Below are 57,671 nucleotides of genomic sequence, written 5' to 3'. Positions count from 1 at the left end.
GGTTGCACATTTAAATAATAAGCAAGCCATACAGGGATCATCCCTTTCAGTACGTCACAGATCAGTACTGAGGCTGCGGCGGCTTTACCACCGACGCGTAAGACGTTAGTTGCACCGGGGTTACCCGAGCCGTGTTGACGGGGATCGGGTAATCTTGCCAGACGGCAGATCAAGATAGCACTCGATATTGATCCGCAGAGATAGGCGAAAATTATCATGCCAAGCGCGATTGCACTCATAACTAACTCCAAAAACGGTTTAAGCTATTTATATGTAATTCACTTCAGTCTTGGATAATACGCACATTTTTCCTGAAGTGGTATCAATTCAGCACATAAACGAGAAAATGACGTGATGGATATCGTATTTATTGAACAATTATCAGTCATCACCACCATTGGTGTATATGACTGGGAACAAGATATAGAACAAAAACTTTTGCTCGATATCGAAATGGGATGGGACAATAAACAGGCCGCGATGAGCGATAATGTTGAATTGTGCTTGAATTACGCAGATGTTAGCGAACGCATTGTTAGCTATTTAGAACAGAATAAGTTTGGATTAGTTGAACGAGTTGCTGAAGAGGTTGCTCAACTTCTGCTGAATGAATTTTTCACGCCTTGGGTACGTATCCGAGTATCTAAGCCAGGGGCTGTTGCTCGTGCTGCTAACATGGGCGTACTGATTGAGCGTGGTACAAAAACCAGCTAATGGGGATTGCCTCGTGGATGTTGGCGGTCAGTACCGCCAATATTTTTCATTTTATCTTTGAACCATAACCTGTTGGTTTTTTATCCACTCTTCAACGGCGTGAATCCGCTGTTTTGTGAGTTCCTCTCGAATTTGCGCGCCTTGAAAACCTTGCTCAATAATTGATTTGACAGCAACCGCTTTGGCAACCTCATAGGATTGGCGTAAATATATCCCTTGGGGATAGGCTTGTGTTTCTAATCCACCTCGACCTCTGGCGTCGGCTTCGCTCACCAAGCCGAGCTGTAAAATACGTTCAGGCTTACGCCAGCTATCTAATCCATCGAACATACCAACGAGATCGCACGCATTAAGCTTATTAATTACATGGATCATATCGTGATATTTTGCAGCTAAGCAGGCGAGATCTTTGGTGCTACTCGGAATTTTGTAGCGTTCGCATAAATCGATGATCAAAGGGATCCCTGCTTCACCATGTTGTGGATGGCTTGGCCAAACGGCTTTAGGCGTGAGGCCTTTACCCAGATCGTGGCATAGTGCAGCAAAACGAACGTCAATATCTTTCGATAACGTTGCCACAACGCGCATCACCATCAAAATATGGATGCCAGTATCCACTTCAGGGTGCCACTTTTCAGGGGCTGGAACGCCAAATAAGTTATCAATTTCAGGGAATAGGATGGCAAGAGCCCCACACTCGCGTAAAACCTCGAAATAGATTTGTGGCGAATTGGACATGAGCGCTTTGTGTGTTTCCGTCCAAACTCGCTCAGGCGTAAGATGAGAGAGCTCACCGGATTCAGACATGGATTGCATCAGAAACATCGTTTCAGGAGCAATTCGAAAGCCTTGTGCATAATAGCGAGCGGCAAAGCGTGCTACGCGTAAAACGCGCAGAGGGTCTTCTAAAAAAGCATCAGAAACATGGCGAAGAACACGGTTTTTGAGGTCGCGTACGCCATGATGAGGGTCGATTAGTTCTCCAGTGTCGCTCTGAGCAATGGCATTAATGGTCAAATCACGGCGTAGAAGGTCATCTTCGATGGTGACATCGGGCGCGCTATAACAGCTAAATCCAGTATAGCCAGAACCGATTTTTCGTTCAGTTCTGGCAAGGGCATATTCTTCATGGGTTTTGGGATGTAAAAAGACAGGAAAGTCTTTACCAACCTGTTGAAAACCTTTGGCTAGCATCGCCTCTGGCGTAGTACCTACCACCACATAATCTCTATCTGAGATAGGTAATCCCAGTAGTTTGTCGCGTACCGCACCACCGACGAGATAGACTTTCATTTAAATTCTCTTACATCCAGCCATCATTACGTTTTTTACGACGAGGAATAATGTGCGGCAGCAGCAAACCTAGAATTAAGCCCGCACCAGCAACGCCACCACCATACATAAACCACTGTAAAATCAATTCGCGGCGACGGTCATCCAGATTCACTTCAGCAATATCTAATTTCTTACCTGCCTTGATAAGCTCATTTTTCAGTTTTTCATTTTCAGCTTTTAACTGACGAACTTCGCTATCATTATCCGCCACTTTTTGCTGCATGTCTGCGGTGCGGGTATTCCAAGTATTATCAATATTATCTAATTGTTGGCGTAACTTTTGGTTCTCAGCTTCTAGCTGAGGAATACGGCTTTTCATACTCGGGATGTCACTGAGTTGATCTGTAGGTATCCAAACCGTTCTGCCTTTGCCATCTTTAATTTGGGCAAATTTATTATCAACTGAAATCAGTTCAACAGATTCACCTGCATTCAGCGAGCCAACAATACGGTAGTTGGTGCCTGGACCACTACGGACATAAGTCGATAAATCTTCAGAAACGTAGCGTGTTTCAGCGTTTGCTGTGATTGAAAGGCCTAACCCCATGATTGAGACAAATAAAAGTGGAATTTTTCGCATAGTGTTGTGATCTTTTTAGGGTGAATGAGTGTCTTATTAATTAAATATTAATAAGTAAAGCCTATTGGTGCAAACGTTAAAGCTTAGAGTTGTGTAAATGTTGAATAAGAATGAGAACCTTCCTAAGTCACTGGATAATTCAATTTTTTAGTGCGTTATCGAAATAACTCTCTAAAAGGGAGGGATTGCATGGAATTTTTGGTTTCTGTGCGGTTTCTTTTCTCTGCTATCAGGGATTGGGGTAATATGGATGCAGTGAAATTATTAAATAAGGAAATGTATGAACCACATAGAAGTTGAACTCAAGTTAGCGGCTCAGAGTTCTGCTATTGATGCTGTTCGCCAGTGTATTTCAACACTTTCACCTCAGCATTTTGCCCCTCGCAAACTGACCAATATCTATTTTGACACGCAGACAAGACAGCTTCGTCAATGGGATATGGGGCTACGGATCCGTGGTTGTGATGGTCATTATGAAATGACGATTAAAACGGCAGGTCAAGTGATCAGTGGGTTACACCAGCGCCCAGAATACAATGTGGAAATCGATTCTCCTGAAATCAACCTCTCTGCATTTCCCGCTGAGATTTGGCCCGAAGGCACCGATTTGGCGCAACTTGAATCAGAGCTAGAAGTTTTGTTTAGCACAAACTTTACTCGTGAAAAGTGGTTAGTGAAGTTTGAAGATAGCGAGATTGAAATTGTATTCGATCAAGGGGAAGTTTCAGCAGGGGCTAAAGATATCCCGATTCAAGAGTTTGAATTGGAACTAAAACAAGGTTTTGTGGCGGATGTGCTTAATTTGGCGAAAAAATTCGCTGATATCGATGGTCTCAGTCTTTCGTCACTGAGCAAAGCTGCCCGTGGGTACTCCTTATTGATGAGTGAACCAGCACCGTTAGTTCGCCCTGAATCCGTGTTTGATTATGAAGAGCAACCTATTGAAAAATCATTGCTGCACATGCAGCAACTGTGCCAGCAGCATGAGCAATATTGGTTATCTGGTGGTGAACATGCTCGTCATGGATTAAGTGAATTCTTGCGCTTTGTTCAGGCATTTTTAGTGCATTATCAAAACTCGGCACCGCATTTTGTGCATGACCTTCCTCTAGAACAATTACGTTTGGATGTGACTGACGAGACGATCAGTGCAGAAGATTTTTGTTACAGTAGCCAATGGCTAAAATGTAAATTAGCCTTTATTCAGTGGTTAACCGCCTTAACATATACCGATGTCGAATAGGTACTGAATCTATGCCGCTTTCTTCCGAACTTTTGCAAGACCAACATCAACGTATTATTCGTCAATTTTCGGAGCTCTCTTCAGCATTGCTCCCATTAAGTGAAGATGAGCTGAATTTTTTAGCGTTCAGTGATTTTGCGTTGAAACAGGTTCTTACCCATTCTCGATTTTTACAACAGATTCGCACTCAACCTCCGATGGGCGATGAATGGAAATATTATGGAGACTGGCTGGAAGAAACTCTGGCAGGCGTAACTGATGAAGATCATTTGATGCAGGTTCTGCGTACTTTTCGTCATCATATGTTAGTGCGCATAGCTTGGATGCAAACGTTGGAAATCTGTTCCCAACGCGAGACGATTGTGCAACTTAGTGAACTGGCTGAAGTTTTGATCGTCTCAGCACGGGATTGGTTATATAAAACCTATTGCCAATTGTGGGGAACACCTTGTGACCGAGCTGGAAATCCCCAGCCATTATTAGTGCTGGGAATGGGAAAACTGGGTGGCAGAGAATTAAACTTTTCGTCTGATATCGACCTGATTTTTGCTTATCCAGAAAACGGTGTGACCCAAGGTGGGCGCAAAGAGCTGGATAATGCGCAATTTTTTACGCGTCTTGGACAAAAACTGATTCGAGTTCTCGACCAAGTGACCATTCATGGTTTTGTCTATCGTGTTGACATGCGCTTACGCCCTTTTGGTGACAGCGGTCCATTGGTTTTTAGTTTCTCAGCCCTAGAAGATTATTATCAAGAACAAGGTCGTGACTGGGAACGCTATGCGATGGTCAAAGCGCGTATTATGGGACCTGACAGCGTTCATTATGCCGATACGCTACGTAAATTATTACGTCCGTTTGTCTATCGCCGCTATATTGATTTCAGTGTGATTCAATCCCTGCGCAACATGAAAAACATGATTGAGCGGGAAGTTCGCCGTCGTGGATTAATCAATAACATCAAGTTAGGTGCTGGTGGTATTCGTGAGATTGAGTTTATTTCCCAAGTTTTCCAGTTGATTCGTGGTGGGAGAGAACCCGTTTTACAGTCTCAGTCTTTGTTCGCCGCATTACAGGGGATTGAAGAACTTGAACTTTTGCCATCTCAACAAGTAATTCAGCTCCAAAACAGCTATATTTTTCTGCGCCGATTGGAGAATTTATTGCAAAGCATTGATGACCAACAAACCCAGACATTACCCGATGACGCCTTAAATCAGGCGCGTTTAACATGGGGAATGGGATTCACTAGTTGGTCTGAATTTTACCAGCAGCTCAGTGCTATGATGACCTCAGTGCATCAGATATTTGCGGAGCAAATTGGCAGCGATGATGAAGAAGACCGTGCAGAAGAGTGCGATGAAGCCTACATCACGTTGTGGCAAAGTGAGCTTTCTAAAGAAGAACTTGCTAGTTATCTACCGTCAAAAGATGAATTTGTCGCTGAGAAAATGATCCACGGCATTAACCTGTTCAGACACGACCTCAATAAGCGTACCATCGGTCCCCGAGGTCGAGATGTTCTTGATGAATTAATGCCTAAATTACTGGCAAAAGTTGGGGAGCGTGAAGATGCAGGGCGAGTTATCGAGCGCATTACACCATTATTGTTAAGTATTGTTAGCCGGACAACATACTTAGAACTGATGCTCGAATTTGATGAGGTGTTAACCCACGTTATTCGACTATGTGCAGCATCCCCGATGATTGCAGAACAGCTCGCTCGTCATCCACTATTATTAGATGAATTGCTTGATCCGCAATCGCTGTATCAGCCATTACCACTGACCGCTTATCGAGATGAATTACGTCAATATCTTATGCGGGTGCCGGATGATGATGAAGAGCAACAATTAGAAGCCCTCCGCCAATTTAAACAGGCGCAATTATTGCGTATTGCTGCGGAAGATATTTCAGGGGTGCTCCCTGTCATGAAAGTGAGTGATCACTTAACGTATCTGGCTGAGGCGATTATTGATGCTGTGGTACATCAAGCTTGGCAAAAAATGGCGAAGCGTTACGGAGAACCGGCTCATCTGGCTCAGCTTGATGAAAAACAGTACGGATTCGCCGTTTTAGGCTACGGTAAATTAGGTGGATGGGAGCTGGGCTACAGTTCTGATTTAGACTTGGTTTTTCTGTTTGATTGCCCAATGAATGTGGTCACTACAGGGGATCGCTCCATTGACGCACGACAATTTTATTTGCGTGTCGCACAACGCATTATTCATCTTTTCAGTACCCGAACAGCCTCAGGGGTGCTCTATGAAGTGGACGCACGTCTTCGACCTTCCGGTGAGTCAGGGATGTTAGTCAGTACCATTCAATCTTTTGATGATTACCAAAAAAATGATGCGTGGACGTGGGAACATCAAGCGCTGATCCGCGCCCGTATGGTTTTCGGTGATAGTTCATTGCAACAGAAATTTACGCAAATCCGCCATGAAACCTTATGTTTGCCACGAGAGCCCGATGTGCTGCGTGAACAAGTGCGAGATATGCGAGTGAAGATGCATCAGCATTTGGGCAGTCATCAGGAAAATGAGTTTGATTTAAAAGCCGATCCTGGTGGGATCACGGATATTGAATTTATTGCTCAATATTTAGTATTGCGTTTTGCGACAGAGAATCCGGCTTTAACTCGCTGGTCAGATAATGTACGCATCTTTGAATTAATGGCGCAGTACGATTTTATGCCAGACGAAGAGGCTTATGGCTTAACACAAGCGTATGTGACGATGCGTAATGAATTGCACCATCTTGCATTGCAATCTTTACCAAGCCGCGTAGAGAGCCAGCAATTTGCGACTCAGCGAGCGCTGGTGTTAGCCAGTTGGCGAAAATGGCTGGAGTAATTGATTAGGTAGCAAATTATTTAGGCGATATCGTGCAATATGGTAGTATTGGCGGCAATTAATTGTAGATTTTCTTTTCATAACTGGAGTGCGGGATGAAAGTAACCCTTCCTGATTATAAGCAAGCAGGTGTACTTGTTGTTGGTGATGTAATGTTAGATCGCTACTGGCATGGACCGACTAATCGAATCTCACCTGAAGCGCCGGTTCCGGTTGTTAAAGTGACCATGGTTGAAGAGCGTCCTGGTGGTGCAGCTAACGTGGCAATGAACATTGCTTCCCTTGGTGCTAACTCCCGTTTGGTTGGATTAACAGGGATTGATGATGCAGCAAAAGCGCTCACCGAGAATCTCAATGGCGTGAATGTACGCTGTGATTTCGTGGCGATCCCAACTCATCCAACCATTACTAAATTACGCGTTTTATCCCGCAACCAACAGCTTATCCGCCTCGATTTTGAAGAAGGTTTCGAAAATGTGGATGCTCAGCCAATGCTGGAACGCATCGAACAAGCGTTGCCTCACATTGGTGCGTTAGTGTTATCTGACTATGCGAAAGGGGCATTGGCAGAAGTTGAGAAGATGATTGCATTGGCGAATAAGGCTGGCGTTCCTGTTCTTATCGACCCGAAAGGTCATAATTTTGAGCGTTATCGTGGTGCGACGCTGCTAACGCCAAATATGTCTGAATTTGAAGCGATTGTTGGGCGTTGTAAAGATAATAAAGATGTGGAAGAAAAAGGGATGCAACTTCTTGAATCTCTGGAGCTATCTGCATTATTAATCACGCGTTCAGAGCAAGGAATGAGCTTGATTCGTCGTAATGAGGCTCCATTACATTTACCGACCGAAGCGCAAGAAGTGTTTGATGTTACTGGTGCGGGGGATACGGTGATTGGCGTGTTAGCGGCATCGATTGCATCAGGTCGTCCACTGCATGAAGCCTGTGCGCTAGCGAATGCGGCGGCTGGTGTTGTGGTTGGTAAATTAGGGACGTCAACAGTATCCCCGATTGAATTGGAAAATGCGATCCGTGGTCGCGCAGAAAATGGTTTCGGTGTTATGACCGAAAGCCAACTTAAGCAAGCCGTTGCCGATGCGCGTGCGCGTGGTGAGCGCGTGGTGATGACCAATGGCTGTTTCGATATTCTCCATGCGGGTCATGTTTCATATCTGGCGAATGCCCGTAAACTCGGTGACCGACTAATTGTTGCGGTAAATAGCGATGCATCGACTCGCCGCTTAAAAGGGGAGACTCGTCCAGTTAATCCATTAGACCAACGTATGATTGTGTTGGGTGCATTAGGTGCCGTGGATTGGGTTGTGCCATTCGAGGAAGATACACCGCAGCGTTTGATCTCAGAAATTCTGCCTGACATCTTAGTAAAAGGTGGCGATTATCAACCAGATGAAATTGCCGGAAGTAAGGAAGTTTGGGCTGCGGGTGGACAAGTGATGGTGCTGAATTTCGAAGATGGTATCTCAACCACCAATATCATTAAAAATATTATGAAAACCAAATAATTAAACACTAATTGGTATCAGTAAAAGCCTAACTTTTTGTCTGCATTTAAATGTGTACAGAAGTTAGGCTTTTTTGTTTGTGACTGAATCAATCTTCTTGTTTTTCTTCAATCACTTTTTCATCTGAGAAACGGGCTTCAAGGGCGCTGACACGCTGCTCCATTTTCATCAGTTTCTCACGAGTGCGCAATAAAACTTGTGTTTGGATATCAAACTCTTCTCGACTGACTAAATCTAATTTACCAAGCTGAGATTGCAACAGTGAACGGAGCTTTTTATCAAAGTCTTCACCTAAGTCACGCACGCCTTTCGGTAATGCACCTTGAATTTGGCGAGCAACTTGTTCAATTTTTTTCGGATCGAGCATTCGCGGGTCCTTCAGTTTCAAAATAAATAATGTGGGGTAGTGTAATACCTGCAGCGTTATGAATAAACCACCTTCTTCTATTATTATAGAAACGTGCTGTTTCATCTTGTTTTTATTGGCGAAAAGTGTGAGTAAGTCTTCAGTTTATCGTTTGTTCGTTGCGCCATTGGATTATTGGAGTTATATTAATTGCGTAATCTCAGGGCGGGGTGAAAGTCCCCACCGGCGGTAACATGCATCGCGCATGAAGCCCGCGAGCGCTTTGTTATCTTTGGCATTATTGTCATGGATAGTAAAGGTCAGCAGATCCAGTGTGAATCTGGAGCCGACGGTTATAGTCCGGATGGGAGAGAATCACTGTATCTGCATGTTTGTATCTTTTAGGTACAACACTGTTCTACATATTGAATAGCTAAACGGCTAGTAGGTCGTGGTGTTTATTCATTTCTCGTACTCCTAAGACTGCCCTGGTTCTGGTAACTCAAATATTGTTAATTAAAGAAGGTTTTTACCATGAATCAGACGCTACTTTCCGAATTCGGTAATCCAACCGAGCGTGTTGAAAATGCAATCGAAGCTCTGCGCCAAGGCAAAGGCATTTTAGTTCTCGACGATGAAGATCGTGAGAATGAAGGTGACTTAGTGTTTGCAGCAGAAACCATGACCGCCGAGCAAATGGCAATGACAATTCGCTATAGCAGCGGCATTGTGTGCCTATGCATTACGGAAGAACGCCGTAAGCAGCTTGATATTCCGATGATGGTGGAAAAAAACACCAGCCAAAACCAAACGGGTTTTACGGTCACAATTGAAGCTGCGAAAGGTGTCACAACCGGCGTTTCTGCGGCAGACCGTATCACGACTATCAAAGCGGCGATTGCGGATAATGCAGTGCCTGCGGATATTAACCGCCCTGGTCACGTATTCCCATTACGTGGTCGTGAAGGTGGTGTATTAACACGTCGTGGTCATACAGAAGCCTCGATTGATTTAGCCACATTAGCCGGTTTCAAACCTGCTGGAGTACTGTGTGAGCTGACCAATGATGATGGCACAATGGCGCGTGCGCCAGATGTGGTGAAGTTTGCTCGTGAACACAACATGACAGTTGTCACCATTGAGGACTTAGCTAGCTATCGTCTTCAGTTGGAAAAAAAAGCGAGTTAATTCGCTAAGTTTTTAAAACGCTTTGCCTATAGAGTCATCGGCCACAAAGTTGCACACCTTTGTGGCCTCTTCAAATTTTTTGATGATCATTCTCATAATTCCCCCACTGTGTTTTTTATAAAAAAGGGTATGCTGATACTCATTATCCTTTTTGTGGAATTGAGGTCATCATGTCGACAAATAACCAACACTTAACCCATCGAATGCCCGCGGTATTTATCGGTCATGGTAGCCCGATGAACGCGATTAACCATAATTCGTACACTGAAGCATGGGAAAAACTGGGTAAAACTTTGCCTAGACCGCGTGCGATTTTGGTGATCTCAGCACACTGGTATACCCGTGGAACGGCGATCACGGCGATGGTTAAACCGAAAACGATCCATGATTTTGGTGGTTTCCCTGAAGCTTTATACCAAATAGAGTACCCGGCACCAGGCTCTCCTGAGCTGGCTAAACAGGTGGCTGAATTACTGTCTCCAGAGCCAATTCATCAAGATAAAGAGGAGTGGGGACTTGATCACGGCACATGGGAAATTTTAGTCCGTATGTATCCTCAAGCTGATATTCCCGTCGTGCAACTGAGTATTGATGGCACTAAGCCTGCATCGTGGCACTATGAGCTAGGTAAAAAATTAGCAGTCTTGCGAGAGCAGGGGGTTTTGATTATGGGGAGTGGTAACGTTGTCCATAATTTACGTGCAATGGATTGGCAGAATTCACATGCAGAACCTTACCCTTGGGCAATTTCGTTTGAGCAATTTGTTTATGCAAATCTGCGAAGTCATGAGCAGCCGCACCCGCTGACAACAGGGTTAGAGCGTGAAGATGGTCAGTTATCAAATCCATCACCGGAACATTTTTTACCTATATTACCTATCTTAGGTACATGGGATGGTGAAGAAGTGATTAGCACGCCTGTTGAAGGAATTGTTTCGGCATCATTGAGTATGTTATCAGTACAAATCGGTTAATGAGTCGAATGGCGAAAGAAGAAAGCGGCACGAAATATTTCGTCGCCGCTTTTTGTTTATTTGATGCTGTTTTACCAAGCTAATAGTGAATTAGTCGAGGATGATGTGCGGATAGAAACGGGATAAGTCTTGAGTAATCAATTCCTTATCTTCGCGGATACAGATCCCCGCAGGCTGGTCGTTAACTAACCAGCTTCCCACTAATGTATAGCTGCCTTCAAATTTTGGCAGTGGATGGAACTGCTGGATAATCATTCCTTCTTCACCGTAAGGACCATCTGCTGACGCAATTTCTTTGCCATTTTCGATGACACGGATATTGGCACCTTCGCGAGAGAATAATGGTTTAATTACATAGCTCTCAAGTTCCGGTTTGTTACCATCGGCAAAATAGGCCGGCAGCAAATTTGGATGATTAGGGAACATTTCCCATAACATTGGCAACAGGGCTTTGTTGGAAACAATACTTTTCCAAGCCGGCTCTAACCAACGAACACCAGCATCTTGCAGTTTGGTGGAGAAAATTTCTCTGAGCATAAATTCCCATGGATACAGTTTGAACAGGTTACTAATGACCTGATCTTGTGTATCGGTGAATTCGCCTTTCTCGCCTAATCCGATTTCATCAATATATAGAAATTCGGTAGCCACACCCGCTTCGTTCGCGCAATCTTGCAAATATTGTACGGTGCCACGATCTTCCTCAGTATCTTGGCAGCATGCCATATGCAATAAACGGAAACCGTATTGATCTTTGAGCTCAGTAAAACGTTCAATGAGCTGTTCTTGGATGCTATTAAATTGGTCAGCATTTTCAGGCAGTTTGCCCGCTTCAATTTGATCTTCGAGCCAAATCCATTGGAAAAAAGCAGATTCATACAGTGATGTTGGTGTATCTGCGTTGTTCTCTAATAGCTTCGGTGGATTGACGCCATCGTAAGCTAAGTCAAGACGGGAATATAATGATGGCTGTTCGCTTTTCCATGAACTGCGTACAAATTCCCAGCAATGCTTAGGAATTTGGAAACGAGCGAGTAATTCATCACTTTCGACGACACGCTCAACAACCTTAAGGCACATTTGGTGAATTTCAGCAGTTGCCTCTTCAATTTCTTCAACTTGGGCTAGCGTGAATTGGTAATAGGCATCTTCAGACCAGTACGGTTCGCCGTACATAGTGTGGAAGTGAAAACCAAACTCATCCGCTTTTTCGCGCCAGTTAGGACGCTCGACAATAGGAACACGTTTCATTACTTATCAACCACCCATAGAGCGGGAAGAGGTTGAGCCTGATTTCGCAGACGAAGATGAACGCTGTGCTGTTGCTTGTTTATTAACGGTATCACCGAAACCACCACGAGTAATTGTAGAGGTTGTGGCTGGTTTTGGCGCCATAGCCGTTTTTGGTACGCTCATTGAACGACCACCTGCAACAGCAGGACCGTAGCTTTTACCTGTCGCATCAACAAATTTACCATTTGCTGGGCTGGCTGGGTTTTTAGAGCTGAAAAGTGGCTGAGATGGTGCACCTCCGCCCATCATACGACCCATCATGTAGCCCATCATTAATGGCATCCACATGCTACCACTGCTTTGTGACTGAGCGGCTTGTTCGCCTGCAGCTGGGGTGCTTGTACCCGCAATACCTGCTTGAGCTGGTGCTTGAGTACACATCGCTTCACCGAACTCCGCAACGCAATCTTCTTGAGTGGCATATTTTGGTGCTGTTTTTGCAGCTTCGTTCAATGCGTTGTTATACGCAAGAGTACATTGCTCTGCTTGAGAGGGATTGGCTTGGCTACAGTCTTGTGCGTTGGTGTACAGAGAAACTGTTTCATCGCTCTCTTCACATGCAGACAGCATAAATACAGCACTCACTGCCACAGCAACAGGTGCTAAACGGTATGAGCGCCAAGACTTACGGAAGGCGTTCTGATTAATATTTTTGGTGCGCTTCATGGTCATGGTAATTACCTTGAATAAATAATAAGTAAGAGGTTCGAGATATTGCCTCTAGAATAGGGGATATAAGATAAAAATTAAAGTACAAATGCTGCACAAATAATGGGAAATGATGGATTTAGCGATATTGATTCCATTTTTATAGAATGTTGGTTAAATCTAACGCCAAGCAATTCTTATTTTTCTTTGATATCAATAAATTAATTATGGTGATTTTTTAATTAATGTTGCAATTAACATAAGTCAGAATTGACTGAATTTTAAGGATAGATTGAATAAATAATGCAATAAGTTATTCATTATCTAGAGAACTGCAAATTTCGCGTTATTTTCAAATAATCTCTTGGGTGATAAGGGTAAAAAAATAGCCCGCCACTGGGCGAGCTATCTAACTGACTGAACCAAATGATTATTTGATTTTTGGTGCTGTTGAGTTACGAATAATGCTATCAGGTGAGGTTTGAATCTCTTTACCTAGGCTAGCATTTAAACGAGCGATATCATCTTCGTTTAATGTGCCGCGTGCAAATTCGATATTCAGTTGGTTAATCATATAATCGTAACGAGCGTTAGACAGGTTTTGCTTCGCTTGATATAGCGCAGTTGTTGCTGTTAACACATCAACGATAGTACGAGTACCCACTTGGTAGCCAGCTTCCATCGCATCTAATGAGCTCTGTGCAGACACAACAACTTGTTTATATGCGTTGATGCTACTGATTGACGACGTTACGTTGTTATAGGATGAGCGTACTAATTGGATTACGTTACGGTAAACGCTTTCTAACTGCTCACTTGCACTTTGGAAACCATATTGTGCTTGTTCAACTTGTGAGCTTACAGCACCACCAGAATAGAGTGGGAGGCTTAATGTTAAGCCGATGCTGTTTTGACCGTTATAATTGTTGCTTGCGCCACCGGTACGATCATAACCACTGCCATGATTGTAGGTGTTTGCAACGCTAGTCGATGCATCTAATCCTACAGTTGGCATATGACCTGTTTCTGCTAAACGGATGTTTTCACGCGAAACGTCTTGTGCTAAACGTGCACTAAGAAGGCTTAAGTTACGCAGCTCTGCATCTTTTAAGATGGCTTCAACATTGTCTGGGTTTGCTGTTTTAAAACGGTCGATATTTAAAGACGCTAATTGGCTATAGTAAACACCGCTAACTTGGCGAAGTTTTTCGACTGCGTTGACTAAGTCGTTGCGACCCGCAACTTCTTGTGCAATAACGCTATCATAGTTTGCTCGGGCGTTTTGCACGTCAGTGATTGCCACTAAACCAACATTAAAACGTTGAGTTGTTTGGTCTAATTGACGGTAAACAGCTTCTTTATTAGCTTGGATGTAAGATAACGCATCAATCGCTTTTAATACGTTAAAATATGCAGTTGCTGTATCTAAAATGAGCTGTTGTTGGCTTGTTTGGTAGGTAACATCAGAAATTCCAGCTGTTTTCTCTTGAATATCCAACTGACGCCATTTTGACATATCAAATACAACTTGGGTCAATTTCAATGATGCATTAAGACCAGTACTCTCAGTGTTGCTTGCATCACGGTAACCGCTGCCATAAGTTGCTCCAGCGCCTAAACCAAGTTGCGGTAACAGTGGGCTACGTGCTTGATTGATTTTTTCAAAAGCTTGATTACGTTCAGCAAATGATTTTCTGAGCTCAGGGTTACTTTCTTTGGATTTTTGGTAAACCTGAAGTAAATCTTCTGCATAACTATTAGCACTGAGACCCACAAAACTCATCGCAATAAAAAGGGGAAGCAGTTTCTTCATTTGGATTCCTTGATTAAACAGCAAATTATGTTGAGCCTGTTATCTAAAACTTATCATGTTATTGAACAATGATAGGCAGTTGGAACTCTGAAAAGAGAGACCGTTCTCAAAACAGACCCTATTGTTGCTCATAAATTTGAATAATGGCGCACATTGTAACAGAGGTGAGGCACCGATAACGGTAGCCTTTTGTGCCATTTAGTCCTAATTAGTTTAAACATTACCTCATCTAAGGTTAAAAAACCTTAAAAACTGATTTAATCCTGTCATCTTTCTTAGTATAAAAATGAAGGGATTAGGAGAATATCAATGAATAATAAAATCGAAAATCCGATTAAATACAGTAAAAATGATATTGAAATTATATCTAAGCGTAAATTATTTAACGGTTTTTTTCAAATGATTGAGTATCGATTCAAACATCGATTATTTGAAGGCGGATGGAGCAAAGAGATTGTTCGTGAAGTATTTGAAAGAGGGCATGCAGGCGCAATACTTCCTTATGATCCTCAAACGGATAATGTCGTATTAATTGAACAAATACGCTTTCCTGCATTTGAATCAAGTGAAACACCTTGGTTACTAGAGATAGTCGCGGGAATGATAGAAGAAAATGAATCCCCTGAAGACGTTGTGCGCCGCGAATCAACAGAAGAAGCGGGACTGACCATTGGACGCATCGAAAAATCAGTAAGTTATTTATCGAGCCCAGGAGGAACCAGCGAACGTATTCATGTTTTCGTTGGTGAAGTCGATAGTTCTCAAGCAAAAGGGATTCATGGTCTCGCGTCAGAAAATGAAGATATCCGAGTGCATGTGGTGAGCAGAGAGCAAGCTTATCAATGGGTTGAAGAGGGTAAAATTGACAATGCGGCGACAGTGATTGCCATTCAATGGCTACAACTTCATCACCAAAAACTGCATGAAAAATGGGTGAAACCGATTTAAATAACCACTAATCTAATGAAGTGTGTGCTGATTAGCAGATATTAAGTGAATAGTTAGGTTAAAATCAGAGACCTATGCACTTCTCGATTTAGGTGATAATACTTAGCGCTATTTTTAAGGATAAAGGAATACTTTGGACAGCCAGCTTAAAGTGACTGCTAATAACCCTAACGTTATTAGAATATTACAAGTTACTGATACGCATCTTTTTGCTGATACGGAAAACACCCTTTTAGGGATCAAAACTTACCTGTCGATTTAATTGTCGCGACAGGCGACCTCGTTCAAGACCAATCCCCTAAAGCCTATCAACATTTTGCGGCTGGGATTGAGCGTATTCCTGCGCCTTGCGTGTGGCTTCCGGGGAATCACGATTACCCACCTGCAATGGTCGGAACCTTGAAAATAGCGGGAATCTCAAGTGCTAAGCAGGTTTTTATTGGTGATGACTGGCAAATTTTAATGTTAGATAGCCAATTACAAGATGTGGCGCACGGTGAGCTTTCTGAGCAGCAATTAGAGTGGATGCAGCAGTGCTTAGATGAGCAACCAACTCGCACGACACTGATTATGCTACACCATCATCCATTACCGTCAGGGTGCACGTGGCTAGATCAGCACAGTTTGCGAAATTCGCATATTTTGGCGGACTACCTCAAGAACTACCCTAATGTGAAGGCGATGTTGTGCGGACATATTCATCAGGAAATGGATGAAAACTGGCATGGTATCCGCTTGTTAGCGACACCATCAACTTGTGTACAATTTAAACCGCACTGCACCAATTTTGCTTTAGATACTGTAGCTCCAGGCTGGCGTTATCTTGAGTTGACGGTTAATGAAAATGGGGAAAAAGTGATTGAAACCCAAGTTCATCGTCTAAATACTCAGGCGTTTAGTCCCGATTTTGATTCTGATGGTTACTAATGGCTACTTTACTGTATATTCATGGTTTTAATAGTTCGCCACTGTCTGAGAAAGCAAATAATCTTAAGCAGTGGTTGGCGGAGCATTATCCTCAGATCAATATGGTAGTCCCTCAACTGCCTAATTACCCACAGGAAGCTGCCAACTTACTCGATGGTATTCTTGCAGAACACCAGCATGAAAAAGTCGGTTTAGTGGGCTCTTCATTAGGTGGTTACTTTTCGATTTATTTTTCTGAGCGCTACCAAATTCCTGCGGTATTAGTTAACCCAGCAGTGCGCCCGTTTGATTTGCTTAATGATTATCTTGGGGAAAATACCAATCCGTATACCCACGAAACATATTTGCTCGAACCTAAGCACATGGACGAATTGAAGGCTTTGCATCTTGAAAAGATACAGTCACCAAGCTTACTTTGGTTATTGCAGCAAATGGGGGATGAGGTACTTGATTATCGCCAAGCCGTTGCCTATCTTTCAGAGTGTAAGCAAACGGTGGAACCGGATGGGGATCATGCATTTGTAGGATTTGAACGCTATTTCCCGCAGATCATTCGCTTTTTGTCTCTGGTTGATAACGCAGAGAAATAGTGCGAAAACGCCAATACACTGTTATTATCAACAGTAACTCACTGATTGAACATACCCAATCTCCTTGAATTATTTAGGATATAGTTCAATTAATCACCTATTACCGCAGAATGACAACATGACTCAATCTAGTTATAACGCAGAGGACATTGAAGTTCTCAGTGGTTTGGAGCCTGTTCGCCGTCGTCCTGGCATGTATACCGACACCAGCCGACCGAACCATTTGGCTCAAGAAGTAATTGATAACAGTGTCGATGAAGCTTTAGCAGGGCACGCAGGACACATCCAAGTGATTTTATACCCAGATCAATCCCTCGAAGTGATTGATGATGGGCGAGGTATGCCTGTTGATATCCACCCGGAAATGAAGGTATCTGCCGTTGAGTTAATTTTAGGGCAGCTTCATGCGGGGGGGAAATTCTCCAACAAAAACTATCAGTTTTCAGGTGGCTTGCACGGTGTAGGTATCTCCGTGGTCAATGCGTTATCAAAACGTATTGAAGTGACTGTGCGCCGTGATGGTCAGGTTTATCAGATTGCGTTTGAAAATGGCGACAAAGTTGAAGATTTACAAGTCATTGGCACTTGTGGCAAACGTAATACCGGAACCAGTGTTCATTTTTGGCCAGATGAAAGCTATTTTGATAGCCCACGTTTTTCTGTTTCTCGTTTAACCCATAATTTAAAAGCAAAAGCTGTTTTATGCCCTGGCGTACAAATTACGTTTAAGGATCTGCTCAATGATACTGAGCAAAGCTGGTGCTATAGCGACGGGTTGACTGACTATTTAATGGAGTCAGTGGATGGTTTTGAAGCTTTGCCTGCAAAACCATTTACAGGTGAATTTTCTGCTGAAGTTGAAGCGGCACAATGGGCACTATTATGGTTACCAGAGGGCGGCGAACTCCTAACAGAAAGCTATGTTAACTTGATTCCAACAGCGCAAGGCGGTACCCACGTTAATGGTTTACGCCAAGGCTTATTAGATGCAATGCGTGAGTTCTGTGAATTCCGCAATATTCTGCCGCGTGGCGTGAAATTATCTGCGGATGATATTTGGGATCGTTGCGCCTATGTTTTATCTGTAAAAATGCAAGATCCACAATTTGCGGGGCAGACCAAAGAACGTCTTTCTTCCCGCCAATGTGCCGCGTTTGTTTCCGGTGTGGTGAAAGATGCTTTTAGTTTATGGCTCAACCAAAATGTCCAAGTTGCAGAACAACTGGCGGAAATGGCCATCTCAAGTGCTCAACGTCGCCTTCGCGCATCAAAAAAAGTGGTGCGTAAGAAACTCACGAGTGGTCCGGCTTTACCGGGTAAATTAGCAGATTGCAGCTCTCAAGATTTGTCGATGACCGAATTGTTCTTGGTGGAAGGGGACTCGGCGGGTGGATCAGCAAAACAAGCCCGTGATCGTGAATATCAAGCGATCATGCCTCTACGTGGTAAGATCCTCAATACTTGGGAAGTTTCTTCGGATGAAGTCTTAGCTTCCCAAGAGGTACACGATATTTCCGTGGCAATTGGTATGGATCCGGATAGCGAAGATATCTCGCAGCTGCGTTACGGAAAAGTGTGTATCCTTGCGGATGCGGACTCCGATGGACTGCACATTGCTACATTGTTGTGCGCCTTGTTTGTGCGCCATTTCCCTAAATTGGTCAAAGAGGGGCATGTTTATATGGCAATGCCACCACTATATCGTATTGATTTAGGTAAAGAGACTTACTACGCACTCGATGAAAGCGAAAAAAATGCGGTCCTAGATAGATTAAGCCGTAAAAAAGGTAAACCAAACGTCCAGCGCTTTAAAGGACTGGGTGAAATGAACCCGCCGCAATTGCGTGAAACGACGTTAGATCCAAATACTCGCCGCCTCGTTCAGTTAACTATCGATGATGATAATTACACAGAAACCATGTCGAAGATGGACATGCTTCTGGCTAAAAAACGCTCGGAAGATCGTCGTAACTGGCTGCAAGAAAAAGGCGATACGGCAGAAATTGAGGTCTGATCATAATCGGATGAATAAGAGTAAGGAACGTATTGAATGAGTGAAATTACTCATGACGGTGTGGAGCGTTTACCGCTTCATGCCTTTACTGAAAACGCCTATCTGAACTACTCGATGTACGTCATCATGGATAGAGCGTTGCCATTTATCGGCGATGGACTTAAACCAGTTCAGCGCCGAATTGTCTATGCCATGTCCGAGTTAGGGCTGAGCAATACGGCAAAATATAAAAAATCTGCAAGAACCGTTGGTGACGTATTAGGTAAATATCATCCACATGGTGATAGCGCCTGTTATGAAGCGATGGTGTTAATGGCGCAGCCATTCTCCTACCGTTATCCTTTGGTTGACGGCCAAGGAAACTGGGGGGCTCCGGATGACCCGAAATCCTTCGCAGCGATGCGTTATACCGAATCTCGTCTATCAAAATATGCAGAAGTTCTGTTAAGCGAATTAGGTCACGGTACTGTTGATTGGGTACCTAACTTTGACGGCACATTAAATGAGCCGAAAATGTTGCCTGCCCGTCTGCCAAATATTTTATTAAATGGTACCACGGGGATCGCCGTCGGTATGGCGACGGATATTCCACCACATAATGCCCGCGAAGTGGCAAGTGCACTGGTGGCACTACTCGAAAAACCGAAATTAAACCTTGATGAGATCATGCAGTTTATTCCGGGTCCTGACTTCCCGACAGAAGCTGAAATTATCTCGTCACCAGAAGATATTCGTAAAGTTTATCAAAATGGTCGTGGCTCAGTACGTATGCGCGCTGTGTGGGAAAAAGAAGAGGGTAATGCGGTGATCACCGCACTGCCTCATCAAGTTTCTGGGGCGAAAATTTTGGAGCAGATCGCCAACCAAATGCGTGCGAAAAAGCTGCCAATGGTGGAAGATCTACGTGATGAATCGGATCACGAAAACCCAACTCGTTTAGTGATCGTGCCACGCAGTAACCGTGTGGATCTTGAGCAAGTGATGACTCACTTGTTTGCAACGACGGATCTCGAAAGAAGTTACCGTGTTAACTTAAACATGATTGGTTTAGATAACCGTCCGGCAGTGAAAGGGCTGGTGGAGATCCTCAACGAGTGGATCACCTATCGCCGCCAAACGGTACGTAATCGCTTAAACCACCGTTTAGAAAAAGTATTAAGACGCCTGCATATTTTGGATGGCTTACTCATCGCGTATTTGAATATCGATGAAGTGATTGAAATTATTCGTAATGAAGATGAGCCAAAAGCGGTTCTCATGTCGCGTTTTAATATTAGCGATACGCAAGCCGAAGCAATTTTAGAATTAAAACTGCGCCACTTAGCGAAACTCGAAGAGATGAAAATTCGCGGTGAACAGGATGAATTAGCCAAGGAGCGCGATGAGTTACAAGCTATTTTAGGCTCTGAAGCACGTTTGAATACCTTGATTAAAAAGGAAATTCAAGCGGATGCTAAAGCGTATGGTGATGATCGCCGTTCGCCATTACAGGAGCGTGAAGAAGCAAAAGCACTGAGTGAGCATGAGATTTTACCTTCGGAACCGATTACCGTTGTCTTGTCTGATATGGGCTGGGTGCGTAGTGCGAAAGGGCATGATATTGAACCAAGCAACCTTAGCTACAAAGCGGGTGATAGCTTCAAAGGTGCTGCACGAGGTAAGTCTAATCAGGCGGCAGTGTTCCTTGATAGCACCGGGCGTAGTTACTCAATAGATCCGTTGGAATTGCCTTCTGCACGTAGCCAAGGTGAGCCACTTACGGGTAAATTGACATTACCGCCGGGTGCGACGATTGAGCATGTGCTGATGGCGCCGGAAGAGCAGAAATACTTAATGGCATCTGATGCGGGTTATGGTTTTATTTGCACCTTTAATGATTTGGTGACGAAGAATAAAACTGGTAAGGCGTTGATGTCACTACCTGAAAATGCAAAAGTAATGGCGCCAATTGAGCTAAATAACGAAAAAGAAGATTTGTTATTAGCCATCACGAAAGCGGGTCGTATGTTATTATTCCCGGTGTCTGACCTCCCACAATTATCCAAAGGGAAAGGGAATAAGATTATTAATATCACTGGCGCACAAGCGGCAAGTGGTGAAGATCTGCTAGTTTGGTTAATGGTAATACCGCCACAAGCCTCTATCACGCTCTATTTTGGTAAGCGTAAACTGAAATTTAAATCAGAAGACTTACAAAAATACCGTGCGGAGCGTGGACGTAAAGGAACCTCTTTACCTCGCGGTTTACATAACATTGAACGTATTGATGTCGATTCTGTGAATGCAGAATAAAAATAAAAGATAATTCAAGGGCTTGTTTAAAGCCCTTTTCATAAGTTAAGGAATATTATGCTAGCGCTAATTAGAGCTATCATTGTGATCATATTTACGATTTGTGTGTGTGTAGGCGGAAGTATTTACTGCTTATTTAGCCCACGGAATCCAAAACATGTGATGACGTTTGGTCGTATGTTTGGGCGTTTATCCCCAGTGTTTGGCATCAAAATGATTGACCGGGTTCCTGCGAAAGCGAAGGATTATGGCCCAAGTATTTATATTGGTAATCACCAAAATAACTATGACATGGTGACCATGTCGAACGGTGTTCAACCAAGAACGGTCACGGTGGGGAAAAAAAGCCTTGTTATGATCCCGTTTTTTGGTTTTTTGTATTGGATCACCGGTAATATATTGATTGACCGTGGGAATCGTTCTAAAGCGCATAATACCATTTCACAGGTTGCTGAACAGATTAAATCTCGTCAGATTTCAGTGTGGATGTTCCCTGAAGGAACACGCAGCCGTGGTCGTGGTTTACTGCCATTTAAAACAGGTGCATTCCATGCAGCGATTGCGGCGGGTGTACCCATTGTTCCTGTCTGCGTTTCTACGACACAAAATAGAATCAGCTTGAATCGTTGGAATAATGGTCATGTGATTATTGAAATGTTAGATCCAATTGATACATCTAAATATTCTAAAGATCAGGTTCGTGAGCTGTCAGAATATTGCCATGACTTGATGGAAGCTAAAATTAAAGAATTAGATAAAGAAGTCGATGAGCTGAATAAACGCTAATCAAGTGTATTGAAGGTGGGGTGTTATTGAGAGCATCCCACCATTTTATCCCCGTTGTTATTTAACCCACCTGCAATTATCACCACTTGAATTTATTATATTTTAATTAGTGATACATATATTTTTAGAATTCTATGTCCTTTCGCGATATGATGGCTCGCAAATTTATCACAAGATAAATTATTGAATTCCAAATTGTGGTATCACCAGCACATACTTAAAAATACTCAGATAAGCCACTAATTTTTAATGGTTTATTAAAATAATTTGCTGGTTTTTATTTAGCGGAGAATCTATGTTATTCAGTCGTTGCCGATCATTGCTGATTAGCGGGTTGGCTGTGTGCTTATTACAGGTATCAACTCATGCGAGTGCAGAAGGAACGACCGCACTCCCTGTTCCACCCTTGTTAGAATCCCGTTCGGGACAGCCTCTCTTTTTAACATTACAAAAAATCCATTGGTCTTTTGATGGTAAATATTCGGCAGAAGTTTTAGGGATTAATGGCTCTTATCCAGGACCTACGATCCGCGTTAAAAAAGGGGATGATCTCAAACTTATTTATAGCAACAGGCTACCTGATGCGGTTTCGATGACTATTAGCGGATTACAAATACCGGGTACGCAAATTGGTGGTGCAGCAAGGCAAATTTCGCCAAATGCGGATTGGTCGCCAGTGATCCCTATTCGCCAAAATGCTGCAACGCTTTGGTATCATGCGAATACTCAAGGGAAAATGGGGCAGCAAGTCTACAATGGTCTACTGGGAATGTGGATTATTGATGATGATTCCACCAAAGAGCTACGTTTACCTAAGCATTACGGTGTCGATGATTTCCCTATTATTATTCAAGATAAGCGCTTAGATAATTTTGGAGCCCCTGAATATCACGTTGATGAAAATGGATTTCTTGGGGATACACTCGTGGTTAATGGGGTACAAGACCCTTATATTGAGGTTTCTCGTGGTTGGATACGTTTACGCTTATTGAATGCATCTAACTCTAGACGTTATGTCATGAAAATTAGTGATGGGCGTCCTTTTATCATGATTGGCTCTGATCAAGGATTATTAACGGTTCCCGCGAGTGTTCAAGAGTTGCCGCTTGCGCCGGGAGAACGTCGTGAAGTCTTGATTGATATGGCTAAAACTCAAGAGTTAACGATAACGGCAGGGGAGTCCGCATCGTTAATGGATCGCGTAAAAGGGTTATTTGAGCCTTCTAATAACTTAATCTCAACCAATGTGTTAACCATCAAAGCAACAGGATTAATGTCGCTGGTGACGGATGATGTTCCAAAACAATTAGTTTTGGATACAACGCAAATTACGTCGTCAATCACCAATCGTGAGATTCAATTGAATGATCCTGTGGGGATCAACGGTGCAAAATTAGATACCACTCGTGTGGATATCACCTCTCGCCAAGGTAGCTGGGAGCGTTGGAATGTGAGCAGCCAACAGCCACAGGCATTCCACATTGAAGGTGTTCGATTCAAAGTTATTAATTGTAACGGTCAGCCCGCTCAACCCGATAATTTTGGTTGGAAAGACACAGTTTGGATTGATGGGCGTTGTGAGCTACTTGTTCAAATGATGCAACCATCATATAACCACTTCCCATTCTTGTTTTATAGCCAAAATTTAGAGAAAGCGGATTTAGGCTCCGCAGGGCAATTGGTCATTACACCAGAAGATAGTGCTAACTAATAAAAGATAATGCCCCATTATTTGGGGCTTTATCATTTTCAGCATTAACTTAACGCAACACGCACGCCAAAGGCGACAAGTACCACTCCGAGTACTTTATCCACATATTTTTGGACTTTAGCTAACCCTTTTCTGACAGGGGTGCTTTGAATCAATAAAACTAAAATCGGCCAATAAATCACTGCAAGACCCCAAATAATAAAGGCGAACCACAGCTTTTCTGAGAATGTAGAATCGACACTGAGCACTTGCGTAAAAATGGCTAAGAAGAATAAAGTGGCTTTAGGATTCAATACATTACATAAGAAGCCTTGCATAAAAGCCTTTTTAAACGTCACATGCTCATGTTGATTGGTAGTCAAATCAATGCGTTGGACTTTTTGTGGCATGAGGCTTTTTAGTCCAATCCAGATTAAATAGGCAGCACCAGCATACTTGAGAATATTAAATAGCCATGGCGTGGTGGTAATCAACACGGCAAGACCTGCCACGCAATAGGACATGTGAAGTGCAATGGCGACGATAATACCGAAGGCGGTCATCATAGCGGCAGAACGTTGGTAGCGTGCTGCGTTTTTGATAATTAAAAAGAAATCTGGACCGGGTGAAACCATGCCAAGGGCGGCAATCGTCGCGACCATGATACTGGTCTGATACATAATGTAATCTCTTTATTTTAGGTTGAACTAAACTGAGTAATAAGGGACTAAAAGCGTTGTAAACATCGTTTAGTGCATTGACTTGATTCGTTCGAGTATAAGGGATTGCGTCGTATTTAAGGAAGATTAAATTTAGTCGACGTAGTATGTCTGTTTCCGTATAGTGTGCACAATTTTTATATTTTGTTTCTAAGGTGGTTAGATGAATATTAGCTTAATCGCAGCAATGGCGTTCGATCAGGTTATCGGCATGGAAAATGCGATGCCTTGGAATTTACCTGGTGATTTGGCGTGGTTTAAACGTCAAACATTGAATAAACCTGTGATTATGGGACGCGTGACTTATGAAGCGTTAGGCCGCCCTTTACCACAGCGTGTTAATATTGTTTTAAGTAGTCAAGCAGGGACTGAAACCGGTGTTATCTGGGTTAAATCCATTGAAGAAGCATTAGAAGCTGCGAAAGCAGTTGAAGGTGCCGATGAAATTATGGTGATTGGTGGTGGCAAGGTTTACCAGCAGTTTCTACCACTCGCCAATAAACTGTATTTGACCCATGTAGATGCGGAAGTGATTGGAGATACACATTTCCCTGCCTATGAACCCGATGAATGGGATTCTATTTTCACTGAGTATCACGAAGCAGACGAAGCGAATAGCCACGGTTTCTGCATTGAAGTTCTGACTCGTCGCGTCTAATCGTTGTTGGTCTAGTCAATAAAAATGGCACTGTTAGGTGCCATTTTACTATCTATCATTTTGGTATCTGAGAAAACACTTACTCTTTACGACGTTTTTGGTGAGATTTTTGTCTATGGAATGTTTTAGTTTCCCAGTGAAGCAGCGTTAAATCTCCTCCCCAGCAACAACCCGTATCCATTGCATACACATGCTCTGGTGTAAATTTACCTTCCAGTGATGCCCAATGACCAAAGAAAATTGAGTAATCTTCAGGGAATTGACTTGGTAGAGAAAACCACGGTTTTAAAGGCGCAGGGGCTTTAGCTGGGCTTTCTTTGCAGTCCATATCCAGCTGACCATTAGGAAAACAATAGCGCAGACGGGTAAGGGCATTCGTACTGTAGCGTAAACGTGCGAGCCCCATTAAGCTCTGAGACCAATTGTTTGGCATATCACCATACATCGAGTCAATAAAAAGTGGGTAGGCATCGCTAGATAAAACGGCTTCCACTTCTCGAGCACACATTTTGGCTGTTTCGAGATCCCACTGAGGAGTTATCCCTGCGTGGGTCATGACCATTTTTGGTCTTCGTCGACTTGCAACAGTGGCTGGCGGCGTAACCAATTGATTAATTCATCAATATCAGGCGCATTCAGTAGCTCATCAAGATGGTCTTTGGGTTTATTACGGCTAATTTTGCAATAAATACCAATTAAGTGTAGGTCATGATTGCCAAGTACTAATCGTGCAGATGACCCTAAGCTTTTCACGTAGCGCAATACTTGCAGTGAATCGGGACCGCGGGCGACAAGATCACCTGTTAGCCATAATGTATCTTGCTGTGGATCGAAACTCACGCTATCAAGAAGTTCCCGCAGCTCACGATAACAACCGTGTATATCACCTACAATATATGTGGACATAATCAATTAATCAGTGTTGGGATGGCGAGACGAAATGCAGGAATATCAACATGGAAGTGATTTCCTTGGTCGCTCAGCATGACGTAATAGCCTTCCATCGTACCCATTGGTGTTTCTAATATTGCACCGCTGGTATAGCGATATTCCTTGCCCGGTAAAATCACGGGTTGTTCGCCAACCACGCCTTCACCTTGCACTTCAGTTTTACGGCCATCACTATTGGTAATGAGCCAATACCGGCTCATTAACTGTATCGGGACTCGCCCTACATTACGGATACAAATGGTATACGCAAAGACGAAACGGGCGATCTCAGGTTGGGATTGGCTTTCTATGTAGACACTTTGAACTTGGATGCTCACATTAGGATCATTCAGCATTGTGCCTCCTCAGATTCTCTATTCCGATAAATTACACAGATAGTTTGCCATCTTACAATAGTGCTCAACAGAGATATTTTCAGCGCGTGTACCTGGGTCGATACCCAACTCGGTTAACTGCTCAACACTGAATAAATCCCCAAGACTATTGCGGACAGTTTTACGACGTTGGTTAAATGCTTGAGTCGTAATACGGCTTAATACTTTAATATCCTTCACAGGGTATGGATTTTCCTTGTGAGGGATCAATCTTACTACTGCTGAATCCACTTTTGGTGGCGGGGCAAAAGCGGTTGGTGGAACTTCGAGCACAGGAACAACATTGCAGTAATATTGTGCCATAACACTTAAACGACCATAAGCTTTGCTCCCCGGACCTGCGACTAACCGGTTAACCACTTCCTTCTGTAACATGAAGTTCATGTCGGAAATTTGGTTGGTGAATGTAAACAGGTGGAACATCAACGGGGTTGAGATGTTATAAGGCAAATTACCAAAGACACGTATTGGCTGTCCAGCTTGTTTTGCCAGTTCACCGAAGTCTACAGTCATCGCATCTTGTTGGATGATGGTCAGTTTATCTTTCAATTGAGGATGGACGTGCAGGCGAGCGGCGAGATCGCGGTCAAGCTCAACTACCGTCATTTTATCCATGCGGCTACCAACAGGCTCAGTTAATGCACCAAGACCGGGACCAATTTCTACAATGGCTTGTCCTGGTTGCGGGTGCATAGCATCCACAATACTGTCGATAATAAATTGGTCAGTTAAAAAGTTCTGCCCGAAACGTTTGCGGGCAAGGTGCCCCTGATGGACTCGATTATTCATGAATTCTTTTGTGTCATTTGGATAGCTAATTTCAATGCGGTGATAAAACTGCCCGCATCGGCTTGATCCGTACCTGCTAATTCAAGCGCTGTGCCGTGATCGACGGAAGTACGGATAAATGGCAGACCAAGGGTAATATTTACCGCTCTGCCGAAACCTTGGTATTTTAACACAGGTAGTCCCTGATCGTGATACATCGCCAATACAGCGTCTGCATCCTCTAAATACTTCGGTTGGAATAAGGTGTCTGCGGGTAACGGACCCATTAAGGTCATACCTTGTTTACGCAGTGTTTCTAGGGCTGGAATGAGGGTATCAATCTCTTCCGTTCCCATATGTCCGCCTTCTCCTGCATGCGGGTTAAGTCCACAAACATAAATATGCGGGTTTTCAATGCCAAACTTAGTTTGCAGATCATGATGCAAAATGGTGATGACTTCATGCAAGCTTTGCTGAGTTATCGCATCGGACACATCTTTTAACGGGAGGTGCGTGGTGGCTAAGGCAACACGTAGCTCTTGGGTTGCGAGCATCATCACAACGCGGTCACAGTGGCTTCTATCAGCAAAAAACTCAGTATGACCGCTGAATGGAATGCCTGCATCATTAATAATGCCTTTGTGAACCGGTCCCGTCACAATGGCAGAAAATTCGCCATTCAAACAACCATCACAGGCACGGGCTAAGGTTTCAGTGACGTATTCGCCATTACGAACATTCAGCTTTCCAGGCTCAGCAGGCACGTTCAACGAAACAGGAACAATGGAAAGGTGACTTGCCATGGACGATTGCGGCTGATCTGCATGATATTCGTGCAGAGTTAATGGCAAGTTGAGCATCTTAGCACGTTGAAGAAGTAAATCCGGATCGGCACAAGCGACTAATTCAACTGGCCATGCTTGTTGAGCCAGCTGAATCAGGAGATCCGGACCTACCCCGGCTGGTTCGCCGGGGGTGATGATAATGGGCTTATTTTGCTTGTTCATCATTAGATTGGCTTTGGCGACCATCGACGATATTCACATAAGCTGCTGCGCGCTGTTCTTGCATCCAAGTCTGCGCTTCTTCGTTAAACTTACGGTTGAACAGTAAACGGTACGCTTGATCTTTCTTCGCCGCATCAGTTTTATCGACACTACGAGTATCTTCTAATTGAATTAAGTGCCAGCCGAAACTTGAAGGAACAGGTTGGCTGATTTCGCCTTTTTTCAGTTTCATTAACGCATCACGGAATGCTGGGTCGTAAACATCTGGCATGTTCCAGCCTAACTCACCGCCTTTTAATGCGCTACCTGGGTCTTCAGAGTTCTCTTTAGCGGCTTCTTCAAATGAAATTCTACCGTTACGGATCTCTTGAGCCAGCTGAGTCAGTTTTTGTCTTGCTGTGGCATCATCCATAATTGGTGATGATTTCAGTAAGATATGACGCGCTTTAACTTCAGTGACGGAAATTGGCTGGTGAGTATCACCACTAACTTCATTTACACGTAAAATATGGAAGCCAACACCAGAGCGGATTGGACCGACGATGTCGCCTTTCTTCGCATTTTTTAGTTCATCAGAAAATACGACAGGCAGTTCTTGCAGACGTGACCAACCCATATTTCCGCCTTTCAGCGCTTGAGGATCCGCGGAGTAGGCAATAGCTAATTTACCGAAGTCAGAGCCTTTTTTCAGGTCGCTTAAGATTTTATCGACTAAAGATTCAGCTTTCGCCAGCTGTTCTGGCGTTGGGTTTTCTGGCAGTGGGATCAGGATATGGCTTAAATTCACGCCTTTTTGCGCGTTCATTTGAGAATCCATTTGGTCCGCTAATGCATCGACTTCTTGAGGTAAAATAGTAATACGGCGGCGAACTTCATTGTTACGCACTTCCGCTAATAGCATTTCTTTACGGATTTCGCTACGGTATTTGGCAATGTTAATGCCATCTGCCGTCAGGCGTTTTTCCATCTGAGGTAAGGTTAAATTGTTTTGGCGAGCAATATCCGCGATAGTGGCATTAACTGCTTCTTCAGGGATATTAATCTGCATTTGGTTGGCCATCTGCAACATGATGTTATCCATAACCAAACGGTCAATGATTTGCTGGCGCAAGGTTTGATCATCAGGAACTTGTTGATTTGCGTTACGCGCATTCAGTTTCACTGTGTTGATCATATTCTGGACGTCGCTTTCCAGTACAACTCCGTTGTTGACAACCGCAGCCACTTTATCCATTTGCTGTGGCGCAGCTAAACTAGCAGAGCTTGCGAACATCAGTCCTAGAATAAGCGTTCTCCAATTCTTCATAATGGTCCTATAAAATTGACTTTTAATCCGCATATGCGGGCTAATCGTGATCGTTATGTTGTTTATTATCAGAAAGCACGTTGATAAGGAATAATACCTTGTTTCAACATCTCCTGACTACCTAAACTATGATTGTTATTTAGGCCTCTAAGTTCCACATTAATTGACCATTTGTTGTCATATTCGCTGTTAAACTTCTCTTTCTGCCAACCGACAATCTTACGTTCATACCCTAAATTGACTGCCCAACAGCACGCATTGTATTGTAATCCGACGAGCTGGCTCGCTGATTGTTGCTGCTTGGTATCATAATAGTAAGAGCCCACAAAGCCCCAGTTGTCACTTAACGGCCAGCTAACCACGGTACCAACTTGTGAAATACCTTGTTGGTATTCAGGGAGTGTATAAGTATAGCCACCAGCGGTATCTTCACGACGGAACGTGGCTTGGATATAGTCACGGTCAACAAAGCGGTAATTCAGCTGAATCAGTCTATCGGCATCAAAGCGATATTCAGTAACCGCATTTCCCATAGTGACACTGCCGAGGCGACGGTCATATTGTAAACCACCACGAATACCCCAGTTTTCATCAATATGCCACATGGCATCGGTTGCCCACATTAATGAACCGGTATCACTCTTGTCATCAATTTTCAGATTTGAATTACCTGCGCGAGGACGTTCTAAATAGTAAATTTGCCCGACGGAGAAATTAAATCTCTCAGCTAAGTTTTCATCATAAATACGGGTGGTGACACCGGTGGTGAACTGGTTTGCAGAGGCAATACGGTCTAAGCCACTGTAAATACGGTCACGGAACAGACCAGTATAGTCAGACTGTAAGAGTGCGGAGTCGTAGTTATTGATATTGTCCTGATCTTTGTACGGAATATATAAGTATTGGACGCGCGGTTCTAAGGTTTGAACAAAATCACTGCCTTGATATAGGTTACGTTCAAAAACGACCTTTGCATCACTCTTGAACATTGGCAGTACGCGGGTGACATTTTTGTCTAAGCCGCTGTCTTGTCTTACATCAGGAATATCTTGGTCGTAATGGGTTGCCATTAATTTAATGCTGTTATTCATCTGAGCCCAGCCATTGGACAGCGGCATGCTGACTTCCGGCTCGATATGCAAACGCGTCGCATCTGGGTTATTTTCACCTACACTGGTAAAGCGGGCTGCTTGTGCATAGGTATGGAAATCCAACATACCGACGTTATTTTGATAATAGTTAAAATCGATTTGTGGCTCAGCTTTATATGCACGGCGGTTGGGGTCATCAACGAAGACTTGGAATTGTTTATGAGATACTTTCATATTCCAGTTTGTATCTGAATAGCCGACATTAAATTTTTGCGTGGCATAACCATCGGTGGTACTACCGTACTGAGAGCTAAAATCAGTAAAGTATTGGCGGTCACTTACCTTGGTATAATCTGCACCAAAGTTCCAGTGTTGAGCAAAGGTGCCTGAATGACGCCAGTAGAATAACCAACGGTCATCGCTGTCACGTGCATCTCGTTTACCATTCTCTTTATCTTTTATATAAGCACGGTCATGGTTGATAAAATCGAAAGCTATGGTGCCTGTACCAGGTGTAATTAAATAACGGAATTCGTTATTTAATTTAACGCCACGGTGAGTCATAAACTGTGGTGTGATAGTAGCATCGTAATTCGGGGCAATGTTCCAATAATACGGGAGTGTGAATTCCAGCCCGTCATTATTTGAATAGCTTCCCATCGGGATCAAGAAACCAGAACGACGTTTACTACCAATTGGTAGCTGCATATATGGACTATAAAATACAGGGACATCCGCAATACGGAAGCGTGCATGCCAAATCTCAGCCACTTCTTCTTCACGGTCAATAATGACTTCAGAGCCTGCAACGCTCCAGGTATTACTTCCCGGTAAACAGCTGGTGAAGGTTCCGTTTTCCATAATGGAATAGCGGTTTTCACCTCGCATTTTCATTTTTTTCGCTTCACCGCGACCCTGACGACCTACCATCATGTAGTTACCGTCATCAACATCAGTATTTTTGTTATCTAAATTCGACCATGCGGAAGGTCCCTTCAGGATAATCTGAGGGTCATCATAATGAACGTTACCCGTTGCCGTCACTTCACGAACAGGTTCTTCACCGTTTTTTTGGGTTTGCGTCAGTTTGACCTTATCTGCGGTGAGAGTTTGGTTACCCTGTTGAATATCAACATTGCCTGTATATTCGACAAAATTAGGGTATTCCCCAGTGACATCGTTAGCTTGAATTTCAATCGGTAAACTATTGGAGTCGCCAGTGACCAGCGGTTTGTCATAAACAGGCACCCCAAGCATACATTGTGCTGCAAGATCAGCATGTGCTTGCTGGCTATAAATAGCCGCCCATACCATGGTGGCGATTATTGTGGGATAACTTTTTTTCATCATTAAATAAGGAGTCCGTCAAATGGGCACAGTCGGCAAACGCTCAAAGACTATCTTAGCCAATCCGTTTTCGCCAGCATAATATCAAAACTGTGGCGTTCGTTGTTAGCAACTTGTTAGGCTCTTTATCGTTATGCACAAAAGCAGAATGGATAGTATGATAATGCAAAATTGCATTCTGAGCATTGAAGAATTGAGGGATATATGCACTATTGGGGTAAAATTATTGGGGTGATACTCGCTATTGTCTCCGGTTTAGGGTTTTGGGGAGCACTAGCAGGCTTACTCATTGGACACGGTTTTGATAAAGCCTCGGCTCAACGTAAGTTCGCCAGCTCCATCAATAAGCGCGATAGACAAATTATTTTCTTCGCGAGTACCTTCCAAATACTAGGGCATTTAACCAAGTCGAAAGGGCGTGTTACTGAGACAGACATTCAGTTAGCGTCGAATTTGATGGATAGAATGCAACTGCATGGGGAAACGCGTAAAGCGGCTCAGCAAGCCTTTAGAGAAGGGAAATCGCCAGAGTTTCCACTACGTGATGTTTTAAAGCAATTGCGTATGGCATGTTATGGTCGGCATGACCTAATTCAGATGTTTCTGGAAATTCAACTGCAAGCTGCTTTTGCCGATGGTTCATTGCATCCGAATGAAAAGAAAGTGCTGTTAATCATTGCAGAAGAGCTCGGCATTTCCCAAGTTCAATTCGAACAGTTCTTGAGTATGATTCAAAGCGGTCGTCAGTTTGGTCATGGTTACTCTCAACAGCAGTCTGGGGGATACTATCAGCAAAATAATGGACCGACGCTGGAAGATGCTTGCAAGGTGCTTGGTGTCGCTGTGGATGATGAGCCGACAAAAATTAAGCGCGCATATCGTAAGCTGATGAGTGAACACCATCCGGATAAGCTGGTAGCAAAAGGGTTACCGCCGGAAATGATGGAGATTGCTAAGCAAAAAGCGCAGTCAATTCAAGCAGCTTATGATCTAGTCAAAAAAGAACGAGGCTTCAAATAATTTCCCCACTATATTTTGTACTTCGGTGTTATTGGCTTCGCAGGATTCCCTAGTTACGCAGTTATCTACGTGCCTAGGGATTTATTCAATCGGCATGACCTTGCGGTAGTCTGCGTGATTAGGGATATTCGACGCGACAGTTAGAAGTCTGGCTGGCAAGTAAAATGCATTGGCGTACCATACTCTGGATGTGTGATATAGAGCTCCTGAGCATGTAACTGCAAACGTGGCGCCAATGCTAATGCTTCTTCATGAGCATAGAATCTATCCCCAAGGATTGGATGCCCCAGTGCCAACATGTGCACACGTAATTGATGCGATCGCCCAGTAATGGGGGAAAGTTTAACTCGTGTGGCTTGCTCTTCATATTCCAGAACAAGGTATTCGGTTTGTGCTGATTTACCCGTTTCAAAACAGACTTTCTGCTTAGGGCGATTCGGCCAATCACAAATTAGTGGTAAATCCACCAAACCTTCGGGCTTTTCTAAATGACCCCATACGCGCGCAACATAGTGTTTTTTGGGCTCACGCTCTCGAAATTGGCGTTTGAGTTCCCGCTCAGCGGCTTTGTGCAGCGCAACCACCATTACTCCGCTGGTTGCCATATCCAAACGGTGAACAGATTCAGCAGCAGGGTGATCTCGCTGAATACGGCTCATAATGCTGTCATGGTGCTCAGGGGCTTTCCCTGGCACTGAAAGCAGACCGCTAGGCTTGTTTACTACGATGATATGTTCATCTTGGTAAAGGACATATAGCCAAGGGTCTGTTGGCGGATTATAGGGTAACATTTTTTATCCTTCATTCTTCACGCTGTAGCGGTATTGGCAGCTCTTAGCTACCCTAGTCACATACTTGAGTATGCTCCTAGGGATATCTTCGTTTGCCGCCTAGCTACAACGCGAATAATTTTGGCTAATAATAGAGAGATAAAGTCAAAAGCCAAACTATAAATACCTACTTTTTATCCTTCACTCTTCACGCTGTAGCGGTGTTGGCTGCTATCAGCCAGCACCGCTAGTGCCGAGCTACATTCTCTACTGATGCGTGACAACCACGAGGCGAATAGCATCGAGGCGCCATGATGCTTGGTTGATATTGGTCATCAATTGGCGACGTTCTTCTTCGATAATGTCGAGTTCTTCATCACGGATATTCGGGTTAACCGCTTTCAGTGCTTCTAAACGTGACAGCTCAAGAGTTAGAGCTTTATCGGCCGCTTCTTTCGCATTCTCAATAATAGATTTAGCTTCTTTCTCAATCATTGGTTCAGAGAGTCGTAGCACTGAATGCACTTCGTTTTGTACCGCATTGACTAACTTGCTCGCCATATGACGGTTAATTGCATTTAATTGGCGGTTAAAGCTCTCGAATTCCACTTGTGAAGAGAGGTTATTACCTTTTAAATCAATTAATAAACGTACTGGCGTTGCGGGTAGAAAACGACTGATTTGCAGTTGTTTAGGGGCTTGAGCTTCAACCACATAAATCAATTCGGTCAGTAATGTACCGACTGGCAATGCTTTATTTTTCAAAACAGACACGGCACAGCTACCGGTATCACCCGATAACACTAAGTCCAAACCGTTACGAATAATTGGGTGCTCCCAACTAATAAACTGTGTATCTTCGCGCGAAAGAGCCTGCTCACGATCAAAGGTGATGGTGCAACCATCTTGTGGTAATCCTGGGAAATCAGGGACTAACATATGATCTGATGGCGTGAGGATAATTAAGTTATCGCTCTTATCTTCTTGATTGATGCCTACGATATCAAACAAGTTCAACGCAAAGTTGACTAACTCAGTTTCGTTATCTCCTTCGCCAATTTCTTCGGCTAGTTGATTACCCGCATCACCACCATTTGAGTGCATTTCCAGCAATCGGTCGCGACCTTGCTCTAACTGGGCTTTCAGTGCATCGTGTTCTTCACGGCAGTTTTTGATAAATTCATCAAACCCGTCAGTGATAGTTGGCTCTGCCATAAATTGCAGCAGTTGCTGATAGTATTTGTCGTAAATAGTACGACCCGTTGGGCAAGTATGCTCGAATGCATCTAACCCTTCGTGGTACCAGCGGATCAACACAGATTGCGCAGTATTTTCTAAGTACGGCACGTTGATGACGATATCGCGGCTTTGACCAATACGATCCAAACGCCCAATACGCTGCTCAAGTAGGTCAGGGTTGAATGGCAGATCAAACATCACTAATTGGTTAGCAAATTGGAAGTTACGGCCTTCGGAGCCAATTTCTGAACACAGTAAAACCTGTGCCCCCTCTTCTTGTGAAGCAAAGTAGGCAGCAGCTCGGTCACGCTCTAACAGCGATAAACCTTCGTGGAATACCGCGGCGCGGATCCCTTCACGTTCACGCAGAACTTGCTCAAGTTGCAATGCGGTGGCAGCTTTAGCACAGATAACCAGTACTTTTTCGTGGCGATTCGCGGTTAAGAAGCCCATCAGCCATTCAACACGAGGGTCAAAGTTCCACCAAGTGGCGTTTTCGCCTTCAAATTCTTGGTAGATTTGTTCTGGATACAGCATCTCTTTTGCGCGAGTTTCCACATCCTTTTTCGTGCCCATAATGCCAGCGACTTTGATTGCCGTTTGGTATTGAGTTGGCAGTGGCATTTTTAAAGAATGCAATTCACGGCGTGGGAAGCCTTTGACACCATTACGGGTGTTTCTAAATAACAGGCGGCTAGTACCGTGTCTGTCCATCAGCATGTGGATCAGTTCTTGGCGAGCGGCTTGGCTATCATCACCTTCAAGATTCGCAGCTTTTAGTAACGGCTCAATATCTTGTTCTTTAATGAGTTCGTTCAGTATATTTTGCTGATCGTTCGTTAATTTATCGCCGGACAGCAGCAGTGAAACCGCATCTGCGACAGGGCGATAGTTTTCTTGCTCAGCTAAAAACTCTTGGTAGTCGTGGAAACGGCTAGGATCGAGGAGGCGCAAACGCGCAAAGTGACTCTCTTGACCAAGCTGCTCAGGGGTTGCGGTTAATAGCAACACAGATGGAACATGTTCCGCTAACGTTTCAATGACTTGATATTCACGGCTTGGGGCGGTTTCGCTCCATTGCAGGTGATGAGCTTCATCAACCACCATCATATCCCAACCTGCGTCAACGAGTTGGTCAAAGCGCTGTTTATTACGGCGAACAAAATCCAAAGAACACAGCACTAACTGCTCAGTTTCAAATGGATTATCGCTATCATGTTGCGCTTCACTGTAGCGGCTATCATCAAATAGGGAAAAGCGTAAATTAAAGCGGCGCAGCATTTCGACTAGCCATTGGTGCTGCAAGCTATCCGGTACAATCACTAAGACGCGCTCAGCACGACCCGCCATCAATTGTTGATGGATAATCATACCCGCTTCGATTGTTTTTCCTAAGCCCACTTCGTCTGCCAGTAAAACGCGCGGATGATGACGTTTACCTACTTCGTTAGCAATATGCAGCTGATGAGGGATTAAACTTGCGCGGATACCACGTAAGCCAGTGGCTTGGTGTTTAACTTGTTCGCTTTGGAATTTACGTGCGCGAAAACGCAGAGCGAAGCGATCCATACGATCGATTTGACCCGCGAACAGCCTGTCTTGTGGCTTATTAAACGTCAATTTGCTATCGAGGAAAACCTCTCTCAAACTGACATCCGCTTCTTGGGTGTCTAAGCGCGTTCCGGTATAGGTCAGTAACCCTTTGTCTTCTTGAATACTTTCAACTTGTAGCTGCCAACCTTCGTGACTGGTGATGGTATCACCTTCGTTGAACATCACTCGGGTGATGGGCGCATCACTTCGTGAATACAGTCTGTTTTCCCCTGTTGCAGGGAAAAGCAACGTCACCATACGGGCATCAATAGCCACGACGGCGCCTAACCCAAGTTCGCTTTCTGTGTCGCTGATCCAGCGTTGACCAAGAGTAAATGGCATAGGTTTAATTTAATTCCATAATTTTGATTGTTTATTTTTAGATGTTTAAGACAACTAATCGGTGTCTTTGCCCAGTGTTGATATAACGGTTATATACCAAGGGTGATGCGAAATTTTTTAATCGTTTTGCCGTTTGGCAATTATAGCTCTTTTCTCTTTCGAGTCGCGTTGCTCGAATTATGATGAGTATAGCCGATTTTCTCGCCAAGCTGTGCGTATAACAGGTCGAGATATCAAAGGGGCGTTATATTAATTCAACATTCGCTTATCGTCACCTGTTAAAAATGCGGCAATTGTAATAAGAATTGTACAATTCTCGCTGCTCGTTAGGCTTTAAAACAAAAGATTAATTTGCCCTGTCAAAATGGTATCGAAATCATCTTGCAGAAAAGGGAGAATCCCATCGGCGATAGGCTTGATTTGTTTGAGAATATAGTGCTCATAATCGGGTTTAGCCGTCACAGTTTCAAGCGGTTCAGGACCCGCTTGGGTAATAATGTAGCTGATCCAACCCCCATTTTGATACTGCAAAGGGCGCTGTAATTTTAAATTGTATTCATCCGCCTGTCGTGCAGCTCTTACGTGAGGGGGAACATTACGCTGATAATCGGACAATTTACGACGCAGGCGTTTACGATAAATCAAGCGATTGTCATATTCTCCAGAACGAATGGCACGAATATAATCGTTAATAAACTCTCGATAAGGCTGACGATAAAAAATACGGGTATACAACTCTTTTTGGAAATTTTGAGCGAGAGGCGTCCAATCAGAGCGGATAGTCTCTAACCCTTTAAAAACCATGGTATCTTGGCTTAAACCTGCATAGCGTTTTTTACTGCCTTGGTCAGTTCCGCGGATCGTTGGCATCAAAAAGCGTCGATAGTGGGTTTCATATTCAAGTTCGAGAACACCATCGAGTTGCCACTCTTCTTTAAGATGTTGTTTCCACCAATTATTAACATGATCTCGCAATTGATAACCGACTTTTTGCGCTTGTTCATCTGTGTGAGGATCCCTTAGCCAAACAAAGGTGGAATCTGTATCCCCATAGATTACCTGATAGCCTTGAGATTCAATTAATTGCTTCGTAATGCGCATGATTTCATGACCACGCATCGTAATTGAAGCGGTTAATCTAGGATCAAAAAAGCGACATCCATCGGCACCTAAAACCCCTGCAAATGCATTCATAATGATTTTGAGTGCTTGGGATAGAGGGGCATTTTTTTGTTGTTTAGCTTTATCTCGACCTTGCCAAATATGGCTGACAATATCAGGTAAACAGTGCGTAGTGCGGGAAAACCATGCCCCACGAAATCCTTCAACAGAATGCTCAGGTTCAGGATGAGCCAGCCCTTCAATCATGCCTGCAGGGTCAATCAAAAAGGTGCGAATAATTGAGGGATATAGGCTTTTATAATCAAGCACCAAAACAGAGTCATACAAACCAGGTTGGGAGTCCATGACAAATCCGCCGGGATTGAGCTGAAATTTTTGCTCAGAGAGCGTAGGGGCAACAAACCCTAAGCGGTGTAGCCGAGGAATATATAAATGGGAAAAGGCGGCGACTGAGCCTCCCATGCGATCGGCGGCGAGCCCTGTGACTGTAGAGCGTTCTTGCAAGAATGCCATTAAATCGGTTTTTTCAAAGATGCGATGCACCAAAATACAGTCTTGAATATTGTAATGGGCGAGGGCGGGTTTATCGTGAGCAAAGCGGCGGTTAATTTCATCCATCCGATCATAGGGAGTATCAATTGCCTTTCCTTCACCAAGCAATTGCTGGGCAACGGATTCCAAACTGAATGAACTGAAACTCCATGTTGCCGATTTTAACGCATCAATACCATCAATAATTAAGCGACCTTCAGCGGAGGCAAAAAACACCCCTTGCTTAAAACCGTGTTCTCGCCATTCAAGCTTTTTCCCTTGCCGACCTAATAAAAGTGGAATGCCATAACGCTCTGCGTGTTTTTGTAACACTTGCAAATCAAATTGAATTAAATTCCAACCGATAATGGCGTCAGGATCATATTGCTGAATCCAGTCGTTTAATTGTTCGAGTAACTGAGGGCGACTGTTTGCGTACACTAGCCGATGTTCATTGTTGAGGGCTGGACCTTGTTCAGGCCCCAGCATAAACACGACATTATCACCACAGCCAGCTAACCCAATTGAGTAAAGCTCCCCATGCTGGCTAGTTTCAATATCAAGGGATACAGCGCGTAATGTTGGTCGATAACCGTCACAAGGTTTAAGTTGATATTTTCCTTGATGATTTCGAGAAAACCACACGGGAGCGGTAATAAAGCGCTCCATTAAATAACGTTCACAAGGGCGAATATCAGTTTCTAATAACTCGACACCTAGCGCTTGGCAATTTTTGTCCAAATTTTGTAACTGGCGATATTGCTGACAGTAAATGGCATACACTTTTTCGCGTTTAAAATCCCGAAGCTCAACGGGGCGATAGCTAATATCAGCTTGCCCTTCAAATAAATGGCGTACAAGGGGCAGTTTAGATTCGGGTAAAAAACCGACGGCTTGTTGATAAGGAACAATGACTTTTTGCGGTTGATTATCGGTAAGTAGCCAATAGCTGACCTCGATACCGTAGCGGGTATCTCGCCAATGGCGGCTAAGAATAAAGCCTTTTTCAGCGGGGGCATTGGATGGAGGCATAAAGGAAACTCGCGTAAATAATCTGCAATTAATATACGCGAATGGTGGGGATTTATACAGTGTTATTTATCGAGATAATTAGAAATGCCTAATAATGCAGAAGCATCGGTTTTGCCTTGTAACAGTGTTTCAGTATCGCCGTCATACACAATTGCGCCATCGGCAATCACTAAGCTACGAGGGGCGATTTGTAGCGAGTCTTCAATACTATGAGAGACCATCAATAACGTGATGGATTTATTAACGCAAATGTCATTGAGTAATTGCAGCATTTCATTGCGTAAAGCGGGATCTAAGGCAGAAAATGGCTCATCTAACAATAAAATAGGTTGGTTGCGAATTAAACAGCGAGCAAGCGCTGCACGTTGACGTTGACCACCCGATAACTGCGCCGGTGTTCTATCCAAACATTCAGTTAAGCTGACGTGTTGTGCCATCTGTTCAACTTCAGTCATTTGCAGTTGATTAAGGCGCAAACTAGGTTGTAAGCCTAACCCAATATTTTGCCTAACCGTGAGGTGGGCAAAGAGATTATTTTCTTGGAATAGCATGGAGACAGGGCGCTTCGCAGGGGGTGTCAAAGTATGATTTTCGCCATTTAACGTGATAGTGCCATGGCGAGGATACTGAAATCCACTAATTAGGCTAAGTAGGGTACTCTTGCCTGCGCCGCTCGGTCCCATGATCGCGACTCTTTCTCCTGAAGCGACTATGAAATCAAAGTGCATGTTCAGACTATCGTATTGATAATCTAGGTTTTTTAATTCAATCATGAGTCTTTCCCGATAATCTCTCAAGTAAGCTGAACAGGCAAAAACAAAGTAACAGCAATAGCATCGCGGTGACAGCACCGTCATGAGTACGATAAGCGCCTATTTGCTGATAAAGATAGTAAGGTAGAGTGCGAAACGCTTCATTACCAAACAGGGCGACGACGCCAAAATCCCCGATTGAAATAACACAAGCAAACGCTAATGCTTGAGCGATAGGTTTACGTAGCGCGCGTAACTCAATAATTTTAAATCGGTTAAAGCCTGTAATTTCCAAAGATTGACACAATGGATTATAACGTTGAGCCAAATCCCGCGTAGGGTTATCAAGCACTTTTAGGGCATAAGGGATCGCAAGTAAGGCATTTGTCATGATCACGAGCGGATAAGGAGTCTCAGGGATACCAATGGTTTCATTGAAAAAAATGAAAAAGCCAGTTGCCAGAACAATCCCAGGCATCGCGAGAATGATGAGACCGCTGAGTTCAATCGCTTGTCCAAGTTTTAGTGCATTTCTCAGTCGTAGTTCTCGGCTACTCCAAAGCAGCATTAGCGTGAGGATGACACATATCACTCCTGCGAAAAGTGCGATAAACAGTGATGTTGATGTTGCTTGCCATAAGGCTGATTGCTGGAGGACGTCCAGTAGTTGACTATTTAGTCCATCGACAATAACCGCTAATAAGGGCGGGATTAATAGGAGGAGGGCGGCAGCAATCACAAGCAAATCGCGCAAGCGACGAAATAGGTTATCGGCAGGGTCAAACCACTGATTTTGATGACTAAAGCCAATTGAGAATGCATGATTAATGTGCTGGCAAATTAACATTAAGCCCACGCAGCAGCCAAGCTGAATCAAGGCGAGCAATGTGGCTCGTCCTAAATCAAAGTCATAGCTAAGCGCTTGATAAATCGCTAACTCGATAGTTGTCGCTGCTGGACCGCCTCCCAAAGCAAGTACTGTCGCAAAACTGGCAAAGCACAACATAAAAATTAAGGCGCCAGTCGGTAACATCTGGCGGCGCAAATAGGGCCATTCCAAAATAGCGAATTGTTGCCACTCATTAAATCCAAGTTGAGCTGCGCTTTGTCGTTGCTCAATAGCAATATTTTCAAGCGATTGTAATAGCATTCGGGTGGCGAGTGGCATATTGAAAAAGATATGAGCCAACAAAATGCCACGTAATCCATAAGGCGAGAATTGGTATTCAAATCCTAGCCATTGGCACAGTTTTGCAAGCCATCCGGTTTGCCCATATACCGATAAAATACCAAAAACAGCCACCAATACGGGTAAAACGAGAGTCATAGCGCATAGGCGGAGGAAGAGCGTTCGTCCCCAGAACCGCCGGCGGTAAAGGGCTCTTGCAAGAAAAATAGCGGGAATAATGGAAAAAATCGCGGAAAGCAGTGCCTGCAAAAACGTAAAACCGATGACATGCCAGAGGTAATCATCTTCAACGATTTCTTTGAGCGAAATTTCAGGTGCGAAAAACCACAGAGCCCCAAATGCGAGCAAAGCAACGACAAGCAATAAACCGGAGGCAAGCGCCCCCGGTAATAAAGTTAAGTTGATTAACGACTGACGGCGGTTTGCCATAAACGAGTCCATGCTTGACGTTCTTTAGCCACTTCTTGAGCACTAAATTGCAATGACTTTTTCGGTAATGGCAACACGTTATACACTTCAGGTAGCGGTATATCGATCACCGGATACATCCAGTTAGTTGTGGGTAATGTGTTTTGGAATTCTGGCGTTAACATAAACTGTAAAAACTGTTTTGCGAGCTCAGGCTGCGGGCTGTGCTTCAATCTAGCTGCTACCTCGACTTGCATATAATGCCCTTCATCAAACAGAGCCGCAGCGTAGTTATCTTTCTTATCATTCAGAATCTGGTAGCCTGGAGAGGCGGTATAGCTAAGAACAAAATCACCTTCGCCTTTCAAGAATAATCCATAAGATTCACTCCAGCCTTTCGTGACCGTGAGCGTTTTGTCTGCCATTTTTTTCCATGCATCGGCAGATTTTTCACCGTAGATTTTTTCAACCCACAACATTAACCCTAAGCCAGGGGTGCTGGTGCGAGGATCTTGATAAATGATTTTCCAATTATTTTTGCTATCAAGCAGCTCATTCATGCTTTTCGGTGGCTGCTTAATTTTATTGGTATCGTAGATGAACGCGAAGTAGCCATAGTCGTAAGGAATGAATGTTTTGCTATTCCATTCGATAGGTAATTTGAGGGCATCAGTTTTGATATCTGCAGCGGCGAATAATCCTGTTTTTTCTGCGGAATCAAGCAAGTTGTTATCTAAACCTAAGATAACGTCAGCTTTGCTTTTAGCACCTTCCATACGCAGGCGGTTGAGTAGCGCAACACCATCACCTAATGAAACTAATTTCAATTCACAATCACATTGGGCTTCGAAATTCTTTTTAATTTGTGGACCTGGACCCCACTCAGCGGCAAAAGAATCATAGGTATAGACAGTCAGCGTTGGTTTCTCGGCTGAGGCTAACGTTGCAAAACTTAAGGTGGTTAATGCAATGATAGAGGTAAATAGCTTATTTTTAGTCATTGTAATTCCTGCGTAAATCATAAAAAACACACAGGATTTGAGGGGGGACCGATACAATAATTTGTAGACGGCAGCTCAAATCCCTACGCCGGTATTAGCCGGATCAGGTTCTACGGGTTATTTCTCAGCCCAAATTGGCACCCCGTTGAGACGCAGACTATTGTAGTTACTTCAGACATATCTGCAAACTGTATTGATATAGGTTTACCAGTTTAGGTATGTGTGAAACAATTAGGCATCTTTCAAATTTGGTTATTGAGGTAGTCTAGTGATCGATGATGATGGCTACCGCCCGAATGTAGGAATTGTAATTTGTAATCGGCAAGGTCAAGTCTTATGGGCTCGCCGTTATGGTCAGCATTCTTGGCAATTTCCTCAAGGTGGGATTAACCCTGGGGAATCGCCAGAACAAGCGATGTATCGTGAGTTATACGAGGAAGTCGGACTACAGCGTAAAGATGTCAGGTTACTTGCATCTACCCGTAATTGGTTACGCTACAAATTACCTAAGCGTTTGGTGCGTTGGGATACAAAACCTGTTTGTATTGGACAGAAACAACGTTGGTTTTTACTTCAACTCCAATGTAATGACGCCGATATAAATGTGCAGCGCAGTAAATCGCCAGAATTTGACGGCTGGCGGTGGGTCAGTTATTGGTATCCTGTTAGGCAAGTGGTTTCTTTTAAACGCGAAGTTTATCGGCGTGTTATGAAGGAATTCGCCCCCGTGGTTATGCCTTTGCAGGAACAAAAATTACCACAACGACCTGTTTTTAATAATCGTAGGCGCGGAGTCAAATAAGCCTATGTTGACGCGTTTACGTGACATTGTCGAAAAGGTCGCGATGGCGACCAGCTTGACCCAAGCGCTTGAAGTTTTGGTCAATGAAACCTGCAAAGCGATGCGCACAGATGTGTGCTCGATTTATTTAGCAGATCATCCTCGTCAATGTTATTACCTAATGGCAACCCGCGGGCTGAAAAAGCCTAGCGGGATTGCTATTCGTCTAGGATTTGACGAAGGGGTTGTTGGCGCTGTCGGTCGACAATCTGAAATGCTGAATCTCGCGGACATTCGTGAACACCCTCAATTCAAATATCTCCCTCAAATTAAAGAAGAGCAGCTCAAGGCATTTCTTGGTGTGCCTGTGGTTTATCGACGTCAGCTACTGGGTGTGCTGGTCGTTCAGCAACGAGAAAAGCGGTTATTTAGCGAAACCGAAGAGTCCTTTATGGTGACGCTATCTATGCAGTTAGCGGTGATTTTATCTCAAGCACAGACCAAAGGTATTTTTGGCCAATATCGTCAAAATCGCTTTAAAGCCATTCCTGTTTCACAAGGAATTTCAATGGCATATGGTTGGCAAGATACTTCCCAGCCATCTTTAGATAGCATATGCCAAGCCACCACATTAAATATTGATGAAGAACGCCAGCGTTTGGTTGTTGCACTGGAAAGTGCCGCTGCGGAATTTCGCCGGATCAGCAAACGTTTTATGGCAAGTTCATCCAAAGAGAGCGCTGCCATTTTTGATCTGTATAACCACTTGCTTAGCGATCCCCAACTGAAAAAACGATTGTTTACGGCGATCAATCAAGGCGCAGTGGCAGAGTGGGCCGTCAAAACAGTTATCGAAGATTATGCCTTGCAGTTCTCTCGCCTGAGAGATCTTTATTTAAGAGAGCGCGGCTCGGATCTTCGGACGTTAGGGCAACGTTTATTGTTTCATCTGGATGACTCTCAGACTCCCACTAGTCAATGGCCAGATCGTTTTATTTTGGTTGCGGATGAGTTGAGTGCCAGTGTTCTTGCTGAGTTACCGCTTGAGCAATTGGCAGGAGTGATTGTTCGCGATGGTGCAACACATTCACACTCGGCGATTTTGATCCGCGCAATGGGGATCCCAGCCATTATGGGGGCGGATATTGAGCCTTCGTTATTACACAATCGTCATCTGATTTTGGATGGGTATCGTGGTGAAGTATTTATTGAACCTGAAAATTTTATCGCTCAGGAATATCAGCAAATCATCGAAGAAGAAAATGACCTTAGCCGATTAGCGGAAGGAACACTTTCCCAAGACGCCATACTGAAAAATGGCGAGCATGTGGATATTTGCCTTAACGCTGGGCTGAGTCCGCGTTATGAACAACAAATTCATGATGGTGTTGACGGAGTCGGGTTATACCGTACTGAGCTGCCATTTATGCTGCACAATGGCTTTCCCTCAGAAGATGAGCAGAAGCAGTTATATCGTGAAGTATTGCAACTGTTTTCAACCAAACCGGTTGTGCTAAGAACGTTGGACATTGGGGCGGACAAACAGCTGCCCTATATGCCGATTAGTGAAGAGAATCCATGTTTAGGCTGGCGTGGGATCCGAGTGATGTTGGATCAACCTGAGATATTTTTGATCCAGTTACGAGCTATGTTGCGAGCGAACCAAGATACGGGGAATTTGCGTATTTTGCTGCCGATGATCACCAGCATTAATGAGGTGGATGAAGCGATTGGCTTGATTAATCGCGCCCGAAATGAAGTCAGCCAACAGCTTGGTAAACCAATTAATTTACCGCCAATAGGCGTCATGCTGGAAGTACCTTCGTTATTGTTTTTGCTGCCAGAGCTAAAACAACGTGTTGATTTTATTTCTATTGGTACCAATGACTTTACACAATATTTACTTGCAGTTGACCGTAATAACACTCATGTAGCGGCACTCTATGATAACCTGCACCCTGCGGTGGTTCGCTTTTTATCCCTGGTTCATACCGAATGTCAGCGTATTGGTTTACCAATCAGTGTGTGCGGTGAAATGGCGGGTCAACCATTAAGCGCGATGGTGCTAATGGCTTTAGGCTATCGAAGTTTAAGTATGAGTGGGCGTAGTGTGCCTCGCATGAAGTATTTAATTCGCCAGCTTGATCCTCTATTGATGTCTGAATTAGTACCTGAACTGCTTTCGGCAGAAACGAGTGAAAATGTCCGACACAAAATCAGTGAGTTCATGGAAAAAAATGGACTCGGTGGGTTTGTGCGTGGCGGGATCTAATTTGATCTTCTATGTTATTAATATGTAATTATATGCTGACAATAACCTCGTGTTATTATGCGGCATAATTTTTGAATCAATTATTTTAAAGTGGGGAACGATGAGTAACAGCTACTTAGCATTTCCGGAAATTGATCCCGTTATGTTTTCGATTGGACCAGTTTCTCTACATTGGTATGGTTTTATGTACCTTGTGGGGTTCGTTTTTGCGTTATGGCTAGCAGGGCGTAGAGCGGCTAAGCCAAATAGCGGCTGGACAAAAAATGAAGTCGAAAACCTCCTGTATATTGGCTTTGTCGGTGTATTTGTTGGTGGGCGATTAGGCTATGTTTTCTTCTATAATTTACCTGTTTTCTTAGCTGACCCATTGTACCTATTCAAAGTGTGGGATGGGGGAATGTCCTTCCATGGTGGCTTGATCGGCGTTATCTGTGCCATGATGTTGTTTGCCTATCGCACTAAACGACGCTTTTTACAAGTGTCTGATTTCGTTGCACCTTTAATTCCCTTTGGTCTTGGTATGGGGCGTATCGGTAACTTTATTAATGGTGAATTATGGGGACGCGTCACATTAGATACACCATGGGCGTTTTTATTCCCTCATTCAAGAAGTGAAGATATTCAGCTTGCGGCACAAGATCCATCCCTGTTACCTATTCTTGAGCAATATGGCGTGTTACCAAGACACCCATCTCAGCTGTATGAAATGTTTTTAGAAGGCATCGTTTTATTCCTGATTTTGAATTTATTTGTTCGTAAGCCTCGCCCAATGGGAAGCGTATCGGGCTTATTCCTTATTGGCTATGGTGCATTCCGTATCATTGTGGAATTCTTCAGACAACCGGATGCGCAGTTAGGGCTATTTGGCGGCATCAGTATGGGGCAAATACTCTCAATTCCGATGATTCTTATCGGTGTATTGATGATTATTTGGGCTTATAAATATGGTAAAAATATTCCTGCCCATAAGCCCGCTAAGAACGCAGACAGTAAGTAAATCAAGTCAATATAGGTTTGTGTTATTACTGATGTTTTATAGCACAAACCGCCTGTATTTTTGAGTAAGAGAGCCACTATGAAGCAGTATCTTGAATTATGCCAACGTATTCTCGATGAAGGTCAATGGGTTGAAAACAAGCGCACAAATGTTCGCTGTTTAACCGTTATTAATGCTGATCTCGAATATGATGTAGGTAACAATCAATTTCCTCTAATTACGACCCGCAAAAGCTTTTATAAAGCCGCTATTGCTGAATTATTAGGGTACTTACGTGGCTATGATAACGCGGCACAATTTCGTGAAATTGGTTGTAATACATGGAATGCCAATGCGAATGAAAACCAAGCATGGTTAGATAATCCGCACCGCAAAGGCGAAGATGACATGGGGCGCGTTTATGGTGTCCAAGGTCGTTCATGGCAACGTCCCGATGGTTCTCATCTTGACCAATTAAAGAAAGTCGTTAATAACCTGAAAAATGGCATTGATGACCGTGCGGAAATTATTACTTTCTATAACCCTGGCGAATTCGAAATGGGCTGCTTACGTCCATGTATGCATACCCATACCTTTTCACTGCTTGGCGATACATTGCATTTAACTTCATACCAACGTAGCTGCGATGTTCCCCTTGGACTCAATTTTAATCAGGTGCAATGTTTTGTCTTGTTGGCGCTAATGGCGCGTATTACGGGTCATAAAGCAGGTAAGGCTTACCATAAAATTGTGAATGCTCATATTTATGAAAATCAGCTACCTTTAATGCGTGATGTCCAATTAACGCGTGAGCCATACCCATCTCCAAATTTAACGATTAATCCTGAAATTAAAACCTTAGAAGATATTGAAACGTGGGTAACAACGGATGACTTCACTTTGGAAGGTTATCAGTGTCACGAAGCCATTAAATATCCATTTACGGTTTAATTAGTTTTGATTAGTTGATATGAAGGCATAGGCATTTCACATTGCTTATGCCTTCATTGTCTTCATTACCTGCCTACGTAATTACTCTTGAATTCTCTACCTCTCATCTTTTTGCTTTGCCATTTGTTCAACTACTTTCCAGCATCATTCTTTTTTTCGTGAGCTATTTTTTTGCCCCTTTATTTATTATTCAAAGTGGTATCCAGAAAGTACGAGAGAAAATGTAACCATTACATTTTTCTGGAAAGCGCTACGAAAAATAGGCGATGAAGATTGTTGTCCTATGATATTTCCGGTCATGCTTATCTCTGGGGCTAGATAGGTTGCTATCAGAAGGGAAAGATAAACCAGATGAATTTGATAAATAAAACGACGAAGTGGTTGAAGAAAAAAAAGGATGAACAGGGATTCACGTTAATTGAAATGTTAGTTGTACTGTTTCTTTGTTCAATCGTGGGGTTACCTGCATTTTATCAATGGCAACAACAAGTGAAGCGGTTACAGCTTATTGATGCTGCGAGGCAAACCGCAGAATTTATCTACAGTAACTTAATGGAAGGGATTTATCTCAATCAACATCGAATTATGTCGGTTAGTTCCACATTAACGAGCTGGAATTTAAAGGTCGCTAATGTGGATACACTACAGAAAATAAGCCAATTTAGTGGTGATAAATTCGATGGTATTGAACTTAAGCATGCGTCTAGACAATCGATTCATTTATACGGTAAGCAAGGAACCAGCAGCCCTTTTCAAATAGCGCTCAGTAATCAAAGTGACCAAATATCAGTGATAGTTTCATCTGCTGGACGAGTACGTAGTTGTAGCAAACAAGCATTAGCAGGCGCACCTAAATGTTAATACGCGCTAGAGAGAATAAAAGGGAAAAAGGGTTCTCACTATTGGAGTCTTTGGTCGCAATGCTGGTCGGTTGTTTAGTGTGTATAGCTGCAATGAATACGATCCCCGTGCTATTTAAGCAACTATTTCAGGCGTTTTTCCAATACCAATTAGATAGGGAGGTGAGACAGGTACTGATTAATATAGAAAAGGATTTTCGCCGAATTGGTCATTGTAGCCAGTCTCTCTCTAAGCCTCGCTGCGAAGGTAAGGCAATCACTATCAGCGCCAAGTTTTTAAGTCACCAAATGAACTCCTGCATTATTTTTGCCTATGACCAAGACTTATCAGGGAGTTGGGTTGTCGGGCAAGAAAAGACATTACATTCAGATTTTTTTGGATTTAGGCTTAACAATAATAAGCTTGAATCTAATCGTAACGTCACAAGCTGTGACGGAACTCGTTGGCAGTCCTTATTTGATCCTTCTATTGTTAAAGTTAATAAGCTTAATTTTAATTGGCAGCCAGCTGTGCACATGTTAGAGACGCATATCAATTTAGAAAGCCTTTTATTGCCAAGTAAAACATTTAATTACCGCTCTACCGTGATGTTAAGGAATATGCCATGAAGTGGAAGATAGCGGAGCAAGGTAATATTGCTTTAGTGATGGTGATGGTTTTAATGAGTATAGGGCTCATACTATTAAAAGCGTTACATTACTACCAAACACGGGCTAGCTATGAACTGAGCCGAGAAGAAAAATATTATCAATCGTTTAATTTAGCAGAATCTGCTTTGGCGTGGGGGCTCACTCAACATTGGGTGCTGAAGACAGATAAATCAGGTTCTTGGGTATGTCAAAAAGAACAGAATCAAGGGTGGGTGAGTTGCCTTAAATATTATAAAAACAATCAATTCATTTTATCGGGAACCGGTGAGTTACTGCCTAACAAGTCGTTAACGGTATATCGTTGGGTAATACCGATATGGAATGAAGGGCGTCTACAAGCACGAAAAAATGGGTGGATAGATTATTGCCCTGTCGCCATTAAAGGATTTTGCCAATGAAGAATTCACAGCAAGGATTTGCGCTGGTAGAGTCGATGATAGCGGTGGTTGTTTTTGCTATCTTACTCATAGCTCTGTTAAACTACAGTCAATATATCGCTTTGAATTTTAATCAAATATCTCAAAGTGCAAAGGCAGTCAGGTCTCTACATGGAACATTAGAAAAAACAGTATCTTCCCATAACGCTATTCCATTAAAAGTAGAGCCATGGGCTCATGATTTACAGAATCGAGAACAGCAGATAGAAATTGTATATTCTGCCAATGTTGGGAGCTGTGCTGAATCTAAGGTGTCCTTGTCAGCGGGCAATAAACGGCATTCGATAAGTCGCTGGCAATGCGCAAAAGGAGAGAGTCATGTTTCAGGTTTATCATTCTAACCAATTAGATCTTCTTAAAGAGCTAATTGCACACTTAATGGAGAATGATCCACTCACACATCCTTTTGAGCAAGAAATTGTGTTAGTTCAAAGCCCTGGAATGTCTCAGTGGTTACAAATAGAACTTGCTAAGCGTTTTGGGATAGCCGCTAACATAAACTACCCATTACCAGCGACGTTTATTTGGGATATGTTCCGTCGAGTTCTTCCAGATATTCCTAAGGAAAGTGCTTATACCAAGCAAGCGATGACGTGGAAATTAATGACTATTTTGCCAACAGTTATTAATGAAGCTGAATTTGAGCCTTTACGTCATTATCTTAATGACGACTCAGATAAGCGTAAATTACATCAATTATCAGGACGAATTGCTGACTTATTTGACCAGTATTTGGTCTATCGACCAGAGTGGATTTCTCACTGGCAGCGTAATGAACTAATTGAAGGATTAAGCTCAAATCAATTATGGCAAAAAAGATTATGGCTCTGCTTGGTCGAGTATACAGCGCAACTTGGTCAGTCGCCTTGGCACCGTGCAAATCTATACCAGAGCTTTATTGATAAGCTGCGGGAATCACCAGAGTTGGCTAAAAACTTACCCACTCGCTTATTTATCTGTGGTATTTCTTCTTTACCACCAGTGTACCTACAAGCGCTTAATGCTATTGCGGAACATACGGATATTCACTTAATGTTTACCAACCCATGTCGCTATTATTGGGGTGATATTCAAAGCAGTGCCTTTTTGGCGAGATTGCAACAACGAAAATTGCGCCATTATTTAGATAAATATGAAATATCTCGTTTTAAAATTGAGGAGCATGCCGCTAATTTATTTAATGCTGATGGCGAGCAAAATATTGCGAATCCATTACTGGCATCATGGGGTAAGCTTGGGCGTGACAACCTGTATTTTATTTCTCAAATTGACGCCACAAATGAAGTTTCTGCTTTTGTAGAGAATGGGAGAAATAATCTCCTTGAAAATTTACAGCAAGATATTCTAGATCTTGAAAATCACGCGCAATTAGGCGCGACATTAGAAGAGTACGAAAGTAGTCAGCATAAGCGACCGCTTAATCAATTAGACCAATCAGTGACATTCCATTCATGCCACAGTGCTCAGCGAGAAGTTGAAGTTTTACAGGATCGTTTACTGGCATTGTTTGAAGAAGATGCAACATTGACACCACGAGATGTGATCGTGATGGTTGCAGACATTGATAGTTATGCCCCTTATATTCAAGCCGTCTTTGGTAATACAAACTCATCACACTATATTCCATTCTCAATATCAGATAGAAAAGCGTTGCAAGCTCACCCGATCTTGCAAGCTTTTATCATGTTATTGGATCTCCCTCAAAGCCGATTTTCTACAGAACAAGTTTTAACATTATTAGAAGTGTCGGCATTTTCAGCACGTTTCAACATAGATGAAAGTGAACTGAGTTTATTAAGACGTTGGGTTAATGAATCTGGTATTCGTTGGGGACTTGATGATGACAATGTTCGCTCACTGTCTTTGCCTGTTATTGGGCAAAATACATGGCAGTTTGGTTTAAGCCGTATGTTACTTGGCTATGCAATGGATAGCCGTAATGGCCCCTGGAATGGGGTATTACCGTATGATGAATGCAGTGGGTTAGCTGCTCAGTTAGCGGGGAAACTTGCATTACTCGTTGATACTCTTAGAGAATGGAGAACATTGCTGGAGCAAGAACGTACTCTTGAGGAGTGGAAAACTGTCTGTCAGCAATTGATTGATACTTGCTTCAAAGTGGATAGTGAAACTGAAGTGGTGTTGGCATTATTGACTGAGCAATGGCATAAAATTATTGAAAATGCCCTGACCTCCAATTATCAAGAAACAATTCCATTACGATTAATTCGTGATGAGTTATCTGTTTGTTTTGATGATGAAAAAATTAGTCAGCGTTTTCTTGCCGGAGCAATAAATTTTTGTACATTGATGCCAATGCGTTCAGTGCCGTTCAAAGTCGTTTGTTTGCTTGGTATGAATGATGGGGCATATCCGCGTAATGTACCGCCATTAGGTTTTGATTTAATGGCAGAAAAAATACAACGTGGCGACAGAAAACGCCGCGATGATGACCGATATTTATTTTTAGAAGCGCTGAATTCAGCAGCTAAACAGCTCTACATTAGTTATATCGGGCGCTCGATCCGAGATAATCAAGAATGTAATCCATCGGTGTTGGTGACTGAACTATTGGAGTACATCTGTCAGAGCTTCTGCCTACAAGGTGACCAATCACTTAATATCGATGATAGTGCCCAGCGCTTAAAGCAGCACTTAGTCACTGAGCATAATCGAGTACCATTTGCGAAAGAAAATTTTGTACCAAACTCTCTTTATCAAAGTTTTGCTCAGGAGTGGTTACCTGCAGCAAAAAGTGAGGATAAAGCAACGGAAGTGTTCACTTCAGTATTAAAGCAAAGGGAACCTATTACAGAATTATCGTTAGAACAAATTTTACGTTTTTATCGACACCCAATTCGTGGCTTTTTCCAACAACGTCTGAAGGTCCATTTTTCGGTTGAAGAGACCGAGCTTCCAGAAGAGGAACCGTTTGTATTAGGTGGATTACAACGTTATAAAATCAATGATCAAGTCTTAGATTTGTTGGTAAAAGATGAAGACCCAAATCCGCTTTATCATGCTTTAAAGGCCTCAGGACAACTACCCGCTAAACAATTTGGTCAGATATTTTGGGAAAAGCAACTAAATGACATTGCTCCATTAGCTGAAAAAGTTAAAGAGTATGGCGATCAGCGTATTGATTACCCGATTGAATGTGAAATACAAGGAATCAAAATCACGGGTTTATTGAGAAACATTCATGAATCAGGAATATTGCGCTATCGACCTGCCTATCTAACGGCTAATGATGGGGTGCAATTATGGATAGAGCATTTATTTTTCAATGCATTCATTCGTGAAGGTGAGAGCATTGCATTAGGACGAGAAAACAGTGTTTGGCATTTTTCTGCCATACCAACCGAAAATGCCAAAGAGCACTTAAATACCTTTATCAAAGGTTATTGTGAAGGAATGAATACGCCTCTGATCCTCTTAAACCAAAGTGGTTGGAATTGGCTCTCAGCGTGTTTAGATAAAAAAACAAAGGAATATGATTTTATTTCGGAAGATGTGCAGCAAAAGGCGTTATCGGCGCTACTACAAAGCCTTCAGGGAAGCCAAATGAAAGTGGGTGAAATGGAAGATGATTATGTATTGCGGGCTTGTAGAAGCATAAATAGTTCATTGATTGAATCGCTGCTGAGTAATACTCGGCGCTTCTTACTGCCGATGGCAGAGCACTTAAAATAAAGGAGAGCATCCAAGAATGTTACGATTATCGAAACATATCGCTCATCTGTTCTTGTTATCACTACTGTTTGTCGGTAGTGCCATTGCTGCGCAACCACTTTGGCAAGTATTGCCAGAGACTATCAATAAAAGCGTGAGTGATCCCCGAGAATATAAAGCTATTAAATTGAATAACGACATGACGGTTTTACTGGTTTCGGATCCTAAAGCCACAAAATCGTTAGCTGCGGTCTCATTACCTGTTGGAAGTATTGAGAATCCAGATAGTCAGTTAGGACTTGCTCACTATTTAGAACATATGGTGTTAATGGGCTCTAAAAAATACCCAGAGCCAAGCAGCTTCTCTGAATTTTTACAAAAGCATGGCGGGAGTCATAACGCGAGTACAGCTCCTCACCGTACAGCCTACTATTTTGAAGTCGAAAATGGTGCATTAGAAGCGGCGACTGATAGGCTCGCGGATGCCCTTGCAGAACCATTACTAGACCCTATCAATGCGGATAAAGAACGTAATGCAGTTAATGCAGAACTGACAATGGCTCGTGCCCGTGATGGAATGCGTATTTGGCAGATTCGTTCAGAAACCTTAAATCCCGCGCACCCAAATTCTCGCTTTGCTGGGGGGAATCTAGAAACGCTAAAGGATAAAAAAAATAGTAAGCTTCAAGATGAGTTAGTGAGTTTCTACAAGCGTTATTATTCTGCGAACCTGATGAACGGGGTGCTATATGGCGATCAATCTATTGAGCAATTGGCGAAAATCGCCAATGAAACATTTGGTCGTATCCCTAATTTTAATGCCTCAGTACCTGAAGTCACGATCCCAGCAGTTACGGATAAAGAAAAAGGTATTGTGATTCATTACGTTCCGTCTCAGCCGCAAAAAGCACTGCAAATTGAATTTAGTATCAAAAATAATATGGCTGATTTTCGTAGCAAAAGTGATGAATATATTAGCTACTTAATCGGGAACCGTAGCCCTGGTACGTTATCAGACTGGCTGATCTCCCAAGGATTAGCGGAAGGTATTAGTGCATCAGCATCACCAAATTCTGATCGTAACTATGGCTCCTTTTCTATTTATGTCACGTTAACTGACAAAGGATTAGCCGAGCGTGATCAAATCATTGCCGCCATTTTTGCTTATATTGATTTGATTAAAAACCAAGGTGTTAACCAAGGTTATTTTGATGAAATAGCCAAAGTGCTTAATTTATCATTCCGTTATGGTTCAATTGTAAGAGACATGAACTATATCGAATGGCTATCTGACCAAATGATCACAATGCCAGTTAATCATGTATTGGACTCTGATTACGTGGCGGATAAATATAACCCTGCTGCAATAAAACAGCGACTTTCTGATTTAACTGCGCAAAATGCCCGTATTTGGTTTATTAGTCCGAATGAGCCAAGTAATAAAAAAGCTTATTTTGTCGATGCACCCTATCAGGTTGATAAAATTAGCAAAAAGCAATTTACGCAGTGGGCTGATTTAGAGTCAAAAATGACGTTTAAATTGCCTAAACTTAACCCATATATTCCAGACAACTTGTCACTGATTAAAACAGACAAAGCTTACAAGCATCCTGAAATGGTTTATCAGGAAGGAAATACCCGTGTTCTGTATATGCCGAGCCAATATTTTGCTGATGAACCTAAGGCGAGTATTACGTTAGATCTCCGGTACAACGAGCAAGATAAAACGGCTAAATCTCAAGTGGCTGGCTCACTTCTGCAATATATTTCATCGTTAAAAATGGATGAATTACAGTATCAGGCTTCTGTAGCTGGAATGTCTGTTTCAGTTTCTCAAGGGGTTGGTTTACAGCTCAATGCTAGTGGTTATACCCAGCATTTATCTGAGCTGTTTTTGTCCATGACCAAGCAATATTTAAGTTTTGAGCCAACAGAAAGAGAGTTAGCCCAAGCAAAATCTTGGTACAAAGAACAAATCGAAGTAGCAAACAATGCGAAAGCGTATGAACTCGCTATGCAACCACTGCAGCGTCTCAATAGTGTTCCTTATTTTGAACAAGAACAACGGTTAGCCGCTTTAGAGACTATCACGCTTAAGGATATTACGGACTACCGTGATTCAGTCGTTGAGGGGGCTGCCTTACAGGCGTTAGTGGTAGGAAATCTAACTCAGCAACAAAGTATTCAAACTATTTTGGACGCGAGTAAGCTATTGAAGAGCAAAGGTAAAAATTGGTGGCGTGGTGATATCGTTGTTGTAGATAAAACGTATTTGGCAAATTTCCATAAACAAGGTAATAGCAGTGATAATGCGTTAGCTGAGCTATTTATTCCTACTGGCTATGATCGTATCGATGGCGCTGTTTTATCGGGTATTTTATCGAAAATTGTTCAACCCTGGTTCTACGATCAACTGCGAACCAATGAGCAATTAGGTTATGCGGTATTTGCCTTTAAGGTTGGGCTGGGCGATCAATGGGGAATTGGTTTCTTACTACAAAGTAATGCCAAAACTCCAAATTATCTCAATACTCGCTATCAGGATTTCTATACGGCGGCTTTGGATAAGCTGAAAAAATTGCCTGCTAGTGAGTTTGAGCAATATAAGCAATCCATCATTACAGAAATGAAGCAGCCACCGCAAACATTCTATGAAGAAGTAGGACGTTATGGTTCTGATTTTTCTCGTAATATTTTCAGTTTTGATACTCGAGATAAACTGTTAACGAGATTAGCGGCAGCAACTCAAGCTGAAGTGATTAACTACTACGAAAACGCAGTATTAAAACGCCAAGGCTTGGCTATGGCATCTCAAGTTATTGGTCAGAATGTCGATACGAAATCGGGATATGCACAATTTAAAAACTGGGCGCTATATCTGAATGCATCGGACCTTCAGAAGAAGTTACCGATTAAGGAAAATGCTGAGTGAATAAAATGCAGATGAATTCCCAATTGTTAGATGCCTATAAATTGCCTTTAAATGGACAGAGGTTAATCGAGGCATCTGCGGGTACAGGTAAAACTTATACGATTGGGATTCTTTATCTGCGTTTATTACTGGGGTTAGGGAATGAGAATGCATTCCCTCGCCCTTTAAGTGTTGAAGAAATTTTGGTCGTTACCTTTACCGAAGCTGCGACAAATGAATTACGTGGACGTATTCGCGAACGTATTCATAAAATGCGTCTAGCATGTTTACGTAATGGCTTAGGCTTTGAATCAGAACCAGAATACCTTAGGTTACTGGCAGAATTACCAAGTAAAGAGCAGAGGGACTTTGCCGCTAATTGGTTGCTAGCCGCTGAGCGCCAAATGGATGAAGCGGCAATTTATACGATTCATGGTTTTTGCCAACGAATGCTGGCTCACAATGCGTTTGAGTCTGGCATTTTATTTGAGCAAACGATGATCCAAGATGAATTTCCGATTCAGAAACAAGCATGTGCGGATTTTTGGCGGCGTCATTTTTATCCTTTGGATTATTCGATGACGAAAGTCGTTCATTCGCAGTGGAGTGGACCTGAAGCGCTATTGAATGAAATTAAACCATTCTTACAAGGTGATATTCCCACCATTATTAATCAACCTAAAGAGCTCGAAACGCTAGAAGAGCGCCATCATAGGCTAATTAATCTAATTCAAAACGTAAAAGATGAATGGTGCCAAAACGTTGCTGATTTTGAAAAGTTGATTGCGGATTCTGATGTAGATAAACGCAGCTATAGCGGGCGTTATTTACCAACATGGTTGGAGAAAATATCCCATTGGGCGGCGCAAGAAACAGATGATTACCAGCTTCCTCAGGATATTTTAGAGCGTTTTGCTCAGTCCAGATTAGATGAAAAATCTAAAAGCGGTTCGGGACCTTCTCATGCAGTATTTCGGCTTATCGATGAATTACTTGCTCAAAATCTCACTATTAAAGACTTAATTATTCCTCAAGCGATTAGCGAAGTACGCCAAACTATTGCTCATGAAAAGCAAACGCGAGGAGAGCTAGGATTTGACGATTTACTAACCCGTTTAGATAGTGCTTTACATAAAGATGGGGGCGAGCTGCTTGCCGAAGCAATAGCTAAGCGTTTTCCT

44 protein-coding genes, 2 pseudogenes and 2 riboswitches (2 of these 48 cut by a window edge) are annotated in these 57,671 nt (G+C 43.0%); of the genes and pseudogenes, 26 read left to right on the top strand and 20 right to left on the bottom strand.

The features are described 5' to 3' along the window. Positions 1-239: the 5' end (the start) of a glycerol-3-phosphate 1-O-acyltransferase PlsY gene (plsY, locus tag PR766_RS06960; RefSeq protein ID WP_006659184.1), read on the bottom strand. The gene continues 415 nt to the left of window position 1, outside the view; only the first 239 of its 654 coding nucleotides appear in the window; its start codon is at positions 237-239; the stop codon falls past the left edge of the window. Positions 240-354: 115 nt separating this feature from the next. On the opposite strand from plsY, the gene folB reads away from it, so the two are divergent. Continuing rightward, the gene (folB, locus tag PR766_RS06955; protein ID WP_006659185.1) at positions 355-714 is read left to right on the top strand and encodes a bifunctional dihydroneopterin aldolase/7,8-dihydroneopterin epimerase; all 360 of its coding nucleotides are present in this window, start codon (positions 355-357) and stop codon (positions 712-714) included. A gap of 51 nt (positions 715-765) precedes the next feature. On the opposite strand, the gene PR766_RS06950 is transcribed toward folB, so the two are convergent. Both PR766_RS06950 and PR766_RS06945 read right to left on the bottom strand, forming a co-directional pair. Further along, entirely contained in the window at positions 766-2,007 is a 1,242-nt protein-coding gene (locus PR766_RS06950; protein ID WP_006659186.1) for a multifunctional CCA addition/repair protein, read from the bottom strand. 10 nt (positions 2,008-2,017) lie between these two features. After that, entirely contained in the window at positions 2,018-2,629 is a 612-nt protein-coding gene (locus tag PR766_RS06945) for a TIGR04211 family SH3 domain-containing protein (RefSeq protein WP_006662948.1), read from the bottom strand. A gap of 280 nt (positions 2,630-2,909) precedes the next feature. Here PR766_RS06945 and PR766_RS06940 point away from each other — a divergent pair, with 280 nt between their 5' ends. The 3 genes from PR766_RS06940 to hldE all read left to right on the top strand — a co-directional run bounded on the left by PR766_RS06940 (position 2,910) and on the right by hldE (position 8,250). Then, complete coding sequence (locus PR766_RS06940) at positions 2,910-3,872, top strand: CYTH domain-containing protein (RefSeq protein ID WP_006662949.1); 963 nt, start codon at positions 2,910-2,912, stop codon at positions 3,870-3,872. A gap of 11 nt (positions 3,873-3,883) precedes the next feature. Beyond that, a complete protein-coding gene (glnE, locus tag PR766_RS06935; protein WP_154636119.1) occupies positions 3,884-6,727 on the top strand; it encodes a bifunctional [glutamate--ammonia ligase]-adenylyl-L-tyrosine phosphorylase/[glutamate--ammonia-ligase] adenylyltransferase in 2,844 nt (947 codons plus the stop codon). Between the two features lie 95 nt (positions 6,728-6,822). Next, positions 6,823-8,250 (top strand): bifunctional D-glycero-beta-D-manno-heptose-7-phosphate kinase/D-glycero-beta-D-manno-heptose 1-phosphate adenylyltransferase HldE, encoded by a 1,428-nt coding sequence (gene hldE, locus PR766_RS06930; protein WP_006659190.1) that lies wholly within the window; start codon positions 6,823-6,825, stop codon positions 8,248-8,250. 88 nt (positions 8,251-8,338) lie between these two features. On the opposite strand, the gene ubiK is transcribed toward hldE, so the two are convergent. Beyond that, the gene (gene ubiK, locus PR766_RS06925) at positions 8,339-8,617 is read right to left on the bottom strand and encodes a ubiquinone biosynthesis accessory factor UbiK (protein ID WP_006662951.1); all 279 of its coding nucleotides are present in this window, start codon (positions 8,615-8,617) and stop codon (positions 8,339-8,341) included. A gap of 191 nt (positions 8,618-8,808) precedes the next feature. Further along, a riboswitch (FMN riboswitch) is annotated at positions 8,809-8,976 on the top strand. Positions 8,977-9,130: 154 nt separating this feature from the next. Between ubiK and ribB the strand changes: the two genes are divergently transcribed. Beyond that, entirely contained in the window at positions 9,131-9,784 is a 654-nt protein-coding gene (gene ribB, locus PR766_RS06920; RefSeq protein ID WP_006659192.1) for a 3,4-dihydroxy-2-butanone-4-phosphate synthase, read from the top strand. Between the two features lie 170 nt (positions 9,785-9,954). Beyond that, positions 9,955-10,758, top strand: coding sequence for a 4,5-DOPA dioxygenase extradiol (gene ygiD, locus PR766_RS06915; protein WP_039861851.1), 804 nt, complete (start codon positions 9,955-9,957; stop codon positions 10,756-10,758). 90 nt (positions 10,759-10,848) lie between these two features. On the opposite strand, the gene PR766_RS06910 is transcribed toward ygiD, so the two are convergent. From PR766_RS06910 to tolC, 3 genes are all read right to left on the bottom strand, one after another. Continuing rightward, positions 10,849-12,009 (bottom strand): glutathionylspermidine synthase family protein, encoded by a 1,161-nt coding sequence (locus PR766_RS06910; RefSeq protein ID WP_036962837.1) that lies wholly within the window; start codon positions 12,007-12,009, stop codon positions 10,849-10,851. Between the two features lie 6 nt (positions 12,010-12,015). Further along, a complete protein-coding gene (locus tag PR766_RS06905; RefSeq protein WP_154633210.1) occupies positions 12,016-12,723 on the bottom strand; it encodes a DUF1190 family protein in 708 nt (235 codons plus the stop codon). Between the two features lie 406 nt (positions 12,724-13,129). Beyond that, positions 13,130-14,512, bottom strand: a complete 1,383-nt coding sequence (gene tolC / locus PR766_RS06900) for an outer membrane channel protein TolC (protein WP_006659196.1) — start codon at positions 14,510-14,512, stop codon at positions 13,130-13,132. 309 nt (positions 14,513-14,821) lie between these two features. Here tolC and nudF point away from each other — a divergent pair, with 309 nt between their 5' ends. From nudF to ftsP, 7 genes and pseudogenes are all read left to right on the top strand, one after another. Then, positions 14,822-15,460 (top strand): ADP-ribose diphosphatase, encoded by a 639-nt coding sequence (gene nudF, locus PR766_RS06895; RefSeq protein ID WP_006662955.1) that lies wholly within the window; start codon positions 14,822-14,824, stop codon positions 15,458-15,460. Between the two features lie 133 nt (positions 15,461-15,593). Beyond that, positions 15,594-16,387: pseudogene (gene cpdA, locus PR766_RS06890) on the top strand (3',5'-cyclic-AMP phosphodiesterase). Beyond that, complete coding sequence (gene yqiA, locus PR766_RS06885; protein ID WP_006659199.1) at positions 16,387-16,977, top strand: esterase YqiA; 591 nt, start codon at positions 16,387-16,389, stop codon at positions 16,975-16,977. Before cpdA ends, yqiA begins: the two are co-directional and overlap by 1 nt. Before the next feature lie 118 nt (positions 16,978-17,095). Continuing rightward, positions 17,096-18,991 carry a DNA topoisomerase IV subunit B gene (gene parE / locus PR766_RS06880; protein ID WP_006659200.1) on the top strand — a complete coding sequence of 632 codons (1,896 nt, stop codon included), beginning with the start codon at positions 17,096-17,098 and terminating at the stop codon, positions 18,989-18,991. A gap of 36 nt (positions 18,992-19,027) precedes the next feature. Next, a complete protein-coding gene (gene parC, locus PR766_RS06875) occupies positions 19,028-21,283 on the top strand; it encodes a DNA topoisomerase IV subunit A (RefSeq protein WP_006662956.1) in 2,256 nt (751 codons plus the stop codon). Positions 21,284-21,340: 57 nt separating this feature from the next. Beyond that, the gene (locus PR766_RS06870; RefSeq protein WP_006662957.1) at positions 21,341-22,069 is read left to right on the top strand and encodes a 1-acylglycerol-3-phosphate O-acyltransferase; all 729 of its coding nucleotides are present in this window, start codon (positions 21,341-21,343) and stop codon (positions 22,067-22,069) included. A 295-nt stretch (positions 22,070-22,364) separates the two neighbouring features. Further along, a complete protein-coding gene (gene ftsP / locus PR766_RS06865) occupies positions 22,365-23,780 on the top strand; it encodes a cell division protein FtsP (RefSeq protein WP_006662958.1) in 1,416 nt (471 codons plus the stop codon). Positions 23,781-23,824: 44 nt separating this feature from the next. Here the strand turns inward: ftsP and PR766_RS06860 are convergent, their stop codons facing one another. After that, positions 23,825-24,439 carry a LysE family translocator gene (locus PR766_RS06860; RefSeq protein ID WP_006659204.1) on the bottom strand — a complete coding sequence of 205 codons (615 nt, stop codon included), beginning with the start codon at positions 24,437-24,439 and terminating at the stop codon, positions 23,825-23,827. A 202-nt stretch (positions 24,440-24,641) separates the two neighbouring features. Here PR766_RS06860 and folA point away from each other — a divergent pair, with 202 nt between their 5' ends. Then, positions 24,642-25,136, top strand: coding sequence for a type 3 dihydrofolate reductase (gene folA / locus PR766_RS06855; RefSeq protein ID WP_006659205.1), 495 nt, complete (start codon positions 24,642-24,644; stop codon positions 25,134-25,136). A gap of 79 nt (positions 25,137-25,215) precedes the next feature. On the opposite strand, the pseudogene apaH reads toward folA, so the two are convergent. The 6 genes and pseudogenes from apaH to lptD all read right to left on the bottom strand — a co-directional run bounded on the left by apaH (position 25,216) and on the right by lptD (position 31,980). Continuing rightward, positions 25,216-26,042 (bottom strand): annotated as a pseudogene (gene apaH, locus PR766_RS06850) (bis(5'-nucleosyl)-tetraphosphatase (symmetrical) ApaH). Between the two features lie 2 nt (positions 26,043-26,044). After that, positions 26,045-26,422 (bottom strand): Co2+/Mg2+ efflux protein ApaG, encoded by a 378-nt coding sequence (gene apaG / locus PR766_RS06845; protein ID WP_006659207.1) that lies wholly within the window; start codon positions 26,420-26,422, stop codon positions 26,045-26,047. A gap of 18 nt (positions 26,423-26,440) precedes the next feature. Beyond that, positions 26,441-27,250 carry a 16S rRNA (adenine(1518)-N(6)/adenine(1519)-N(6))-dimethyltransferase RsmA gene (rsmA, locus tag PR766_RS06840; protein WP_006662959.1) on the bottom strand — a complete coding sequence of 270 codons (810 nt, stop codon included), beginning with the start codon at positions 27,248-27,250 and terminating at the stop codon, positions 26,441-26,443. Then, a complete protein-coding gene (pdxA, locus tag PR766_RS06835) occupies positions 27,247-28,239 on the bottom strand; it encodes a 4-hydroxythreonine-4-phosphate dehydrogenase PdxA (RefSeq protein ID WP_154636120.1) in 993 nt (330 codons plus the stop codon). The genes rsmA and pdxA overlap by 4 nt, the downstream gene beginning before the upstream one ends. After that, entirely contained in the window at positions 28,220-29,542 is a 1,323-nt protein-coding gene (surA, locus tag PR766_RS06830) for a peptidylprolyl isomerase SurA (protein ID WP_036962849.1), read from the bottom strand. Before surA ends, pdxA begins: the two co-directional genes overlap by 20 nt. 68 nt (positions 29,543-29,610) lie before the next feature. Then, a complete protein-coding gene (gene lptD / locus PR766_RS06825) occupies positions 29,611-31,980 on the bottom strand; it encodes an LPS assembly protein LptD (RefSeq protein WP_179897103.1) in 2,370 nt (789 codons plus the stop codon). A 204-nt stretch (positions 31,981-32,184) separates the two neighbouring features. Between lptD and djlA the strand changes: the two genes are divergently transcribed. Then, complete coding sequence (djlA, locus tag PR766_RS06820; protein ID WP_006659212.1) at positions 32,185-33,000, top strand: co-chaperone DjlA; 816 nt, start codon at positions 32,185-32,187, stop codon at positions 32,998-33,000. Between the two features lie 140 nt (positions 33,001-33,140). On the opposite strand, the gene rluA is transcribed toward djlA, so the two are convergent. The 6 genes from rluA to thiB all read right to left on the bottom strand — a co-directional run bounded on the left by rluA (position 33,141) and on the right by thiB (position 42,979). Beyond that, positions 33,141-33,791, bottom strand: coding sequence for a bifunctional tRNA pseudouridine(32) synthase/23S rRNA pseudouridine(746) synthase RluA (gene rluA / locus PR766_RS06815; RefSeq protein WP_006659213.1), 651 nt, complete (start codon positions 33,789-33,791; stop codon positions 33,141-33,143). Between the two features lie 246 nt (positions 33,792-34,037). Beyond that, positions 34,038-36,944, bottom strand: coding sequence for an RNA polymerase-associated protein RapA (gene rapA / locus PR766_RS06810; RefSeq protein ID WP_036968829.1), 2,907 nt, complete (start codon positions 36,942-36,944; stop codon positions 34,038-34,040). A 333-nt stretch (positions 36,945-37,277) separates the two neighbouring features. Further along, complete coding sequence (locus PR766_RS06805) at positions 37,278-39,629, bottom strand: DNA polymerase II (RefSeq protein ID WP_006662965.1); 2,352 nt, start codon at positions 39,627-39,629, stop codon at positions 37,278-37,280. A gap of 62 nt (positions 39,630-39,691) precedes the next feature. Further along, positions 39,692-40,402 carry a thiamine ABC transporter ATP-binding protein ThiQ gene (gene thiQ, locus PR766_RS06800; RefSeq protein ID WP_006659216.1) on the bottom strand — a complete coding sequence of 237 codons (711 nt, stop codon included), beginning with the start codon at positions 40,400-40,402 and terminating at the stop codon, positions 39,692-39,694. Next, positions 40,395-41,999 carry a thiamine/thiamine pyrophosphate ABC transporter permease ThiP gene (gene thiP, locus PR766_RS06795; protein ID WP_154636121.1) on the bottom strand — a complete coding sequence of 535 codons (1,605 nt, stop codon included), beginning with the start codon at positions 41,997-41,999 and terminating at the stop codon, positions 40,395-40,397. The genes thiQ and thiP overlap by 8 nt, the downstream gene beginning before the upstream one ends. Beyond that, entirely contained in the window at positions 41,975-42,979 is a 1,005-nt protein-coding gene (thiB, locus tag PR766_RS06790) for a thiamine ABC transporter substrate binding subunit (protein WP_006662966.1), read from the bottom strand. The genes thiP and thiB overlap by 25 nt, the downstream gene beginning before the upstream one ends. Before the next feature lie 62 nt (positions 42,980-43,041). Further along, positions 43,042-43,134, bottom strand: a riboswitch (TPP riboswitch). A 113-nt stretch (positions 43,135-43,247) separates the two neighbouring features. Here thiB and rppH point away from each other — a divergent pair. The 11 genes from rppH to recB form a co-directional block, all read left to right on the top strand. Continuing rightward, a complete protein-coding gene (rppH, locus tag PR766_RS06785; protein WP_006659219.1) occupies positions 43,248-43,781 on the top strand; it encodes an RNA pyrophosphohydrolase in 534 nt (177 codons plus the stop codon). Positions 43,782-43,785: 4 nt separating this feature from the next. Beyond that, the gene (gene ptsP, locus PR766_RS06780; RefSeq protein WP_036968839.1) at positions 43,786-46,032 is read left to right on the top strand and encodes a phosphoenolpyruvate--protein phosphotransferase; all 2,247 of its coding nucleotides are present in this window, start codon (positions 43,786-43,788) and stop codon (positions 46,030-46,032) included. Between the two features lie 100 nt (positions 46,033-46,132). Next, positions 46,133-47,029, top strand: a complete 897-nt coding sequence (gene lgt, locus PR766_RS06775; protein ID WP_006659221.1) for a prolipoprotein diacylglyceryl transferase — start codon at positions 46,133-46,135, stop codon at positions 47,027-47,029. A 78-nt stretch (positions 47,030-47,107) separates the two neighbouring features. Then, complete coding sequence (locus PR766_RS06770; RefSeq protein WP_006659222.1) at positions 47,108-47,959, top strand: thymidylate synthase; 852 nt, start codon at positions 47,108-47,110, stop codon at positions 47,957-47,959. A 351-nt stretch (positions 47,960-48,310) separates the two neighbouring features. After that, positions 48,311-48,820, top strand: a complete 510-nt coding sequence (locus PR766_RS06765; RefSeq protein WP_154636122.1) for a prepilin-type N-terminal cleavage/methylation domain-containing protein — start codon at positions 48,311-48,313, stop codon at positions 48,818-48,820. Then, positions 48,814-49,428 (top strand): prepilin peptidase-dependent protein, encoded by a 615-nt coding sequence (locus tag PR766_RS06760; RefSeq protein WP_006659224.1) that lies wholly within the window; start codon positions 48,814-48,816, stop codon positions 49,426-49,428. The genes PR766_RS06765 and PR766_RS06760 overlap by 7 nt, the downstream gene beginning before the upstream one ends. Then, a complete protein-coding gene (locus PR766_RS06755; protein ID WP_154636123.1) occupies positions 49,425-49,868 on the top strand; it encodes a DUF2509 family protein in 444 nt (147 codons plus the stop codon). Before PR766_RS06760 ends, PR766_RS06755 begins: the two co-directional genes overlap by 4 nt. Beyond that, positions 49,865-50,248 (top strand): prepilin-type N-terminal cleavage/methylation domain-containing protein, encoded by a 384-nt coding sequence (locus PR766_RS06750; protein ID WP_036962874.1) that lies wholly within the window; start codon positions 49,865-49,867, stop codon positions 50,246-50,248. Before PR766_RS06755 ends, PR766_RS06750 begins: the two co-directional genes overlap by 4 nt. Further along, positions 50,226-53,600 carry an exodeoxyribonuclease V subunit gamma gene (gene recC, locus PR766_RS06745; protein WP_006662972.1) on the top strand — a complete coding sequence of 1,125 codons (3,375 nt, stop codon included), beginning with the start codon at positions 50,226-50,228 and terminating at the stop codon, positions 53,598-53,600. The genes PR766_RS06750 and recC overlap by 23 nt, the downstream gene beginning before the upstream one ends. 16 nt (positions 53,601-53,616) lie before the next feature. Continuing rightward, positions 53,617-56,511: a pitrilysin gene (gene ptrA / locus PR766_RS06740; protein WP_154636124.1), complete on the top strand. Its 2,895-nt coding sequence runs from the start codon at positions 53,617-53,619 to the stop codon at positions 56,509-56,511. Next, on the top strand, positions 56,508-57,671 hold the beginning of the coding sequence (gene recB, locus PR766_RS06735) for an exodeoxyribonuclease V subunit beta (RefSeq protein WP_230086777.1). The gene runs 2,448 nt beyond the window's last position; only the first 1,164 of its 3,612 coding nucleotides appear in the window; its start codon is at positions 56,508-56,510; the stop codon falls past the right edge of the window. The genes ptrA and recB overlap by 4 nt, the downstream gene beginning before the upstream one ends.

Origin of the sequence: Providencia sp. PROV208 (genome assembly GCF_028479465.1) — a bacterium.
Taxonomy (GTDB): Bacteria; Pseudomonadota; Gammaproteobacteria; order Enterobacterales; family Enterobacteriaceae; genus Providencia; species Providencia alcalifaciens.
This window is presented reverse-complemented; position numbering and strand designations above follow the sequence as displayed.

Coding starts and splice junctions, on each gene's coding strand:
- folB (WP_006659185.1), top strand. CDS start 355: ATGGATATCGTATTTATTGAACAATTATCAGTCATCACCACCATTGGT.
- PR766_RS06950 (WP_006659186.1), bottom strand. CDS start 2,007: ATGAAAGTCTATCTCGTCGGTGGTGCGGTACGCGACAAACTACTGGGA.
- PR766_RS06945 (WP_006662948.1), bottom strand. CDS start 2,629: ATGCGAAAAATTCCACTTTTATTTGTCTCAATCATGGGGTTAGGCCTT.
- PR766_RS06940 (WP_006662949.1), top strand. CDS start 2,910: ATGAACCACATAGAAGTTGAACTCAAGTTAGCGGCTCAGAGTTCTGCT.
- glnE (WP_154636119.1), top strand. CDS start 3,884: ATGCCGCTTTCTTCCGAACTTTTGCAAGACCAACATCAACGTATTATT.
- hldE (WP_006659190.1), top strand. CDS start 6,823: ATGAAAGTAACCCTTCCTGATTATAAGCAAGCAGGTGTACTTGTTGTT.
- ubiK (WP_006662951.1), bottom strand. CDS start 8,617: ATGCTCGATCCGAAAAAAATTGAACAAGTTGCTCGCCAAATTCAAGGT.
- ribB (WP_006659192.1), top strand. CDS start 9,131: ATGAATCAGACGCTACTTTCCGAATTCGGTAATCCAACCGAGCGTGTT.
- ygiD (WP_039861851.1), top strand. CDS start 9,955: ATGTCGACAAATAACCAACACTTAACCCATCGAATGCCCGCGGTATTT.
- PR766_RS06910 (WP_036962837.1), bottom strand. CDS start 12,009: ATGAAACGTGTTCCTATTGTCGAGCGTCCTAACTGGCGCGAAAAAGCG.
- PR766_RS06905 (WP_154633210.1), bottom strand. CDS start 12,723: ATGACCATGAAGCGCACCAAAAATATTAATCAGAACGCCTTCCGTAAG.
- tolC (WP_006659196.1), bottom strand. CDS start 14,512: ATGAAGAAACTGCTTCCCCTTTTTATTGCGATGAGTTTTGTGGGTCTC.
- nudF (WP_006662955.1), top strand. CDS start 14,822: ATGAATAATAAAATCGAAAATCCGATTAAATACAGTAAAAATGATATT.
- yqiA (WP_006659199.1), top strand. CDS start 16,387: ATGGCTACTTTACTGTATATTCATGGTTTTAATAGTTCGCCACTGTCT.
- parE (WP_006659200.1), top strand. CDS start 17,096: ATGACTCAATCTAGTTATAACGCAGAGGACATTGAAGTTCTCAGTGGT.
- parC (WP_006662956.1), top strand. CDS start 19,028: ATGAGTGAAATTACTCATGACGGTGTGGAGCGTTTACCGCTTCATGCC.
- PR766_RS06870 (WP_006662957.1), top strand. CDS start 21,341: ATGCTAGCGCTAATTAGAGCTATCATTGTGATCATATTTACGATTTGT.
- ftsP (WP_006662958.1), top strand. CDS start 22,365: ATGTTATTCAGTCGTTGCCGATCATTGCTGATTAGCGGGTTGGCTGTG.
- PR766_RS06860 (WP_006659204.1), bottom strand. CDS start 24,439: ATGTATCAGACCAGTATCATGGTCGCGACGATTGCCGCCCTTGGCATG.
- folA (WP_006659205.1), top strand. CDS start 24,642: ATGAATATTAGCTTAATCGCAGCAATGGCGTTCGATCAGGTTATCGGC.
- apaG (WP_006659207.1), bottom strand. CDS start 26,422: ATGCTGAATGATCCTAATGTGAGCATCCAAGTTCAAAGTGTCTACATA.
- rsmA (WP_006662959.1), bottom strand. CDS start 27,250: ATGAATAATCGAGTCCATCAGGGGCACCTTGCCCGCAAACGTTTCGGG.
- pdxA (WP_154636120.1), bottom strand. CDS start 28,239: ATGATGAACAAGCAAAATAAGCCCATTATCATCACCCCCGGCGAACCA.
- surA (WP_036962849.1), bottom strand. CDS start 29,542: ATGAAGAATTGGAGAACGCTTATTCTAGGACTGATGTTCGCAAGCTCT.
- lptD (WP_179897103.1), bottom strand. CDS start 31,980: ATGAAAAAAAGTTATCCCACAATAATCGCCACCATGGTATGGGCGGCT.
- djlA (WP_006659212.1), top strand. CDS start 32,185: ATGCACTATTGGGGTAAAATTATTGGGGTGATACTCGCTATTGTCTCC.
- rluA (WP_006659213.1), bottom strand. CDS start 33,791: ATGTTACCCTATAATCCGCCAACAGACCCTTGGCTATATGTCCTTTAC.
- rapA (WP_036968829.1), bottom strand. CDS start 36,944: ATGCCATTTACTCTTGGTCAACGCTGGATCAGCGACACAGAAAGCGAA.
- PR766_RS06805 (WP_006662965.1), bottom strand. CDS start 39,629: ATGCCTCCATCCAATGCCCCCGCTGAAAAAGGCTTTATTCTTAGCCGC.
- thiQ (WP_006659216.1), bottom strand. CDS start 40,402: ATGATTGAATTAAAAAACCTAGATTATCAATACGATAGTCTGAACATG.
- thiP (WP_154636121.1), bottom strand. CDS start 41,999: ATGGCAAACCGCCGTCAGTCGTTAATCAACTTAACTTTATTACCGGGG.
- thiB (WP_006662966.1), bottom strand. CDS start 42,979: ATGACTAAAAATAAGCTATTTACCTCTATCATTGCATTAACCACCTTA.
- ptsP (WP_036968839.1), top strand. CDS start 43,786: ATGTTGACGCGTTTACGTGACATTGTCGAAAAGGTCGCGATGGCGACC.
- lgt (WP_006659221.1), top strand. CDS start 46,133: ATGAGTAACAGCTACTTAGCATTTCCGGAAATTGATCCCGTTATGTTT.
- PR766_RS06770 (WP_006659222.1), top strand. CDS start 47,108: ATGAAGCAGTATCTTGAATTATGCCAACGTATTCTCGATGAAGGTCAA.
- PR766_RS06765 (WP_154636122.1), top strand. CDS start 48,311: ATGAATTTGATAAATAAAACGACGAAGTGGTTGAAGAAAAAAAAGGAT.
- PR766_RS06760 (WP_006659224.1), top strand. CDS start 48,814: ATGTTAATACGCGCTAGAGAGAATAAAAGGGAAAAAGGGTTCTCACTA.
- PR766_RS06755 (WP_154636123.1), top strand. CDS start 49,425: ATGAAGTGGAAGATAGCGGAGCAAGGTAATATTGCTTTAGTGATGGTG.
- PR766_RS06750 (WP_036962874.1), top strand. CDS start 49,865: ATGAAGAATTCACAGCAAGGATTTGCGCTGGTAGAGTCGATGATAGCG.
- recC (WP_006662972.1), top strand. CDS start 50,226: ATGTTTCAGGTTTATCATTCTAACCAATTAGATCTTCTTAAAGAGCTA.
- ptrA (WP_154636124.1), top strand. CDS start 53,617: ATGTTACGATTATCGAAACATATCGCTCATCTGTTCTTGTTATCACTA.